The sequence below is a fragment of the Streptomyces sp. NPDC006296 genome, from assembly GCF_040613235.1.
GTDB lineage: Bacteria > Actinomycetota > Actinomycetes > Streptomycetales > Streptomycetaceae > Streptomyces.
In genome coordinates, this window is the sequence record NZ_JBEXRT010000021.1 from 57,672 (window position 1) to 114,360 (window position 56,689).

Genomic DNA, 56,689 nt, shown 5'->3' on the forward strand with positions numbered 1-56,689 from the left:
CCCGCGGTGCCGATGACACGGGCGCCGCGGGCGACGGCGAGCTGGACGGCGATGGTGCCCAGCGCGCCGGACGCACCGTGGATCAGCAGCGTGTCGCCCGAGGTGACGTCGAGCAGGTCCAGCACGCGTTCGGCGCCGTCGCTCGCCACGGGCAGGGCGGCGGCGTGTGTCCAGGCCAGGCCGGCCGGCTTGGGCGCGAGGACGGTCGCGGGCGCCAGGGCGTACTGCGCGTAGGAGCCGGTGTCGGACCAGCCCAGGACCTCGTCTCCCACCGCCAGGTGGTCGACGCCCTCGCCCAGCGCGTCGACCACACCGGCGATCTCGCCGCCGGGCACGGCCGGCAGCGTGGTGGGGAAGACGGCCTCCATGGCACCGGAGCGGATCTTCCCGTCCACCGGGTTGACGCCGACCGCCCGCACCCGCACGCGGACCTGGCCGGGACCGGGCCGGGGAATGCCGATCTCCGCCTCGTGCAGGACCTCGGTGCCGCCGAACGTGTCGAAAACGATGGCCTTCATGACGGTGTCTCCTTGAGTGGGACGCGGCGCCGCCCACTTTGTGTGGCCAGCCACATAAAAGTAGCACCGAATGTGTGGCTAGCCAAGTAATTCTTTCGCGGGACCCCGGGAGACACGCCCCGGGGCGCCGGGGGACCGGTACGGAGGTGCGGCCGCCCGCGCTCATCCGCCGGCCGCGGCCGCACTCAGGAAGTGGTGAGGTAGGCGCTGACCACGACGTTGCCCTCATAGCGCTGCCGCTTCCGGTCGAAGCCTCCGCCGCAGGTGATGAGACGGATCTCGGGCCGGCCGGTGTCGGCGTACACCTTGTGGTCGGGGAAATCGGCCGCACTGTAGACGTCGATGCTGTCGATGGTGAAGTGCGCCGTCGAGCCGTCGGCCCGCAGCACCCTCACGCTCATGCCGAGCTTCAGGGCGCCGAGATCGTAGAAGACGGCCGGACCGGTGGGGATGTCGACGTGCCCGGCCATGACGGCCGTCCCCCGCGTTCCCGGCGCAGGGCCCCGCGCCCACCAGCCGGCGAGGTCCGGGTCGCCCTCCGGAGGGGACGCCAGACGGCCGCTGTCCTCGATGGCCAGGTCCATGACCGGGGCGTCGACGTCGATCGCCGGGATCCGAACCCGCAGCGGAGGGGACGCCGGCATCGGAGCCGCGGCCACGTGCTCCGCGCCGGCGCCGTACTCGGACGAGAGAGCCGTGCCGGCGTGTTCGGGCTGGGGCGGGCCACCGGGCCCGCCGAGGGACTGGAGGGCGACGAGGACGAGGGCCGCGGCCAGCAGACCCAGCTCCCAGGGAATGCTCCGCCGCTCCTTGTCCTGCGGCTCGCGCGGACCCGCCGCCCAGTCCGGCGCCACGGGCCGGCCGCTGTCCCAGCGATGCACCTCTCGATCCTCCGTTCCTCGCCGTGCCCGCCGGACCGCCGTGTGCCGCCGCGCCCGGCGAACCGGACGGGGGCGGCACACGGGAACGAGACAGGTGTCAGGACCGGCGGCTCTGACGGCGGCGCACCACGAACCCGGCGGCGGCGGCGAGCGCCAGACCGCCCGCGGCGGCGAGACCCGGCGTGCTCGTCCCGGCGTCGCTCGTCGAGCCGGTGCCGGTGTGCATGGCGCCCGAGGGCTTCCTCGACGCGGGCGCGGTCGGCTTCATGGCGGAGTCCCCACAGATCCGCTGCGCCTCGGAGGCGGCGGAATCGGCCTTCTGCCGGAGCTGGTCGACGTTGTCCTGTTCGGCCTTGCCCGGGTGCCCGCCGGCGTCGATCTGCTTCTGGTAGTCGGCGCGGGCGGACTCGTAGGCGGACTCCGCCTCCGTCGCCGCCGCCGTGACGGGGTCGCACCGGGTGTCGGACGCCGAGGCCGACGGACCGGCCAGTACGAGAGCGGCGCCGGCAAGGGCGGTGGCGGTGGCTATCTTCAGCGAACGCATCAGGGCTTCCTCCTCGGAGAGCGGCTGCGGCACAGGACGTGCCGCCGAGAACCGCCGACACCGAGGACGCAACCCGTCGGGCGCACGCGCCGCCGCACCGCATATGCCGGGAACCGCCTCCCTCCACCCCGTCGGCACCACGACGTCGCAGCTCACAGGCCCGCACCTGGTGCAGAGGAGTGAATCGCCCCGGTGCCGCCGTCCGTGTCGGCGGGAAACCCCGGGCGACGTGCCTCCGCCCGGAGAGCGGGCGGCTCCCGCGCGTTTTCGTGCGCCGGACGCCGGGCCGTGGCGAAATCCTTCATCCGCGTTCCTCCACACGTGGGCGCCGCAACCGCCTCTCCTGCGTCCGCCCGCGACCCGCCGCGCCGGATCGCACTGCGATGACCAGCGCACATGCAGGATTTCGCCATTGACGGGCCGAAAACCACTGGTTAGCTTCATGGCATGACCCAGGAAGCACTCGCGGACACCGTCGACGAGCTGGACCGCCGCGTCATCGCGGCTCTCCAGCTCAACGGCCGTGCGCCGTGGAGTGCGGTCGCCCGGTGGGTCGGCGCCAGCGAGACCACCGCGCAGCGCCGGTACACGGCGATGCGCGAGCGGGGACTGCTGCGGGTCACCGGCACCCTGGAGCTGGACCGCACGCGGGAGGGCTCCTCCATGCTGGTCCGGGTGCAGGCCAGGCCCGGGCGCGGGCTGGAGGCCGCGGCCCGTTTCGCCGAGAGCCCCGACGTCCGCTTCGTGGCGGTGGTCACCGGTGCCGCCGACCTGATCGTCGACTTCGTCGCCCGTGACAACGAGGAGATGATGCGGATGCTGTTCACCGACCTTCCCGCGGCTGACCTCATCACGAGCACCGAGGCGGTCCCCGTCATCCGGTCGTTCACCACGGCGGGGATGTGGGACACCGGGCTGCTGCCCCCCGCGGCGGTCGCCGACCTGAGGCCGGACCCGGTCTCACCCTTCTGCGACCCCGGCAGGGACCGCGCGCCACAAGCGCTCACCCCGCTGGAGCACGAGATCGCCGGCGCCCTGCGCGAGGACGGCCGGATCCAGGTCAGTGCGCTGGCCCGGCGCCTGAAGCACGCGCAGTCCAGCGTCGCGCGCGCCATGGACCGGCTCATCTCCCGCGGCATCCTCCAGTTCCGCACGCTCGTCGAACCGTCACTCCTCGGTTTCGACGCGGAGTTCATGGTGTGGCTCTCCATCGAGCCCGACCGCCTCGACGCCGCGGGCAGACAGCTCGCCAAGCACCCGGGAACGAAGTTCGTCAGCGCGTCGACCGGACGCTTCAACCTCGTCGGGCACGTGGTGCTGCCCCGCCGTGCGGACCTCTTCCCCTACACCAGGGAAGTCATCGGCGCCCTGCCCGGGCTCCTCGCCTCGGACGTGACGCTGCACCTCGTCACCATGAAGTACTCCTGGCACCGGATGGTCCGCCCCGCCTGAACCCCGGGCCCGGGGCGCTCGCACACCGTCGCCCGCCGCACCCCCTGAACAGCCGGTTCCCCCAGCCCCTCATCCCTCCGTGGAGTCGTCATGCCCTCAGAAGACCTCGACCTGCCCGCAGAGAGCTGGCAGTGGCCCGAGACCACATGGCGCGGGCACGTCGACGCCGTGCGCGCCGGACGCCGCCTGACCCCGGACCGCTGGCCCGGCGGCGCCCGTGTCGCCGTGGCCCTGTCCTTCGACTCCGACCACGAGACGATCCCGCTGCGCGACGGCGAGACGAGCCCGGGGCGGCTGGCCCAGGGTGAGTACGGTGCCCGGGCCGGCGCTCCGCGCATCCTGGACCTGCTGTCCCGCCACGGCGTGCCGGCCACGTTCTTCATGCCGGCCGTCTCCGCCCTCCTGCACCCCGAGGAGGCCCGCTCCTACACCCGGGACGGGCACGAACTCGCCGTCCACGGCTGGATCCACGAACGCAACATGCTCCTGGGACATGACGACGAGCGCGCATTGACCGCACGCGCCCTGGACACGCTCACCACACTCACCGGACAGCGCCCCGTCGGCATCAGGACCCCCTCGTGGGACTTCTCCGAGTCCACCCTCGACATCATGCTCGACCTCGGATTCGCCTACGACTCCTCGCTGATGGCCGACGACGAGCCCTACGAGATCAACGCCCACGGCCGGCCCACCGGCCTCGTCGAGATCCCCGTCGACTGGATCCGGGACGACGCGCCGTACTTCACGATGGACCGCTACGGATCGGTCCGCCCGCACAGCCGCCCCCGCGACGTGGGCGAGATCTGGCGGGACGAGTTCGACGCGGCCTACCGCGACGGCGGCGTCTTCCAGCTCACGCTGCACCCGCACGTCATCGGCCACCGCTCACGCCTGGTCGTACTGCGCGAACTGCTCGACCACATCGGCGCGCACCGCGACGTCTGGTTCGCCACCCACGCGCAACTGGCCGACGCCGCACGCACCTCCCTGCACGACACCTCCCCCTCCCGTACCGCCCCTGACGCCCCGGAGCACACCTGATGAACACCGGATCTGTCATGCCCGCCGGCCCGAGCAGAGACGAGGGCGGCGCAACCGCCCCGGCGAAACTCAACCGCGCCCAGCGCAAGGCCATCGTCGCCGGCACCATCGGCAACACCGTCGAATGGGTGGACTGGGCGCTCTACTCGATCTTCGCGAAGATCATCGCGGATGAGTTCTTCCCGAAGGGCAACGGCGCGGTGGCGCTGCTGTCGACCCTCGCGGTGTTCGCCGTCGGCTTCGTCATGCGCCCCATCGGTGCCGCCGTCCTCGGCGCCTACGCCGACCGGCGCGGCCGCAAGAAGGGCATGACGCTCACCGTCGCCCTGATGGCGGGGGCGGGCTTCATCATCGCCATCACCCCCTCCTACGAGCACATCGGCGTGTTCTCGCCGCTCCTCCTGCTGGTCGCCCGGCTGGTCCAGGGATTCTCCGCCGGCGGCGAGTTCGGCTCCTCCTCCGCCTTCCTCGTCGAGTCCGCCGCCCGGGGACGCCGCGCCTTCGCCGGATCCTGGCAGCAGGTGTCGGTCGCCGGCGGCGTCCTGATCGCCTCGCTGCTGGGCACCCTGGCCACGTCGGTCCTGAGCGACGGCGCCCTGCACTCCTGGGGATGGCGCGTCGCCTTCATCTTCGGGGGACTGCTGGGTCTGGTCGGCCTGTGGCTGCGCGTCTCCGTCGAGGACACCGGTTCCTTCGCCGAGGCCCAGAGCAGCGGACGCACCCGCACCAACCCCGTCAAGGCCATGTTCGTCGAGCACCCGGCCGCCACACTGCGGGTCACCGGCATCACGATCGCAGGCACCCTCACCTACTACATCTGGGTCAACTACCTCCCCACGTACGCGAATCTGACCACCGGCATCCCGCTCAAGACCGCACTGCTCTCGCAGACCCTGTGCCTGATCGTCTTCGTGGTCGCGCTGCCCTTCGCGGGACTGCTCTCGGACCGCCTCGGGCGCAAGCCGACGATGGCAGGGTTCGCCGCCGGCTTCGTGGTGCTGGCCTGGCCGCTGCTGCACCTCCTCGGCAACAGCTTCCTCAGCCTGTTCCTCGTCCAGCTCGTGGGCATGCTGCTGATCCTCGGCTACTCCGCCAACTGCGCCGTCGTCATGGCCGAGCAGTTCCCGCCCGAGGTGCGCGCCACCGGCATCGCCCTGCCCTACGCGCTCGCGGTCGCCGTCTTCGGCGGCACCGCCCCCTACGTCACCACCTGGATGCACGAGAACGGCCACAGCGACCTGCTCTGGGTGTACGTGTCGGCCGCCTCCCTCATCTCCCTGGTCGTCTACCTCACGATGCCCGAGACCAAGGACAAGGAGTTCAACTGATGCCGCACGTGCTCATCACCGGCGCGGCCGGCGGCATCGGCAGCGCCATCGCCGAGGCGTTCGCCGCCCGGGGGGCGACCCTGACCCTCGCCGACCGCGACCTCACCGCGCTCGAAACGACGGCCGCCCGCTGCGACGTGCCCACCGCCCTCCGGACCGCCGACCTGGCGGACCCCGACGCTCCGGCCGCCCTGGTCGACCGCGCCCGGGCGGCGCACGGCCCCGTGGACATCCTGGTCAACGCGGCGGGACTGTACCCGTCCCTGGACATGGCCGACGTCGACGCGGCCTCCTGGGACCGGCTGTTCGCGGTGAACCTGCGCGCCCCCGTCCTGACGACCGCCGCGTTCGCCCGCCACGCCATCTCCGAACACCGCCCGGGCGCCGTCGTCAACATCTCCTCCGGCTCGGCCCAACGCTCACGACCCGGCGGAGGCCCCTACGCCAGCTCCAAGGCGGCCCTGGAGATGGCCACCCGGGCGGCCGCCCTGGAACTGGGCGGCCACGGCATCCGCGTCAACGCGGTCAGCCCCGGCTTCGTCCTCGTCGACAGCGACTGCAACCCGGTCTCCGCGGAGTACGCCCGGGCCATCGGCGTCAACCCGCTGGGCCGCCCCGGCGCACCGCAGGACATCGCCCGCGCCGTGTGCTGGATCGCCGGCCCCGAAGCGTCCTGGATCACCGGGGAGGTCCTCCGCGTCGACGGCGGGTCGAGCACCGGAGCCCACCACCTGCCCCGCATCTGGCAGACCGACGACACCCGCGCCACCGCGGCCCCCGCGGCCGGCACCACGACGGAGGAACACGCCCGATGAACGACCACAGCCCCGAACGCGCCGCCTACACCGTCGTCGGCGCGGGTGCGATCGGCGGTACCCTCGCCCACGCCCTGGCCCGCAAGGGCCACCCGGTCACCGTCATCGACACCGACCGCGCCCACGTCGACGCCATCCGGGAACACGGACTCGTCGTCGCCCGCGGCGAGGAGCGCACGAGCGTCCGCGTGCGGGCCGCCACACCGGACGAGTACGGCGCGGGCCCACTCGACCGGGTCCTGCTCGCGGTGAAGGCCCAGGCCACCCGCAGCGCCGTCGAGTGGATCGCCCCCCGACTGGCCCCGGACGGCTACGTCGTCTCCGTGCAGAACGGCTTCAACGAGGACCTGATCGCCTCGCTCATCGGCCCCGACCGCACCGTCGCCGCCTTCGTCAACATCTTCGCCGACGTCGTCGAACCGGGCGTGGTCCAGGACGGCGGCGCGGGCGCCCTCGTCATCGGCGAGTGCGGCGCCCCCGTCAGCGAACGCGTCCGCGCCCTCGTCGCCGACCTGCAGAGCTGGGGCCCCGCCCGGGCCGACGACAACGTCGAGGGCCACCTGTGGGCCAAGGCCGGCTTCGGCGCCATGCTCGCCGCCACCGCCCTCACCGACGCACCCATGGCCGACCTCATCGACCGCCACCGTCCGTCCATGGCCGGGCTCGCCGAGGAGATCTACGCCGTGGCCGAGCGGCGCGGCGTCACACTCGAGGCGTTCGACGCCTTCGACCCGGAGCCCTTCCGGCACGGAGCGGACACCGCGGCACGCGACGCCGCCTTCGACCGCCTCACCGCCTGGCTGCGCACCCAGACCAAGGACCGCAGCGGCATCTGGCGCGACCTGGCCGTACGCCACCGGCCCGTCGAGGTCACCACCCACTACGCCGACGTCATCACCCAGGCCGCCCGCGAAGGACTGCCCACGACACGCCTCCAGGCCGTCCTGGACGGACTGCGCGAACTGGAGGGCGCCCCGCACACCATGTCCGAGGCCCGGCTCGACGCGCTCGACCGCCTCGTCCGGCAGCCGGAAAACCCTGCGCTGCCTGCGCGCAGCCAGGCCGCAGCCGTACAGCGCTGGCTCGACGACCACCGCGAGGAGATGGTCGCCGACCTCGCCGCCTACACCACCCAGGGCAGCTCCAGCGACGACCTGGACGCCCTGAGCGACTGCCTCGCCTGGCTGCGCGACTGGCTCGACCGGCGGCTGGGCACCCCGGAGGACGAAGAGATCCTCCCGCGCGCCGACGTCGGGGACATCCTCGTCCGCCGGTACCCCGTCCGCGGCGCGACCACGGCCGACAGCCGCGCGGTCACGCTCGTGGGCCACTACGACACCGTGTGGCCGACCGGCACGCTGGACAGCTGGCCCTTCCGCCGGGAGGACGACCGCATCACCGGCCCCGGCGTCTTCGACATGAAGGCCGGCCTCGTCCAGGCGGTATGGGCCCTGCGCGCGCTCGACGAGCTCGGCCTGCCCCGGCCCGCCTGCACGCTGGTCCTCAACGGCGACGAGGAGACCGGGAGCCACGCCTCCCACGAGGCCGTCGTCGAGGCGGCAGCCGGCTCCCGGCTTGCCATGGTCTTCGAAGCGGCGGCCGACGGGGCCATCAAGACCGCCCGGAAGGGCGTCGGCCTGTTCACCCTCACCGTCACCGGCACCGAGGCCCACGCCGGACTCGACCCCACCGCCGGCGCCAGCGCGGTCGACGAACTCGCCCAGCAGATCCTGCACCTGAACCGGCTGCGCGACCACGAGGCGGGCACCTCCGTCAACGTCGGGGTCATCGAGGGCGGGACCCGCAGCAACGTCACCGCCGGCCGGGCCCGCGCCCACCTCGACATACGTGTGGCGTCCGACGCCGAACGGCAGCGCATCACGCGCGCCCTCGACGGTCTGCGCCCCGCCGACACCGGCACCCGGCTGGAGATCACGGGAGACTGGAACCGCCCCGTCTTCGAACGCAGCGCCCAGGTCGCGGAGTTCGCGGACCTCGCCACCGCGTGTGCGGAACTGCTCGGGTTCGGCCTCTCCGAGGCGTCGGTCGGAGGAGCGAGCGACGGCAACTTCCTCGCCGCGGCCGGCATCCCGGTCCTGGACGGCATCGGCGCGGTCGGCAGCGGCGCGCACGCCCGATCGGAGAACGCCTCCGTCTCCGGCATGGTCGAGCGGGCGGCACTGGCGGCCACCGTCCTCGTCGCGCTGGCCGGACGCTGAACACCCGGGCCGCCGCGCGTCCCCTCGCCCTCGGTGCGGCGGCGGCGGCGGTGGAACGAACACCCGCCCCGCCCCGGGTACGCAGCCGCGGCGGAGGCGCCGGGGCCCGGAGAGCCGTGCGCCGACCCGGTCGTGCGGCCCCGGGCGCCGCGGGGCTCGGGCGAGGCGCGGTCCGCCCGCACGGCCCCGCCGACAGCGGCTGACCGTGCACGGGTGCCCCGTCCCGCCCCGGAGCGGGACACCCGCGCGTACTCGAGGGCATGATCTGACCTGTCACCACAGCGGGACCCCGCCCGGCAGAGGAGGCGGCGCGCGCGTGGAGGGCACGAGGAGGAGCCATGAGCAGGAGGCGCGGGCCACGGGGCCGGAGGCCCGACAGGGGCGCACGGCGGCTCCGGCTGCTGCCCGGACCGGGGGAGGACGAGCCGTTCGTCGACGTCCGTGAGGACGGTCGCGGGACGCTGGACGTGCGGGTGGACCGCGAGGGACGGCAGGAACACTTCCGCTTCGAGGTGACCGCACAGCACGTCGCCGCAGCCGAACGCAGCGCCCTCCGGAGCTGGGCCGTCTTCGCCGTGCTCTACGGCGAACTCGCCGCCTTCCACCCCGACGCCGTCCCCGCTCGTCCACCGGAGGCATGCCGACGGGTGATCGACACGATCCTCGGCGACACCGATGCCGAGGTCGAGCGGTACCTGACCCTGATGAACCGGCGTTTCAGGGGCGGCCTCCGGGACTCGCTCGCTCTGCTGTGCACGAGCGATCTGTCGCGGTCCGAGGACCGCGAGGCCTTCCGGAAGCGGCTCTGGTTCGGCGCCGAACCACTGATCATCGGCGACGAGGAACGCTCCCGGCGTGCCCAGGAGGCAGCACACGGGGCGACGGCCCGGGCGACCGCGGTGCGGCAGGCCTTCGAGCCGTACAACGACGCCCTCCTGAGGGCCGAGGACGACACCGCCGTCCGGCGTGTCATCGATCTCCTCGGCTCCGACCCGGTGGTCAGCGACTTCCTGGTCGGCGCGCCCGCCCACCGCGACCGGCATCTGACGTTCGCCTCCGGCGGCGAGATCATGCTCCGGGACGGGGAGGTGCGCGCGATCCTCTTCCACATCCGGCCCACGGAGACCGCACCGCACGGCTTCACGGGGCTCGGCACCCTGATCCCCGGGCTGAGCCCGGACGCGTCGAGAAGCCAGGTCATCGCCTCACTCGGTGACCCGATCACCGGACGCACGGGCCGGCACACGACCCACTCCGTCGGGGGCGGCTTCGTGAAGGTGTTCTACGACGCGTGGGCCGGGAAGAACGCGCCGAACCACCTGAAGCTCGTCCAGCTGACGGCGGACGACACGTACGCCACGATCGACCCCGCCGACGAGCGCTGTCCCGGGTGCGCGGACCTGCTGGTCAGGACGGCACCGGAGCCCGCCGGCGCGGAGGCGCACGCCGACGTGGACGTGGACGCCACGATCGCCGCGCTGCGCGGCGCGGTCGCCGCGGGCGGCCTCCGCCAGGCGTACCACCGGGTGGCGCTGGGCGACCTGCGCAGCCTGCACGACTCCGGGCTGATGGAACACGTCGAGGCACAGCTCGGATGCACGCTCTGCCACCGGTACCTCTGCTTCGCGCTGCACCGCGACGCGGATCCGACCTTCGCGTACCTCTCGCTCAACGACACCTACCGCCGGACCCCGGAGCCGGTCCCGCCGGTGGAGCAGTGGGGTGACACCGCCCGGATCGCACGGGAAGCACAGCGTCCGGAGCAGATCGCGACCGACGGCAACTCCTGGATCCTGTTCGCCCGGGGGGAGCAGCTCTTCATGAACGCACGCTGCTGGTACAGCGCGGTGGAGGGGTCCCGGCTGATCCGCCTGGAGGCAGCCGAGGTGCGGCAGTACGAACGTGACGGTGAGGCCTACCTGTCCCGTTTGCAGGAGACCATCAACCGGACCTGGACGAGCGACGACGATCCCTGGCGCGCCCGCGACCTGACACGCAGCGGGATGTCGAACGAGGAGGCCATCGAGGCGAGTCCGGATCCGGCACAGAGGGAGTAGGTACGAGCGGTCGCGCCACGGCGAGTCCGCTGCCACAGGTCCGCGGGGTCCTGCCGAGCAGCCTCCACCCTCGCCTCGTTCCCGTTGAGCGTGACTCGCGGCGGCAACTCCCGGGCCGATCGGGCAGTTCCTCCTGGACGGGACCGGGGAACCGGCGGCGGGCGGCAGGGCCTCGTGTCAGACCCAGCCGATAGCGTTTCCGAGTGGGGCGCGCTTCCGGACCGGACCGTCCGCCCCGCCTCCGCACATGCCCACCGAGAGAGAAGTCCCATGAAAAACCTGCCGGACACGGACGACACCCTGCTGATCCGTACCGACTACTCCGACCAGGCCGCTTGGCAAGCCCTCCACACGGCCGTCAACACGCCGTCCGAGGACGGCTTCCTCGCGAACGTCCACCTGGTGGACGACATCGCCTACAGCGGCCTGACGACCGAACAGGCCGTCGAGGTGGCCCGTGACCGGGGCTACCTGTTGATCGTGGCCGACACGACCGCCCTCACCGCACCGGAGATGCCGCTGCTGGCCGTCCTGCCGTTCGACGACGACGAGGATGATGACGACGAGTACGACGACGAGTACGACGAGGACGGCGAGGAGGACGACGACGAGACGAGGCAGGATCACGGCGCACTGCGCGTCATAGCCGCAGAGCTCTGGTCCATCGAGAACAACATCTCGCTCGGCAACATGGATTGGGAGGACTTCGCCAACGCCGCCGACGACGAGGGCGTCTTCCGGGGCTTCTGATCCGGCTGGCAGCCGCTTCCGGCACACCGGCATCGAGGCGTGCGCAGGACGGCTGTCCGGCGTGCCCCGGAGACGTCGGCGTGGGGCCCGGCCCCGGCCGGCCCACCGGGCGCGACCACCGGTGAGCGGAGCGGCTCTCCGCTCGCCGGTGTCCGTGGTCCCGGCGGGGGAGGCCCTGGCCGACGCTACCGGGGGCCGTTCTGCGGTGAGCCGCGCCCTGCCTCGGTCCTGCGTCCCGGCGCTGGGGTCACGCCGTCCCTACCGCCCGACACGGCCGGCCGGCGGTCCGGGACGCCGCCCCTACCGCCCGGCCCGGGACGGGCCGGGCAGGGACGGTTGCCCGGACGCGGATCGGGCCGGCCGGGGCCGTGCAAGGCGTTGCCCGGGGCCGTACAAGGCGCCGGCCGGTTGGGTCGAGGCCGTGCAGCGCCGCCCCGGCGGCTTCCGCGGCCGGGCAGCGGGGTCCGTCACAGCTGGTGGCGGACCCCGGCCTCCTGCTGGGCCTCGGTCAGCTGCGCGCGCAGATCACCCTCGATCGACTCGCGGGCCTTCCCGCGGCGGAAGAGCGGCAGTACGGTGCGCTGCTTGCCGTCCTCGACGAGCAGGGCGAGACCGCCGTAGAGCGCGAAGGCTCCGATGCCGAGACCGGTCCAGCCCGCCGCGACCTGGAGCGTGTTCCCGAGACCTGCCTCGTAGAGGCCCGTGAGGGCGAAGCGCACCGCGGTGAGACTGAGCAGGACGGCGAACAGGGGCTTGGACTGGGCGGCCGCCCCGGCGAGCGCGAGCACGAACGGTACGAGCGCCAGGAGGAAGACGGCCTGGATGACCACCGGCTCGCCGGGCGGGGAGTTCAAGGACGTGACGCTGGTTCCCGCCCAGGCGGCGCCGAGCAGCAGCAGCGCTGTGCCGGAGCCGGCGTCGCGGGCCAGGAACGCGAAGGTTCCGCCGACGAACTGGAGCGGCACGACGAAGATGAGGACGAGCAGCAGAAGGACGCTGCTCTGACCGGTCGGCACCCAGCCGAGCTGCAGGGAGGACAGGAGCGCACTGCCCATCCCCAGGGCGAAGAAGCCCAGCGGCAGCGGACTGGCGATCGGACGCAGCACGATGCGCGTCACCTGGTCGGTCTTGAGCGGTTCTGAGGGGCCGTCCTGGCCGGAATCCTGGGGCATCGGGCAAGCGTACGAGGTCGGGGCCGGGCTGCCGGACGCGGGACCGGCGGCCGCGTCACCGCGGGCCCACCGCCGTCGAACCGGCGGCGTCGGCCGCGTTCGGGCGGGAGCGGGCGCCACGAGCGGTCGACGCGGCGTCCGCCCCGGTGCGTCCGGGGCCTGCACGGTTCCGCTGCCGCGCGAGGCGGCGGACCCGCCGACGAGCAACCGGGCCTGACCGGGTACGTCCCACTTGCCCCGTCGCCGCCCTTTCTCCGCTCGATCCTGCGTTTTCCCTTGACGGAACGCAGCCGTCCGGCCAAGGGTGGCCCTCAACCCGTTGACAACGTTGTCCAACGCGGGCGTACGACGCGTACACCCGCCCCAGGACCGCCGCGAGAGTCCGTCAGAGGAGAACCACCGTGGGCCCGACCTCCCTGCCCCTCGGCCGCCGCCGTCTGCTCCAGATCCTCGGCGCATCCGGAGCCGCGGCATCCCTGCCGCTGGGCGCCGGTGCGCCGTCGGCAGCAGCGTCCCCTCACGGACCAGCGGGCGGGAGCGCCCCGGAGGACGAGGTCGCCGCCACGTACTACCGCGTCCTGCTGCGGCACACCCGCTGGTCCGAGACCCAGTGGGACGCGTCCCGGGGCATCTACACCGACAAGTCCTTCGGCTTCGCGGTGGTGCTCGGCCACGCCGTGCTGCTGACCCGGGGCAGCTACGACGCCGAGCTCGCCGGCGTGGACCGGGACACCCTCCGGCGGCGGACCCTGGCGACGCTGCGGCACTTCGCCGCCTCCAACCGGCTGACCGGCGGCACGCAGTGGGGCCGCACCCTGTTCTTCGACACCACGTTCCAGTCGTACTTCGTGCTGGCCGCCCGGCTGCTGTGGGACGAGCTGGACGCCCAGACCCGCTCCCTGGTCGACACGATCGTCCGGGAGCAGGCCGCGTACACGCACGCCCTGGGCACCGGGGACGACCCCGCCTCCGGATCCTGGACGCCGAACGGTCTGGCGGGCGGACACGTCGGCGACACCAAGCTGGAGGAGATGGGCATCTACGCCCAGGCGCTGGCCCCCGCGCTGGCCTGGGCCCCGGACGACCGGCGGCGCGCCGAGTGGGCCGTCGACTACGGCGCCTGGTCGCGCAACGAGGCCGGGCTGCCGGAGGCCGACCTGGCCAACCCGGCCCGCGTGGACGGCGTTCCGGTGGCGCGGAACACCGCCCGGAACGTCTACGACACGTTCATCGTGGAGAACCACGGCTCCTTCGGCCCGCACTACCAGGCGGAGCTGTGGCGGACCTCGGGGCGCAACGCGGCGCACTTCCTGGCCGCGGGGGAGCCGCTGCCGGAGGTGCTGACCCGGCAGCCGAACGCCGGACCGCTGTGGCGGACCCTGCTGGGCGTGATGTCGGACGCGGGCGAGCCGCTGATGCCGATGGTCAACGACCGGGAGCACCTCTACGGCCGGGACGTCATCCCGCTGGCGTTCCTGTCCCGGGTGATGGGCGACCGGGCGGCGGCCCGCGCCGAACAGGACCTGGCGGCACGGCTGGAGGCCTATCAGGCGTACCCGCCCGAGTACCGGCTCGCGAAGTTCTCGGGTGAGCCCAAGTACGAACCGGAGGCCCGCGCCGAGCTGGCCATCAGCTATCTGCTGCACGTGTGGCCCGAGGCGGGCCGGCCGGTCGAGCCGCTGTCGGCCCGGGAACTGTTCGCGTACGCCTCCGGGGTGACCGACTCCGGGGAGGGGCCCGGCCTGGTCGCGCACCAGTCGCCCGCCGCCTGGGCGGGCGCGGTGTCCAAGCCGAAGTTCGTGAAGTTCGCCTGGCAGCCCGGTCACGACGACTGGCTGTTCCGGATCAGCGGCAGTACGCCGATGTTCCTGCCCTCCACCGCCGTCGAGGTCACCGGCCGCTCGGTCCGCACGCACACCCGTCCGCGCGACGGGTTCGACGGGAGCGCGACGCTCCTGCGGCTGAAGAACGGTTTCGCCGGCTTCACCACGCTGCCCACCGGCGCGGTCGTCCACGCGGCCACCGGCCCGGACACCGTGGGCGGCCGACTGGAGGTCCACAACCTGACCATGCCGGGCGTGGCGGGCCTGGACGGCAGCCGCACGTACCGCTTCGCGGAGGGCTCGGCGAAGGTCGCGTCCCGGGACTCCTCCGGAGGTTCGACCGGCCGGGTCGACGAGCTCTCCTTCGACCGTGCGACGGTGCGGCACCTGCGCGTCCTGGGCGTGACGCCCGATCCGGCCTACGGGTACTCGCTGTTCGCCGTGGAGGCCCGGGACGGAGCGGGCGGTCCCGACCTCGCGCGCGGCGGACGGGCGACCGCCTCCTCGTACACACCCGGCAGGGGGCCGGAGCTGGCCGTCGACGGGGACGACACGACCCGCTGGGCGGTCTCCACCGCCGACCGGCCGCGCCCCGACAGCTGGCTGGCGGTGGACCTCGGGGAGCCGCGCGCCCTGGACCGGGTCACCCTGCGCTGGGAGAGCGCGGCGGGCCGCAGCTACCTGGTGCAGGGCTCGGACGACGGCGAGCGGTGGACGGACCTGGCCGACGGCCCCGCCCCGGCGCTGCGCAGCACCGGCGGCTGGCTGGACGTCGACGGCCGGGCCGGCCTGGTGGTGCGCGGACGCGGTCCGCTCGCGGTGTACGGGGACACGATCGTGCCGGCGGAGGACGGCGAGGGCCCGCTGCTGGTGGAGGGCCACTGCGGAGTGTCCGCCGCCGAGCTGGACGCACTCGCCCGCAGGCCGGCGCCCGCAGCCGGGGACGACCGGGTGCGGGCCGCGGTGACGGACGGACACCTCAGCCTGTTCAACCTGTCGGACCGGGCGGTGCGCACCCCGGTCTCCCTGGTGCAGGAGAGCCGTCACCGGGAGGTCTACGAGGGCGAGCAGCTCGTGACCGGGAACGGACTGCGCTACGAGGCGCGGCTGGAGGCGGCGTCGGCGCTGCTGCTGCCGCCCCGGTTCACGCTGGTCCCGCTGTCGGGCCGGTCGCTGCCCGACGGGCTGCGGGCGGAGGTCGTGGACGCCGCCACGATCCGGCTGTCCGGGCCTGCCTGCCGGGTGCGGGTCGAGGCGCAGGGTCGCAGCACGGTGGTGACGGTGCGGCCGGGCCGGGTCACGGAGACCACGGTGCGCGGGGCCGTGCCGTATCCGACCATGGACCGGGCCCTGGGCCGGCCCGTCTTCCCGAACGCACCGCTGCCCGCAGGGATGTCGGAACCCGCCACGGCGGTGGACGGTGACCCGGGCACGGTGTGGCGGCCGGGGCGCGACGGCCGGATGGTCGTGGACCTCGGGGCGCGGCAAGCGGTGCAGCGGGTGGAGGCCGAGTGGTCGGCCGGGCAGGTCCCGGCGATGTCCGTGGAGTTCAGCGACGACGGCATCCGCTACCGCAGCGCGGGCGCGCTGGCCGGCCGCGGCCGGGAGAGGACCCTGCGGGCCTCGGGCTCCCCCCGCTATGTGGCGCTGCGCGTGTCCGGCGCCCCCGAGGGGAACACCGGTCTCGTGCGGCTCTCGGTCCACTGACCGCATCGGTGCCGGAGCCGAAGCCGGAGCCGAAGCCGGAGCCGAAGCCGGAGCCGAAGTCGGCTCCGGCACCGACGCGGACGGTGTGCGAGGTCCCGGTGGCGCGCACGCCCAGAAGGACCGACGTCGCTGCCGGGGGCGCCGGTCGTACCCGCCCGGCGTCCGGGCCCCGGTCCGCACCCGTCGCCGACGCGGGCCGCCCGCGCCCGGGATCGGCACACCCCCGAGCCGCGGAACGGGGCCGGGGCGGCGAGGCGTTCGGCCCGGTCCGGCAAGGCGGACGCCCCGGCCCTCCGGATGACGGCCGGGGACCGGAGTGTTCCCGTCAGGCCGGGTGCCCGGAGGGCCTCGTGATCACGTACGGGATCCGGAGTCGCCCAGGTGGCGTTCCGCCGGCCCGTGGTACCCGGCCAGGAGGGGGCGGGGGAGGGGGCCTTTGATGCGGGCCCCTCCTTCGGTCTCCTCCCAGGCGTGGGCGAGGATGCCCACGCTGCGGGAGAGGACGAACAGGCCTCGGCCGAGCTCCGCGGGGAATCCCAGTTCGGCGTAGATGATCGCGGTGGCGCCGTCGATGTTCATCGGGACCGGTCGCGTGCGGTTCTCGGCGAGGGCGGCTTCGAGGGCGAGACCGGCGCGCAGCGCGTCCCCCGGTACCTCCCCGGCGTCCACGGCCTCACGGACGAGGCCGAGCAGCGGGTCACGGCGCGGGTCGCGGGGGTGGAAGCGGTGGCCGAAGCCGGGAAGGTAGGAGCGTCGGCGGCGGTACTCGGCGACGATCGAGCGGGCGTCCTCGCCGTCGGCCACCCGGCGCAGCACCTCCATGCACTGCTGTCCCGCGCCGCCGTGGACGTCCCCGAGCAGGTTGGCCCCCGTGGCGACGGCGCTGTTGAGACCGACACCGCAGGTGGCGGCCATGCGGGCGGCGGCGATCGACGGGGCCTGGGGTCCGTGGTCGACGGCGGCGACCAGCGCCGCCTCCAGCAGCCGGCCCTGTGCCGCGGTGGGCAGCTCGCCGCGGAGCATCAGCCAGATCTGCTCGGCGAAGGTGACCCGCCCGACGAGTTCCTCGACGGGGTAGCCCCGCAACCGGATCTTCCCCGGACGGATCTCGCTCACCGCCGTGGACCACCAGTCGGTCACCGTACGTTCCGCGATGACCGCTTCCCCGGGTGCCGTCGGATCCGGTGTCTCCTGGCCGCTCATACCGCTCCTCGGGCGTGCAGTTCGCTGATCTCGGCCGGTGTGTAGCCGAGTTCGGCCAGCACGTCGTCGGTGTGCTCGCCCAGCAGGGGAGGCGGTGCGGGTGCGCCGGCCGGTTCGTCGTCGACGCGTACCGGGCTGCCGAGGACGTGCAGCGGCCGGTCCCGGTCGTCGGGGAACGGCAGAGCGTGCACGAAGTCCCGGGCCCGTATCTGCTCCAGTCCCAGTGCGTCCGGGACGGAGAGCACCCGGGCGGCCGGGACTCCCGCGGCGGACAGGATCTCCTCCCACTCCTGCGCGGTCCGTGCCGCGAGGGCCTGCTCCAGCTCCGTGCGCAACGGCTCGCGGTGGGTCTTGCGGTCGGCGGGATGGGCGAAGCGCGGGTCGGTCGTGAGGTCCTCCCGGCCCACGAGCCGGCACAGCGTCGTGTACTGCTGCTGCCGGTTGGCGGCGATGTTCAGGTGCCCGTCGGCGGTGGCGAAGGTTCCCGAGGGGGCGGCGGTGAAGTTCTCGTTGCCCATGGGCTGCGGTTCGCGCCCGCTGATCAGGTAGTTCGAGGTGACCCAGCCCATCGCGGTGAGCGCGGACTCCAGCATGGAGACGTCGATGAACGCCCCCTCACCGGTGCGCCCCCGGCGGACCAGAGCCGCCGCCACGGCGTAGGCGGCGGCCATACCGCCGAGTGTGTCCGCCACCGGGAAGCCGGCCCGCAGGGGTGCGGTGTCCGGGGTTCCGGTCACGCTCATCATCCCGCTGAGCCCTTGGACGATCTGGTCGTAGGCGGGGCGTTCGCGCAGCGGCCCGGTCTGGCCGAAGCCGGATATGGCGCAGTAGACCAGGCGCGGGTTCTCGGCACGCAGCGTGCCGGCGCCGACGCCGAGCCGGTCCATCACGCCCGGACGGAAGTTCTCCAGCAGTACGTCGGCCTCGCGCACGGCCCGCAGCAGGGCCTCGCGGCCCTCCGGCGACTTGAGGTTGAGGGTCAGCGAGCGCTTCCCGGCGTTCTGCGCCAGGAACGAGGCGCCCAGGAGATCCTCGGAGAGGCTGCGGTCGGCCCCCAGCCGGCGGGCCAGATCGCCGCTGCCCGGCATCTCCACCTTGATGACGTCGGCGCCCTGCAGAGCGAGCTGGTAGCCGGCGAGGGGCCCGGCGAGGACGTTGGTCAGGTCCAGGACCCGCACGCCGTCCAGGAGAGGGGGCGTCATCAGGCGTTGCCTCCGATGCAGTCGAGAGCGGTCAGGGCGCGGGCGGTCGCCCGGAGGGCCGGGGCGAGTGCGGCGACGGCCTCGTCGGTGAAGCGGGTGGTGGGCCCGCCCAGCGCCACCGCCGCCGTGAGCCGGCCCTCGGCACCCCCGAGGACCGGGGCGGCGACGCCGGACACACCGGGCTCGCGCTCGCCGTGACTGACGGCCATGCCGTCGGCCTCGGCCCGCCTCGACCGCTCCCACAGGAGCTCGGCGTGGCCGGGGTCGCGTGCGCCGAAGGCCACGGCGTTGATGTCCGCCCGGTCGGAGCGGGAGAGCAGGACGTGGCTCGCGGCGCCCGACCAGAGCGGGAGTTCGGCGCCCACGTGGACCATGTGGCGCAGTGCGCGGGTTCCCTCGTGGCGGGCGATGCAGATCCGGGAGTCGTGCTGCCGTACGTAGACGGACACGGTCTCCCCGCCGCTGGCCTCGCTCAGCTCGGCGAGCCGGCGCAGCGCCTCCTCGGGCAGCCGCCAGGCGCGTCCCGCGAGCTCCGCCCAACGCAGCAGGCCCGGGCCCAGCACCAGTCGCCCGTCGCCGCGCGTCCAGAGCAGGCCGCGGAGCTCCAGGGTGTGCACCAGACGGACGACGGTGCTCTTGGGCAGGCCGGTGGCGTCGACGAGCTCGCGCACCGTCCGGCTCAGGTGTCCGGGGTCGAACAGGGCGAGGAGGTCGACCGCGCGCTGCACGCTGCGGACACCGCCGGTGTCGGATTCGCTCATGCCGTCCTCTCGTACGCCGCCACGCGTGGCGGGCGGCTTCATCAGAACACGTAACCGTCTGGCGGCACAAGCGAACCACCTGGTGGTACGACTCTCGGCCCGGCCGCGCGTGCGGGGCGGCGCACCCCGTGGTCCGCCGGGTGCGCCGCGGTGGGGTCCGGTCAGGCCAGCCGGGCGAGGATGTGGTCGGCCGCCTCCACCGCCATGCGGCGCAGGGCCTCGTCGGTCTGGGCCCCGGTGTGCGGCGTGATGACGACGGAGGCTTCGGCCCGCAGCGGATGCTCCTCGGGCAGCGGTTCGACGGTGGTGACGTCGAGGCCCGCCCCCGCGAGATGGCCCTGCCGCACCGCTTCGAGCAGGGCGTCCTCGTCGAGGACACCGCCGCGCGAGGTGTTCACCACCACCGAGCCCCGGGGGAGGGCGAGCAGCTCGGGCAGGCCGATCAGACCACGGGTGGCGTCGACCAGCGGGACGTGCAGGCTCAGGTTGTCCGCGCGGGACAGCAGTTCCGCGAGGCCGACCGGCTCCGCGCCCGCCGCGGCGATGTCGGCGGCGGGCACCTGCGGATCGTGGGCGAGGACACGCATGGCGAAGCCGTGCGCGCCGATGGCGGCGACCTCCCGGGCGATCCGGCCGAAGCCGACGAGCCCGAGCGTCGAGCCCGACAGCTCCCGGCCGCGGATCGCGCGACGCGCGTCGCCCTCGTTGCGGACCGCGATGCCGATGCCCCTGCGCGCCGCCAGCAGCAGCGCGATCGCGTGCTCGGCGACCGAACGGCTGTTGGCCGTGGGGGTGGTGGTGACGGCGATGCCCCGTTCGCGCGCGGTCGCCACGTCCACGGTGTCGAGACCCACGCCGTGCCGCGCGACGATCCGCAACAGCGGGGCCCGCCGCATCATGGCGCCGTCCACCCGCTCGGTGCGCAGCAGGACGGCGACCACGCGGTCGGCGACCTCGTCGAAGGAGAGCGCGCCCGGGCCGTACCCGCACGCCACCTCGGTGTGCGGGCGCAGCCGCTCCAGGGCGTCCTGGTGGACCGGCCTGGGGATCCAGACGAGAGGGAGCTCAGTCACGGGGCACCAGCCTCTGGTTGGCGGCCCGGCGTTCGGCCTCGCCCGCTATCAGCCGGTCGGTGCGCTCCACGACCTCGCCGACCTCGCCCGCGGGCACGACGGCGACCCCGTCGTCGTCGCCCAGCACCCAGTCGCCGGGCATGACCGGCACCCCGCCCACGGCGATCGGACCGCCGATGCGGAAGGGGCCGGTCTTCCACGGCCCGGCCGGGGTGACGGCGCGCGCGAACACCGGGACACCCAGCCGGGCGAGTTCGGTGACGTCGCGGGCGGCGCCGTCCAGGACGATGCCGCCGATCCTCAGCGCCTTCGCCTTCTGGACGACCAGCTCGCCGATGAGCGCGCGGGTCTCGTCGCCACCGCCGTTGACCACGAGGACCTCGCCCCGCCGTATCGTCTCGAAGGCGGCGTGCAGCCCCTGGTTGTCACCGGGGCGTGTCCATACGGTGAACGCGGGTCCGGACAGGGTCACGCCGGGCCACAGCGGCCGGATGCCGTCCGCGACACCGAAGCGGTCCATCGCGTCGGACACGGTGGCCACGGGCAGGGCTCCCGGAAGCGGACAGTCGTGCACGGTTCTCCTTGGTGTCGTCACTACGGGGCGTCAGTACAGGGCAGGGGGCAGACCGGTGCGCGCGATGTCCTCGGCGCACCGCTGCACGGCGTGGACGAAGCCGGGGATCTTGTCCTCGGTGAAGCGGACCGTGGGGCCGCCGACCGCGAGCACGACCCGCCGGGCGAGCGGGCCGCCGGCCGGCGACGGCACGGGCGCCGCGAGACCGCTGTTACCCGCCTCGCGCATACCGTGGGTCACGCACCAGCCGCGCATCGCCGCGGCCTCCGCCTCGGCCCCCATGGCGGCGGGGTCGACACCGGACTCCTCGGCGATACGGTCGATGAGCGGCCGGCGCTCCCCGGCCGGTTCGAGACCGAGCAGCACGTACGCCGCGGAGCCGACGCTCATGGTCAGCGAGTCGCCCGGCTCCACCACGTGGCGCAGGGTGCTGGGACTGGGGGCCTGCCCGATGACCACCCGGCGCACCCCTTCCCGCACGTAGAGGCTCACGGTCTCCCCGGTCTCCTCGGCGAGCGCCCGCATCCGGGCCAGAGAGGCGGCGGGGATCGTCCAGGCCGCCTCCGCGAACGCGGCGAACGTGATCAGGCTGGTGCCGACCCGGATCCGTCCGTCGGCTCCGGACTCCACCAGTCCCTCCCCGGCCAGCGTCTCCACCAGCCGTAGCACGGTGGTCCGGGGCAGACCGGTCTCACGCACGAGCTCGTTGAGCGTCAGGGACATTCGCTCGGGACCGAAGGCGCGCAGCACCTGCCACGCCCGGCTCACCGCACGGATCCCTCCGCCTCCGTCACTGGTGACTGACATCGCTTCCCCTCGTGGTTCCGTCGCATCCATTGCTTCACCACCGGACTGATGTCTACCATCTGGCGGTCACGGATATCCACTAGATGGACAACTCGGGAATGTTGGCTCCGCGAACCGGCGCAGACCGAGGTCACAAAGGAGTGATCGTGCAGAGAAAACGCTTCATGCTCAGGGCCGGTGGCATCCTGGCCACCCTGGCGCTCGCGGGAGCCGCAGCCGTGGACGCCAGCGACTCCACCGCCGGCGCCACGCCCAGGGCGAAACTCACGGTGACGGCACCCGCCGCACCCGGCGGAGGCTGGGACCTGGCCTCACGCGAGTTCCAGCAGTCCCTGCGGTCCGACTCGATCGTCAACAACGTCCAGGTCGTCAACGTGCCCGGCGCCGGCGGCACCATCGGACTGGGCCAGTTCGTCGAACTCGGCGCCGACCCCACCCGCCTGATGATGACCGGCACCGTGATGGAGGGCGCCATCACGGTCAACAAGTCCCGGGTGAGCCTGGAGGACACCACCCCGATCGCCAAACTCGCCGAGGACTACCAGGTCTTCATCGTCCCCGCGAACTCCCCCTACCGGAACCTCCAGGACTTCCTCGCGGCGTGGCGGAAGAACCCGCACAGCCACGCGGTCGGCGGCGGAGGACTCGGCGGCACCGACCACCTGCTCACCGGACTCGCCGCCCGGGAGACGGGCATCGACCCCGAAGAGGTCAACTACATCTCCTTCGCGGGCGGCGGGGAGGTCCTCACCGCACTCCTCTCGAACACCGTCGAGATCGGCGTCAGCAGCTACAACGACTTCCGCGACCAGATCGAGGCGGGCAACCTCCGGGCCCTGGCGGTCTCGGCCGACGAACCGGTACCCGGCATCGACACCCCCACCTTCATCGAGCAGGGCGTCGACATCTCCCTGCCGAACTGGCGGGGCCTCGTCGCCCCGTCCGGCATCAGCGACGAGGAACGGCGCGAGCTGACGGACATCGTCACCGCGGCCACCCGCACGGACGCCTGGAAGGACGCACTCGACCGCAACCGCTGGGTCGACAGCGTCGTCACCGGCGACGAGTTCACCGCCTTCATCCGCGAGGACCAGGCCAGAGTCGACGACATCATCAAGGAGCTGGGCCTGTGACCACCCCGACCACCCCGGAACGGGGCCCGGCGGCCTACCTGCGCCGGCGCACCGGTCTCGTCATCCCCCTGCTCCTCCTGGCCACCGGTACTGTGCTGGCGATCGGCACCTTCACCATGGACGTCCCGGCCAACGTCGCCTCACCCGGCCCCCAGCTCTTCCCCCTGGTGATCGCCGCCGCCTGCCTCGTGTTCGCGGTCCTGCTCGGCATCGAGACGCTGCGCACACCCGAGCCCGCAGAGGTCGCGGACCCGGCGACCCCCGCCTCCGCCGACACTCCCGCAGAGGAGGACACAGAGGGGACCGCGAGCGCCGCGAGCGCGTCCGGCACGGACACCCCCGCGACCAGGATCCGCAGCAACCGTCCGGCGGTGGCCGGCGTCGTCGGCACGGTCGTGGCCTTCATCGCCCTGCTCGAACCGCTCGGCTGGCTGATCTGCGGGGCGCTGCTGTTCTGGGGAGTGGCACGCTCCCTCGGCAGCCGACGCCCGGTCTTCGACCTCTTCCTCTCCCTCGCCCTGTCCTCCCTCGTCCAACTGGCCTTCTCCGCGGGACTGGGCCTCGGCCTCCCCCCGGGCGTCCTGGCAGGAGTGCTCTGATGGAATCCCTGACCAACCTCGGCGACGGATTTCTCACGATCCTGACGCCGATGAACATGCTGTGGGTGCTCGTCGGCGCCCTGCTCGGCACCGCCGTCGGCGTACTGCCCGGCCTCGGCTCGGCCATGGCCGTGGCCCTCCTGCTGCCGGTGACCTTCTCCCTCGACCCCGTCGGCGCGTTCATCATGTTCGCGGGCGTCCTCTTCGGCGGCCTGTTCGGCGACTCGACCGCCGGCATCCTCATGAACACACCCGGCAACAGCACCGCCATCGCCGGCTCCATCGAGGGCCACCGCATGGCGAAGTCCGGCAGAGCCGCCCAGGCACTGGCGACCGCCGCCATCGGCGCGTTCGTCGGCGGCATCCTGTCCTCCGTCCTCGTGGTGTTCTTCGCCCCCTATCTGGCCGAACTGGCCACCCTCTTCGGCCCCGCCGAATACCTGGCCCTCTCCGTGTTCGCGTTCGTCGCGATCTCGGCCGTGGTCAGCGACTCCATCCTGCGCGGCCTCGCCGCCCTCGTCATCGGCCTCGCCATCGGGCTCGTCGGCGTCGACGGCATGTCCGGCGCACCCCGCTTCACCGGCGGAATGCCCGAACTGTTCGACGGCATCAACATCGTGGTCATCACCGTCGGCCTGCTCGCACTCGGCGAGGTCATCGCGGTCGCCGCCCGGCAGGGCACCTCGGAGGACCTGCGCGTGATGCCCTCCACCGGCCGCCTCTGGCTGTCCCGCGCCGACATCGGCCGGGCGATGCCCGCCTGGCTCCGCGGCACCGCGATCGGAGTCCCCTTCGGCATCATCCCGGTCGGCGGATCCGAGGTTCCCACCTTCCTCGCCTACGGAACCGAACGCCGCCTGGACGCACGCCGCCGCACACCGATGTTCGGCAAGGGCGCGATCCAGGGCGTCGCGGGACCGGAGGCGGCCGGCAACGCCACCGCGGGCACCGCCATGGGAGCCCTGCTCGCCCTCGGCCTCCCCACCTCCGCCACGGCGGCCGTCCTCCTCGCCGCCTTCCGCCAGTACGGCCTCCAACCCGGCCCGCTGCTCTTCGAACGAGCCAGCGACCTGGTGTGGGCACTCCTCGCGAGCTTCTTCGTGGCGATGGTCGTCCTGCTCGTCCTGAACCTCCCCTTCGCACCCCTGTGGGCCAAGCTCCTCAAGGTCCCGCGCCACTACCTCTACAGCGGCATCACCGTGTTCGCCATGCTGGGCGTCTACGCCACCAGCAGCAAACTCCTCGACCTCGTCCTCGTCCTCGCCATAGGCCTCATAGGGTTCGCGATGCGCCGCTACGGGCTCCCCGTCGCGCCCGTCCTCATCGCGGTCATCCTCGGCCCCCTCGCCGAGACCGAGTTCCGCCGGGCCATGGCCGTCAGCGAGGGCGACCCGACCGTGCTCGTCTCGAGCCCCATCACCCTCACCCTGTACACCCTGCTCCTCCTGGCCGTCACCGGCCTGCTGCTCCAGCGCAGAAGGCACCGGAACCGCACCGCCGCGGCCAGCTGACCACCCGTCGCCCTCGGCCCCGCGCGCCGGTCTGCCGAGCCATGTGCCGGAGGTTTCCTGAGCCCGTCCGCCCGGCTACCCGGCCTCCCCGGAGGCCGGGTAGCCGCGCAACGGACTCGCAGAAGGCCCCGGCGACGGATCCGCCGCCGGAAGGGCCAGCCCGGCAGGAGTGTTCTGAGGCCTGACCCCCCGTGCGCGGTGCAGGAGTCAGTTGCCGCCCGGTGTGCACCCCGGCCGAGGGGCTCTCCCGTCCTCGTCCTCCTCCAGCGGATCAGTGGCGCCCGTTTTCGCACGGGCACGCCTGAAAAAGACCTCGTCCCCCCGCTCACCCGGGCTGTGTCCCTTCCGCCTCGGAAGTCCACGGGTACGAGGAGTCCCCCGAAGAGGTGACGCCCGGGCGACCAGTGTTTCCCATCCGCCTGGCGAGTACCGGCCAGGTGCCGGAGGCTGTGAGTACCCGGATTCCCGCCCACCCGACTCGCTGCACCCGTCCCTCTGCCCGCGCATGGCCTCCGACTCATGGGGCACCCGGCGATGGAACTGTTCCCTCACAGACCGGAGGCTGTGTGTGATCGCCCTGACCCTCGGACGCTGCGGGCGGAGCTGCCCCTCTCCGCGGATGAGCACACCCGGGCGCATGAGGACCACGCAGCGGCCGGACCACGCCTCCTGGGGGACATCCCCCCGGGCGTGGTGAACAGCCACTGCCGAGGGGCAACAACATTTCCGTCCTATCGACGGTCGAGCAACGGACAAGCAAGGAGCGGCCAGGCTCATGACGAAAAGCGTTGTGTCGACGAAGGCCCCGCTCGAGCATGCGGGGAGCACATCGGTCGACGGTATCGCGCCTGATACGGCCCGTGCGGAGAGTGCCGCCCGGTTCTCCGAAGTGGTGGAGCTGATCGAGACGGGCGGAATCGAGTTCCCGCTGCCGGGCGGTGGACGGACGGCGGCCCGGCTGGCGGCGCTGCAGTCTGTCGCGGAGGACGACCTGTGTCTTGCGCGGCTTGTCGAGGGGCACGTGGACGCGCTGGCTGTCCTCGCCGAGCTCGACGGGCCGCAGCCCCGGCCGGGACAGCGCTGGGCCGTATGGGCGGCCGAGCCGCCCGGAACCACCCTGGAGGCCACGCCGTCCGGTGAGGGATGGACCCTGAGCGGCGTGAAGCCGTACTGCTCCGGTGCCCGCAGCTGCACGGATGCCCTCGTCACCGCCCGTACACCGGAAGGGCGACGGCTCTTCGCCGTCTCGCTCGACGCCCTCACGAGCGAGCCCGTTCCCGGCACGTGGCAGGCCATCGGCATGGCCGGCAGCGACAGCCCCGACGTGCGTTTCGAGCGAGCCCGCGGCGCCGCCGTCGGGGGGGTCGACTCGTACGTACGCAGGCCCGGATTCCAGCACGGCGGGATCGGCGTCGCCGCCTGCTGGTACGGCGGGGCTCTGGCCGTCGCACGCACACTGCGCAGCGCTGCGGTCCAGCGCCCGGACCCGCACACCGACGCCCACCTCGGCGCCGTCGACATGCAGTTGCACGCCGCGGAGGCCGTGCTGAGGCACGCGGCAGCCGAGATCGACGCGGACCCGAAGGACCAGCAGGGCGGTGCCCGCGCGCGCAGCCTGCGGGTACGTGCCTTCGCCGAGTCCGTGTGCGCCGAAGTTCTGGCGCGTGTCGGTCGTGCCACCGGGGCGGGCCCTCTCTGCCACGATCTTCGCCATGCCCGCGATGTCGCCGATCTGACCGTCTATGTCCGCCAGCACCACGCAGAACGCAACCTCGCGGAACTCGGCCGGCTCCTGGCCCGACCGCAGGACTCCCGGTGACACAGCTCCCTGACCGCGCCGCACCGGCCGACCCGATCCAGGCGCCGGGTACCGACGAGGCACTGTGGCGTGGCTGGAACGGATGGGACGCGTTGACCCCGGCGCAGCTGCCGCAGACCGGCAAGGTCGTGGTGGTGGCTGCCCACCCCGATGACGAGGTGCTCGGCTTCGGCGGCGCCATGGCGATCCTCGCGGAGCGCGGTGTCATGGTGACCGTGGTCTCTGTCACGGACGGGGAGCGGTCCCACCCGGAAAGCCGCGTCGTCACGCCGGGCGATCTGGCTTCGCTGAGGGCCGAGGAACTGCGGTCAGCCCTCGACGTACTCGGGGTCGGTCACGAGCGTCTCATGCGTCTGCATGTCCCTGACACCGCCGTCAATCTGCACGAGGACCGGATCGTCACCGCGCTCGCGCCCGTCCTCCGCGATGCGGAACTGGTGGTGGCGCCGTGGACGGGCGACAAGCACAGCGATCACGAGGCGACGGGCCGGGCTGCGCGGAAAGCCGCCCGCATCGTCGGTGTGCCGTGTCGGCACTATCCGATCTGGATGTGGCACTGGGCCACACCATCCGATCCGCGCGTCCCCTGGCGTGCGGTTCGGAAGGTCGAACTGCCCCCGCGCGTCATGGCCCGCAAGCGGACGGCCCTCGAGCAGTTCGCTACCCAGATCCACCCGCTCGGCGAAGGCCCGCAGGAGGCCGCGATCCTCCCGCCCGCCGTACTCGCCCATTATCTGCGCCCGAGAGAGGTCCTGTTTCAGTGAGCACCCCGCCGTCCTATTTCGAGGACATGTACCGCACCGTGTCCGACCCCTGGCACCTGACCGAGCGCTGGTACGAGCGGCGCAAATACGATCTCACCCTCGCAGCCCTGCCCCGCCCCCGTTACCGACGGGCTTTCGAACCCGCCTGCTCGGTCGGTGAACTGACCTCCAGGCTGGCCGAACGGTGCGACTCCGTGGTGGCCTGCGACCGGGTCCGGTCGGCCACCGATACCGCCGCCCACCGCAACCGTGCGCAGCCGCACGTCGAGATCCGCCACCTGACGTTGCCGGGGCAGTGGCCGGAGGGCACCTTCGATCTCATCGTGCTCTCGGAACTGCTGTACTACTTCGACCATGCCGAGCTGACCGATCTCCTGAACAGGGCGGTGTCCGCCCTGGAAGAGGACGGCACCCTCATCGCAGTGCACTGGAACCATCAGGTGGCCGAACACCTCCGCACCGGCCGCGAGATCGCAGAAATCCTGTCATCCGTTCCTGAACTGGTTCTGGCGTGCGAGCACCACGAAGCGGACTTCACGCTTCAGACGTTCGGCCGTCGCGGGACGGACGGTACGGCACCTCGGTCCCCGGCCGCGGCGGAGGGCCTGGCGTGATACCGCGCTCCCTGGCCGTCCTCGTCCCTGCCCACGACGAAGAGCATCTGCTTCCCGCTGCGCTGAGGGCCATCAGCAGCGCCGCGGGTCACCCGGCACTACGGCAGGTCAGGGTCGTCACCGTCGTCGTCGCGGACGACTGTGCGGACGACACCGCAGCGGTAGCCGTGCGCGAAGGCGCCCAGGTCGTACGAACCGGTGACAGCAACGTCGGGCGGGCCCGGTCAGCCGCGGCTCACCGGGCCCTGGACATACTGGGCGGCCCGCAGGATGTCTGGCTCGCCTCCACCGACGCCGACAGCGCCGTACCACCGAACTGGCTCGCCTTCCAGTGCGCCCGCGCCCGCGAAGGATGGGACGCGGTCGTCGGAACCGTCACCGTCACGCGCTCGCCCTGCATGACGCCCGGCCTCGAAGCCCTCCACCGACTGCGCTACGCGGCCTCCCGGCCGGCCCACGGGCACTGGCACCACCCCCACGTGCACGGGGCGAATCTCGGGGTCGGCGCGCAAGCGTACCTCGCTGCAGGCGGCTTCCCTCCTGTACCGCTCAGCGAGGACCACGGCCTCGTATCGGCCCTGGCCGAGCGAGGAAGCCGTATTCTGCGCACTGCCGACTGCCCCGTGTTCACCTCGGGCCGTCTCCGCCCTCGCGCTCGAGGCGGTTTCGGGGATCACCTCGCCGGCCTCGCCGAGGAATGAGCACCCTCGCTCCCTGGTCCGGTGCCACGGCGGACCAGACCTGTGCCGGAACCGGCGCCGCCCAACGCCTCACCACGTCCGTGGGACCGCAGCACGCTACGACAGGACACAGGCTGTCGGCATCGGTCTCCAGCACCGTGCTGCAGATCCCGAAGGCCTGTCAGAAGGAAGAGCCGCAGGGAGACCGGCCGAGCGACAGCCGGGTCGTCGAGCGGACCCCGCCACGGCGTCATGCGCAGCCACCGGACGGTGTCGGCAAGATCCTCGGGAGAGGCCGTTCAGATGGTGTCCGAGCGCGACGGTGAGTGACTGAGCGCGTAAGGGATCAGGGCCCCGGCCCTGGGGGCGCCAGGAGGTGGAAGACTGGCGGGCATGGATATCCGCCGTAGGAACAACGTCACCGTTACCGGTTGTCCGGATGGGCCGGTGCTCCTGCTGGCACACGGGTTCGGCTGCGATCAGAACATGTGGCGCCTGGTCACCCCGGCGCTCGCGGTGAGTCACCGGGTGGTGCTCTTCGACTATGTGGGCTCGGGCAGAGCGGACCCGTCGGCCTGGGACGAGCAGCGTTACAGCTCGCTGGAAGGCTATGTCCGGGATGTGATGGAGGTGGTCGAGGAGCTGGACCTGCGGGAAGTGGTGTTCGTCGGGCACTCGGTCAGCGCGATGGTGGGAGCTCTCGCCGCTGCGGCGGCGCCGGAGCGTATCCGCCGGCTGGTGATGATCGCTCCTTCGCCTCGTTACACCGACGACGGGGGCTACCGCGGCGGGTTCAGTGCCGACGACATCGACGAGCTTCTGGAGTCGCTGGAATCGAACTACCTTGGCTGGTCGGCGGCGATGGCTCCATTCATCATGGGCAACGACGACCGCCCCGAACTCGGCCGGGAGCTGACCGCCTCCTTCTGCACGACCGACCCTGAGATGGCGCGGGTCTTCGCCCGCACGACGTTCCTGTCCGACAGCCGGGAGGACCTCAAGGCTGTCCAGGTGCCGACTCTCGTCCTGGAGTGCCGGCAGGACGTCATTGCTCCCCGCGGAGTCGGCGCCTACGTCCGCGATGCGATCCCCGCGAGTCGGCTGGTCACCTTGGAGGCGACAGGACACTGTCCGCAGCTGAGTGCACCGCGGTCCACGGCCGCAGCGATCGTCGACTTCGTCGGAGCCGCCTGATGGCGTGCGCCACGCGCCTCGGCGCCGACGAGGCTCCCGAACCGGACGAGGAAGCGGAGGCCCATGCCACGGACGCGGTCTTCACCTCACTGTTGGAGGACAGCGCCGAGGAGCTGTACGAGCAGGCTGCGTGCGGGTACCTGTCGACGCTGATGGACGGCACCATCGCGAAGATCAACACCACATTGCTGGAGTGGCTCGGCCTGGAGCGGTCCCGGGTGGTGGGGCGGATGCGGTTCACCGACCTGCTGAGCGTGGGCGGCAAGCTCTACCACGAGACCCACTTCGCCCCACTGCTTCAGATGAAGGGCGAGGTCAGCGGTGTCGCCCTGGACATCAACGGGGCTGCCGGGCGGATACCGGTGCTGGTCACCTCGAAGGTGAAGACCAGCGAGGACGGCGAACCACTGCTGATCCGCACCACCGTCTTCGACGCGCGCGACCGTCGTGCGTACGAGGCCGAGCTGCTGCGTGGCCGCCGAGCGGCCGAGGAGGCGCGTCGGCAGGCGGAGGCCGACCGCGTCCGGCTTCAGGAGGCACTCGCTGTCCTGCAGCAGAGTCTGCTGCCCGCCGAGTTGCCCGCAGTTCCCGGTGTAGAAGCCGCCTCCCATTACCACACGGCCTCCCCGGACCTGCTGGGCGGCGACTTCTACGACCTCTTCCGCCTGGACGCCCACCGGTGGGCGTTCTTCCTCGGCGACGTCTGCGGGAAGGGCCCCCGGGCCGCAGCGGTCACCTCGCTGGCCCGTTACACTCTGCGCGCCGCCGCTCTCCACGACCCCGACCCCGTCACCGCACTCACCACCCTGAACACGGTGCTGCACGATCGGTACTCGAGCGGCGAAGGCCGCTACTGCACGGCCATATTCGGCGTCATTCAGCCCGACGACCGCCACGTCGAGGTGCGGCTGGCCTCCGGAGGACATCCTTCCGCTCTGGTCCAGCGCGCCGATGGCAGCGCCGAGTATCTCCACACCCCCGGCGGTATGCTCATCGGCGTCCTTCCCCAGGCCCGGTTCGCCGCCGCCCGCGCCCGTCTGTACCCCGGCGACACCCTTCTTTTGTACACCGACGGTCTGACCGAGGCCCGGCCCGGACCGGACCGCTCGCTGTACGGCGACGAAGCCCTGCGCGCCTTCGCCACTGACCTGCCCGCACAGGGTCCGCAGGCATTGATCACGGCGCTCACCGGTCTGCTTGCCTCTTTCGGTGACGGACTCGACGACGACACCGCGCTGCTGGCCCTCGGCGTTCCCACCCTGTCTGCAACCCCGGAAGTGACAACCTGACATGAGCCCGCTGACGATCACCACCCGCCTCGTCGCCACCGGTCCCGTACTGGAGATCATCGGCGCTCTGGAGTACGAGACCGCGCCCGAACTCCGCAAGGCCGTGGACGGCCTCACTTTTGCAGGAGGGCAATGGCTGGTTCTTGACCTGGCCGGTCTGGACTTCTGTGACTCCAGCGGAATCAGCGCCCTGATCTCAGCCCGAAGCCTGGCCATCGAGCAAGGCGGCGGAATAGCCCTGGCCGCTGTTCCCGCCCGCATAGCCCGCACATTGGGCATCATCGGTCTGGACCAGGTCTTCACCATCTTCCCGGACGTCGCGACCGCCACCGATCGGGATCTGATGACCGGGCGAGTACCGGCTCCCCACTGGTGACAGCCCTTCCGCTTCGCGATGCCCCGTCGCGAGGCTCAGCCCCTTGTCCTCGCAGAGGAACTCGGCGGCCGGTAGGAGCCGTCCATAACCGGCGGGCGAGGAGGTCTCTGGAGACCCGGAACGGCTTCAATGACCCGGAACGGGCCCGGACGGAATGCCGCCCGGGCCCGGGCACGAGGGTCAGGCATCCTCGAGGGTGCCGTGCTGGTGCTTGCGCATCCACTCGTCCCCCCGGGTGACCGGCCTCAGACGGTTACCTTCGCAGGCTCGTTGCCGTCCTTGTCCCCGTCAGCCCCGTCGGCATTTCGTCCCTTCACGTATGCGAGGAAGCTGTTCAGCTCGCGCTTGACCACAGGGGCGAGCAGGTAGAGGCCGATGATGTTGATGACGGCGAGGGTGAAGAGGACCGCGTCGGCCAGGTCGATGAGGGTCTGCAGAGTGAGCAGGGATCCTGCGACGGCAAACAGGGTGTAGAGGCTCTTGTAGACGGTCTCGCTGGTGCGGCTGCGGCCGAAGAGATACGTCCAGGACTTGAGGCCGTAATAGCCCCAGGTCAGAACGGTCGAGATCGCGAAGAGCAGCACCGCTACCGTCAGGACGTAGGGGAACCAGGGGAGTACGGTCTCGAACGCGTCCGAGGTGATCGTCACGCCGCCGATGGACTCGCCGTTGCGGGCTTCGCCCCAGCTGGCCGGATTGGCGATGACGATGGTCAGCGCCGTCATGGTGCAGATGATGACGGTGTCGATGAACGGCTCCAGCAGTGCGACCAGGCCCTCGCTGGCCGGGTGCTCGGTCTTGACCGCGGAGTGGGCGATCGGGGCGGAGCCGATACCGGCCTCGTTGGAGAACGCGGCACGCTGGAAGCCGATGATCAGTGCGCCGAGGATGCCGCCCGCGACACCCTCGGGGTTGAAAGCGCCCTCGATGATCGTGCTGACCGCTGCGGGCACGGCGGTGATGTTGACCAGGATGACGACGAGGCAGGCGGCGATGTAGATGCCGGCCATCGCGGGGATGAGGCGGCTGGTGACCTGGGCGATGGAGCGGATGCCGCCGAGGAGCACAATGCCGACGAGCGCGGCGACGAGAATGCCGAAGACGAGGGCGCCGCCGGAGGAGCCCATCGCGCCGTTCTCTCCGCCGGTGACGGAGACGAGTTGGGCATAGGACTGGTTGACCTGGAAGAGGTTGCCGCCGAAGAGTCCGAAGAAAAGGATCATGATCGAGGCGAGAACGGCGAGGACCTTGCCGAAGGTCCTGCCGCTGTCGCCGAAGCGCTCGGCCAGTCCCTTGGGCAGGTAGTGCATGGGCCCGCCGGAGACGGTGCCGTCGGTGTGGACCTCGCGGTACTTCACACCGAGGGTGACTTCGACGAATTTGGTGGCCATGCCGAGCAGGCCGCAGAGGATCATCCAGAACGTGGCTCCGGCGCCACCGATCGAGACCGCGACGGCCACACCCGCGATGTTCCCCAGGCCTACCGTGCCGGAGACAGCGGCGGTCAGCGCCTGGAAGTGGTTGACCTCGCCTGTCGCATTCTTGTCGTCGTACTTCCCGCGCACCACGTTCACGGCGAGCCGGAACTTGCGGACCTGGACGAAGCCGAACCAACCGGTGAAGACCAGTCCCGCCACCACCAGCCATGTGACGATGAGCGGCACGTCCGCTCCGCCGATGCTGACCGAGTAGAAGACGATCTCACCCAGCCACTTGGCTATGGGCTCGAAGAAGCCGCTGACGGAGTCATCGATGTTCTGCGTGATGGAGTCAAGTGACACTGGTTACCTTGAGGACGCGGGAGTGGGGGACTGGGAACGCCTTCACTGCCCGGGAGGAGCCGACGGTGCTGTGCGGACGGCTGTATGGCATCTGCGGCGCAGAAGAGAGCCAGGGACCTCGAGAACTGCGGCAGGGCTTCCCGTACTCCGTTTGAACAGGCTGAGAGAACAACGGAGTTGGATAGTTCTACCATGCCCTTTACTAAAATTTTAGTGATGTAAATCACAGTCGAAGCGATCAGGCGTGCGGGCGTCGAGAGTGTGACGTGATCGTTATCCGAACTGTCCGTCACGCCTGCCGGGCATCTTCGGGGCGATGGTCCGTGACGTGTGGCGGCAGCTCGTGCCGGGCCTGCGGCAACTGCGCGATCCGTGCACGGGTGACGAGACGGCGCCCGAGGGGATCGTCGTGGGGTCGTGGTCACAGGTGGCCCGGTCCCGGAGTCACCACCTGCACCTCCAGCTGGAAGGCTTGATGGCGGGCGTTCCGGGAGTCGGGGGCGACCGGGGCGAACTGTGCGGGTGGGGAGTCGCTCCCGCTCGGCTTCTTCAGGGGCCGAAAGCCCTGAGGGTCGCGTCGACGAGCGAGTCGGCGTACGCGGCGGTCAGCGGACCGCTCCGATGCAGCCACCGCTGGAAGAGGGGGGCGTAGAGCATTTCGAGGACCAGGTCGAGGTCGGCCTCGGTGTCGAGCTGACCGGCTTCCTGGGCGCGGCGCAACCGGGCCTTCTTCGCTGCTTCCAGTGGCCGGGCCAGCTTCTCGCGGTACTCGGCAGCCAGCGCGGCATCGTTGGTGATCTCGGTGTTGAGCGCCCGGATCAGCCTGTCGAAGGACGGGTCGGTGAACTCCTCCGCCGTGGCGCGCATGACGAGCTTGAGGTCCGTCCGGAGGTTGCCCGTGTCCGGCAGCGCGACCGATTGCCCGCCCGCGTCCTCGCTCAGAGCCAGAAGGGCGGCGAAGACGACCGCGCTCTTCGACGGCCACCGCCGATAGATCGTCTGCTTGCCGACCCCGGCACGGGTGGCGATGGCTTCGACGGTGACCTTCTCGTATGCCTGCTCCACCACCAGGGCGCGGGCAGCCGCGAAGATCGCCTGCCGCGACCGCTCCTTGCGCCGGGAGTGGTCCGGCCCCTTCTCGATGGGCATGTGTTCAGCCTACCCGGAAGTGAAACGAGACGATCCGTTTTGATTGGCCTCCAGTGATGCCCTACATTCGAATCGAATCGAGACGAACCGTTTCCTTTACTGAGAGTGAGGTGCCGTGGGGAATCCAAGAGTCTGGCTCATCACCGGTGCGTCACGCGGCCTGGGCAGAGCTTTCGCCGAGGCCGCCCTGGCGGGCGGCGACCGAGTGGTGGCTGCCGCCCGCGACGTCCGGCCCCTTGCGGAACTGAACGAGAAGTACCCCGCCCACCTGGTCCCGCTTCCGCTGGACGTCGCCGACCGGCAGGGCGTGTTCGACGGGATGGAGCGGGCGGCATCTGCGTTCGGCGGGCTGGACCTTGTCGTCAACAACGCAGGCGGGATGCTCTACGGCATGGTGGAGGAAGCCACGGAGGAACAGATCCGGGCGCACATGGATGTGAACTTCTTCGGCGCTGTGTGGGTGGCTCAGGCGGCCCTTCCTTACCTGCGCGCCCAAGGCGGGGGACGGCTCTTCCAGGTCACCTCGATGGGCAGCGGCGGCGGCATGGCCACAGTCGGGGTCTACGGCGCGGGCAAGGCCGCGCTGGACGCGGTCAGTGAGGCGCTGGCGATGGAGGTCGAAGGATTCGACGTCAAGGTCACCATCGTGCAGATGGGCGGCTACAACACCGGCCTGTTCACCGCCGGCACCACGACCACCGAACCCCTGCCGAAGTATCAGCCCCTGCGCACCGCGATGGAGGCGATGTGGGGCGACGCTGTCGGCCCGGAGCCGGAAACCGCCGCCCCGGTCATCATGGAACTGGCCGCACTGCCGGACCCGCCCCGACGGCTGATAGTCGGCACCCAGTCCTTTGATCACGTCTTGGAGATGGGCCGTGCCCGAGCGGATCTGTACCGTTCCTGGGAGCACCTCAGCCGGATCGCCCCTGGCTGACCCGGTCCCGCGCCACTTCCTTCCCGTCCTCGCCCGTTGCGGTAGCGGGCAGGGCGGGGAAGGAGGTGAATCCCCTGTCCGGCGCGCAGCCGACGACCCACAGCAGATCCGCGAGACGGTCGGTACCGGGGACCCAGGCCCACAGCCGTGACCGCGAGGAGGAACGGCTCCAGGTACACCGGGGCGGCGACCACCGAATGGCGCACCGGTCCTGCGCCGGCTGGCTTTCCCGGGATCCTGTTTCTACGTCATCTCACTCTGACCCGAGATGCATGTTCCCGTCGCGCACGGGCCGTGTCGGCGCCCTGCGGTCCAGTACACCTCGTTGGTGCTCAGCGGACACCGTGTCTGCGATAGCGGATGTGGGTGGTCAGCGGTGAGTGAAGCACTTCGACGGGCTCGAAGCCGAAGGTCTCGACGCCTCCGAATATGCGCTCGCCGCTGCCGAGCAGGACGGGTGCGACATCTAGAGTCAGCTCATCGATCGCGCCGGCATTGAGGGCCTGTCGGACCGTCGATGCGCCGCCGGCGATATCCACGCCTCTGCCGCCGGCGGCCTCGAGAGCCTGCGCGTACGCGGCGTCGAAGCCTTCGGTGACGAAATGGAAGGTGGTCCCCCCTTCCCTTGTGATCGATTCGTGGGCGTAGCGAGTGAGCACGAAGACGGGGGCGTGGTAAGGAGGCTCGGGGCCCCACCATCCCTCCCACGTCTCGTTCCACTCACCTCGCATGGGCCCGAACATGTTTCGGCCCATGATGTAGGCGCCGCGCGGGCGCATCAGCCAGTTGTTGGCCGTCCTGTCAGCTTCGGTCGCTCGTGGGTCGCCCATATGCCAGCCATGCAGCTCTTGCCCACGCTTACCCAGAGGATTGTCCCGGCTCCGCTCGGGCCCAGCGACGAAGCCGTCGAGTGATATGGGACTGCTGCACGGTTGGGTGACACCTGACCTGGCTTGCTGAGAGGCAGCCTGGAAGGATGTTGCAGTGCCCAAGCCGTATCCCAAGGAGTTCCGCGAGGACGTCGTGCGGGTCGCGCGCAACCGCGAGCCCGGCGTCACCCTGGAACAGATCGCCGCCGACTTCGGCGTCCACCCGATCACGCTGTCGAAGTGGCTGCGCCGCGCCGACACCGATGAGGGCGCCAGGCCCGCAACGGCGTCGGGTGAGTCCGCCGAGCTGCGCGAGGCCCGCAAGCGCATCCGCCTCCTGGAGCAGGAGAACGAGGTGCTGCGCAGGGCCGCGGCGTATCTGTCGCAGGCGAAACTGCCGTCAAAATGATGTACCCGCTCGTCCGCGAGCTGGCCGCCGCCGCTGCCCCACGCAGGGTGCCGGTGGCGGTGACGTGCCGGGTGCTCAAGCCGGCCCGCCAGCCCTACTACCGGTGGCTGGCCTCACCGGTCACCGACACCGAACTCGCCGAGGCATACTGGGCGAACGCCCTGTTCGACGCACATCGCGACGATCCCGAATTCGGGCACCGCTTCCTCCTCGACGAGGCCCGCGCCGCCGGTGAGCCGATGGCCGAGCGGACCGCCTGGCGGATCTGCAGGGACAACGGCTGGTGGAGCGCGTTCGGCAAGCGCAAGGGCCGTGGGAAGACCGCCAAGGCCGGGCCCCCTGTCCACGACGACCGGGTCCGGCGCGACTTCACCGCCGACGGGCCGAACCGGCTGTGGCTGACGGACATCACCGAACACGCCACCGGCGAGGGCAAGCTGTACCTGTGCGCGGTCAAGGACGTCTACTCGGGCCGCATCGTGGGCTACTCCATCGACGCCCGGATGAAGTCCAGCCTCGCCGTCAGAGCCCTTGAATCCGCCGTCGCCCGCCGCGGCCAGGTCGCAGGATGCATCGTGCATTCCGACCGCGGGTCGCAATTCCGCTCACGGAAATTCGTCGCAGTTCTCGCACGTCACAGCATGATCGGATCGATGGGGAGAGTCGGTGCCGCCGGCGACAACGCGGCCATGGAGAGCTTCTTCGCGCTGCTGCAGAAAAACGTCCTCGACCGCCGCACCTGGGCCACCCGCCAGGAACTACGGATCGCGATCGTCACCTGGATCGAGCGCACCTACCACCGCCGCCGGCGCCAGAAACGCCTGGCCCGATTGACCCCCATCGAGTACGAGACCATCATGACCCCAGCCGCAGCCCTGGCTGCATAAACCCCGCTGTCACCCAACCGTGCAGCAGTCCCGGCCGCGTCCGCGAGGCGAATCGTGTCGCGGACGCGGCCTCGTCGACTGTCGGGCGATATCCGCGGGCCGCTCACCACGACGATCGGTTCAGCGGTGGGCGACGACTTCCACAGTGATCTTGAGATGCCGCCCCGTCATGCCCTTGGCCTTGGTGATGCCGAAGGCGTACCTGTCGATCGTAGTAGTACCGCTCGCTGTCATCCGCTTGCCCTCGTGGGCGACCGTGCCGAGTGTGACAGCGAGCGGCTGGGTCACCTCGCATACCGTCAACTCGCCGTGCAGAGTGGCCTCAGCGCCGGAATGTTCCAGATACCGGCTCCGGAAGCCGATCTCGGGAAACCGGGCCACGTCCAGGTAGTCAGCGGACCTGACGTGGTCGTCACGCTGCTGATTGCCCGACGTGAAGCTTCCTGCGTCCATCACGACGTGCACCAACGACTCTTCAGCTCGATCTGCCACAGTGATCCGGCCATGGCCGACGGTGAAGGTACCTCGGACGGGGAGTAACCCGAACATGGCGCGTGTGTCGAAGAGGACCGTTGATGCCACTGGATCGATCTCGTATGTACCTGCGGCTGGTAAAAGCAGGTTCTCCGGTGCTGTCATGAGCGCGTAGCCTCCGTGTGCTGAAGATCAACCCGTGAGGGGTCAGCCTCTCGCAGCAGCAGCGGGTGTGCCAGCCCCTGACTGATCGTTTCGGATCGCGACGGCCTGTGCGGGCCCACCCTGAGGCACCGGCGGATCTCGCGCTCGTCTGCCGCCTACGATCCGTTCGGTCCCCGGACATCTGCACCCGGACCCGTACGACACTCCTCCGGATACGTGAACCAGCGGGCGCTTCAGCCATCTCCCCGTACATGTCCCCATGGATGAGGCCGGCCCTGTCGGGGTGGCCGTGTCCGTCGGCTGGTGTGCTCTGCCCGACGGGCTGATCTCTGCGCCGTGAACTTGCTGTCCACTGTCCAGGCACGGGGCTGCAGTGTGCCTGGCGGCCACGGGCGGTAGCTGCGGACTCACGGCGCCTTCGGGCTGCGCGTTTCCTCACGCGCTTCACGGACACAGTGTGCGCGGCAGCATGATGGTCTACTGCAACGGGTGACCACGTGTCTGACCGGTCGGTACGAGGACTGCCGGCGGCGAGCGGATGAGGCTGTGATGAGTGAACTGGCGAAGCCCGAGATCGACCTGCCGGTGGGTGAGGCTCCCACCGAGTTGACCACCCGTGACCTCGTGGCCGGGGACGGGCTCGAGGCGAGGCCGGGCAGGGTCGTCCATGTGCACTACGTCGGGGTCACCTTCGAGTCCGGAAAGGAGTTCGACGCCTCCTGGGACCGGGGCCGGACGTTCAAGTTCGCCGTGGGCGGCGGCAAGGTCATCAAAGGGTGGGACCGCGGTATCAGAGGGATGAGAGTCGGCGGCCGGCGCGAGATCATCGTTCCCCCGCGCCTCGGCTACGGCGACCTGTCACCCTCACCCTCGATCCCGGCGGGCTCGACACTCCTCTTCGTGGTCGACCTGCTCTCCGTCGCCGTATGAAGGCTCCCGCTGTGCGGCGGCCTCCGCGCCCACCACCGGAGGCGGGGGAACCGGCCTCCCCCCGTCGAGGGTGAGAGCAGAGGGGGAGGCCGGGTGTCATTCGGCCATGCGGTAGTTCCTGTGACCGGATCGGTCGAGAGGGGCGCAGCGGCCCCGTGAAGCCGGTATCGGCGGGAGGCGAGTGGAACATCTGGACCGGGGTACGAGTCGGGCCGGCAGATGAGGAGTGCTACTGCGGACGACGGCCAGAGCGTGGCAGCGGACCCGGCAGCAGTCTCATCGAGAAACTGTCTGGCATCTGCATGCGAGAGTCTTCCGCCAGCGACCGGTCCGAGCGGCCTGTCCGGCGCGAAGGCACTCGCGGCTGTACCGTGATCATCGCTCACCCAGTCCTCGGTGAGCGTCAGGAAGGAAGTCTCCGTGGTCCATGTAGAACGACAGATCACCGTCCAGCACCCGTTGGCGGAGGTGGTGCGCTACCTGGCCGATTTCTCTCATGCGGTCGACTGGGACCCGGGGACGCAGGAATGCGAACGCATCGGCGAAGGCCCTCTGGCCGAAGGCGCTCAGTGGCACAACGTCTCCGAGTTCCGTGGCCGGCGCACAGAGCTCCAGTACCGGTTGGTCACGCTGACTGACGACCATGTGGTCTTCGAGGGCAAGAACAAGACCGCCACCTCACGCGACGACCTGAGCATGCGGGCCGACGGAGAACACACGGTCGTCACCTACCGCGCGACGATCCGGTTCCACGGCCTGGCGCGCCTGGCCGATCCCTTCCTGCGCCGCGAATTCGAGCGCCTGGGCGACGAGATCACCGTCAGCATGCCTGCCGCCATCGGCGGGCAGGCAGCATGACCCCGTAGGAAACGAAGCTGCCGATAGCCGCAGGGGGCGAGATCGCGTCCTGAGACCTGTCGCGTATCTCCGGGCAGCCGGGCATGAGGCCCGCCACGCGTGGGGATCGGCGGCGTGAGGCGTTCGGGGGTGTCGTTCGCTCCGCCATCCACGGGGTGGTCGTGATCGGTGATGCAGACGCCTCGGAGCCCCCCGGTGCGCCGACAGCGCACAGTACGTGCCCCTCCGAGGAGTGCGCCGGAAGGTCTGTGGCCACGGTCCGGCGCCGCTCGTGCGTCCGGCCGATGGCGCCGGAAACCTGAGGGGGTTGCGGCGCCATCGGTGTGCCGGTCCGGTACCTGGAGACGGATCCGGGCGCTATGTCCGGAATGGCTCGGGAGCTGGTCCGTGATCGCTGGGAACCGGCTGCTGGTGGGGAAAGGCTGTCAGGCCGCTCTCTGTTCCGCTGTCCGTTTCGGGTCGTGGTGGATGGAGTGTGCGCCGCCGGTCAGCGGCAGGCCCGTTCCGCCGCGTTTCGCCGCGATGATCTCCGCGGCGATGGACAGGGCTGTTTCTTCGGGTGTGTGGGCTCCGAGGTCCAGCCCGATGGGGGATCGCAGCCGTGCCAGCTCGTGATCGTTCAGTCCTGCCTCACGCAGCCGCCGCAGCCGGTCTTCGTGGGTCCGGCGCGAGCCCATCGCACCGATGAACGCGACCGGTCTCCGGAGCGCTTCGGTGAGCAGGGGTACGTCGAACCGGGCTTCGTGGGTGAGGACGCACAGCACGGTGCGTTCGTCGGTCCGGGTGGTCCGCAGGTAGCGGTGTGGCCAGTCGACGACGACTTCGTCGGCCTCGGGGAAGCGGGCCCGGGTGGTGAAGGCGGGTCTGGCGTCGCACACGGTGACGTGGTGGCCCAGGAACTTGCCGACCTGCACCAGGGCCGTGGCGAAGTCGACGGCACCGAACACGATCATGCGGGGTGGTTCCACGCTGCACTCGACGAGCAGGGTGAGCCCGCCAGGGCAGTGCGAGCCGTCCTCGGAGAGGGCGACGGTGCCGGTCCGGCCGGTGTCCAGCAGGGCCCGTGCCTCGGCCGCCGCCGTGCGGTCCAGCTCCGTGCGGCCGCCGAGCCCACCCTCGTGGCTGCCGTCGGGGCGGACCAGCAGGGCCCGGCCGAGCAGCTCCGCCGGGCCGCATACGATCCGGGCGAGCGCCGCCTGCCCGCCTGAGACTGCGGCGGAGGTCGCGGCCCGCAGCACTTCACGTTGCGGTGATCCCTCATGGACCGGTGTGACCATGATGTCGAGGACCCCGCCGCAGGTCAGGCCGACGGCGAAGGCGTCCTCGTCGCTGTAGCCGAAGCGTTCGCGTACGGTTCGGCCGTCCTGGAGGGCCTGGGCGCACAGTTCGTACACGGCGCTCTCCACGCAGCCGCCGGAGACCGAGCCGATGGCTGTGCCCTGGGTGTCGACGGCGAGGGCCGCTCCGGGGCCGCGTGGGGCGCTGCCGTCCACGGCGACGACGGTGGCGACCGCGAACTCCCGGCCCTCGTCCATCCAGGTGTTCAGCGTGTCGGCGATGTCAAGCATCCGCCGCTCCGCTGTCCGTGGGCGGAAGTGCGGGTGCCGCGAGGACACGGTCGGGGCGGATGGGCAGATTCCGGTGGCGTACGCCGGTGGCGTGCCAGACCGCGTTGGCGACGGCCGCGGCCGCGCCCACGATGCCGACCTCGCCGACTCCCTTGATCCCGATGGGGTCGTCGGGGTCGTGGTCGTCCACCCAGTCGGCCTCGATGGCGGGCACGTCGGCGTGTGTGGCCACGTGGTAGCCGGCGAGGTCGGGGGAGTAGTGGCGGCCGGTGTTGCGGTCGCGGACCGCCTCCTCGTGCAGGGCCATGGAGATACCCCAGGTCATTCCGCCGACCAGTTGGTTGCGGGCGGTGAGCGGGTTCACGATCCGGCCGGCCGCGAAGATGCCCAGCATGCGGCGGACCCGGACCTCGCCGGAGGCGGTGTCCACGGCGACCTCCGCGAACTGGGCGCCGAAGGAGTGCCGTTCCTTCTGCGCGAGGGCGCCGAGGGCCTCGGTGGTGTCGGAGCGCACGGTGATCCCCTCCGGCGGGATGTCCGGGGCCGTCGCGAGCCGTTCCCGCAGTTCGGTGGCGGCCGCGGTGACCGCCCAGGCCCAGGAGCGGGTGCCCATGGAACCGCCGGCGATCATCGCGGGGCCGAAGTCGCTGTCGCCGATCCGGACGTGGACCCGTTCCGGGGTGGTCTCCAGGGCGTCGGCGGCGATCAGGGTGAGCGCGGTGCGGGCGCCGGTACCGATGTCCGCGGCGGCGATCCGTACGATGTAGGAGCCGCTCGCCTCCGCCGTGACCAGGGCCGTGGACGGCATGGCTCCGGCGCCGAAAGAGGCTGCCGCCATTCCTGTGCCGAGCAGCCAGCGGCCGTCGCGGCGGATGCCCGGACGGGGGTCGCGGTCCGCCCAGCCGAACCTGCGGGCGCCCTCGCGGAGGCAGGCGGCCAGGTTGTTGCTGCTGAACGGGAGGCCGGATACGGGTCCGGTCTCGGGCTCGTTGCGCAGGCGGAGTTCGACCGGGTCGACACCGGCGCGTTCGGCCAGTTCGTCGAGGGCCGACTCGATCGCGAACGACCCCGGTGCCTCGCCCGGCGCCCGCATCCAGGTGGGGGAGGGCACGTCGAGGCGTACGACGTGGTTGGCCGTGCGGTGGGCGTCGGCGTCGTACAGGATCCGGGCGACGCCCGCGCTCGGCTCGACGAACTCGTAGACGGTCGAGGTCTGGTTGAGCGAGCGGTGTTCCAGGGCGCGGAGCCGGCCGTCGGGGTCCGCGCCGAGCCTGACCCGCTGGGCGGTGGGGCTGCGGTATCCGGCCAGCGAGAACGTCTGGCGTCGCGTCAGGACGACGCGTACCGGCCGCTGGAGTGCGGTGGCGGCCATGACCGCGGACACCTGGTGAGCGCGCAGGCCCTTGCTGCCGAACCCGCCGCCGATGTGCTCGGAGCGCACCCGTACCGAGGACACGTCGAGGGAGAACAGCGTGGCCAGCTCCGACTGGACCCAGCCGGCGCCCTGGTTGGAGTCGACGACCTCCAGCCGTCCGTCCTCCCACCGGGCGGTGGCCGCGTGCGGCTCCATCATGCTGTGCTGTTCCTCGGGGGTGGTGTACTCCTCGTCCAGCACGACGGCGGAGGCGGCCAGCCGGCCCTCCAGATCGCCCTTCTCGGTCTCCGCGGGCATGTGACCGGCGGCCGGGTAGGCATCGGGGTCGTCCGCGGTCAGCACGGTGGTGTGCGGCTCCCGGTCGTACGTCACCACCAGCGTCTCGGCTGCCTCCCTCGCCTCCTCGGGGGTCTCGGCCACGACCAGGGCGACCGGCCAGCCGGCGAACGGCACCCTGTCGTGCTGGAAGACGACGGCGGCCGGGTCCGGTGGGGTGCCGAGCATGCCGACGTAATCGGTGTGCAGGCGCGGGGCGTTGCCGTGGTGGAGCACGGTGAGGACGCCCGGCATGGCGAGCACCGGGGCGGTGTCGATGTCACGAATGCGCCCGCGGGCGACGGTGGAGAGGACCAGCCAGCCGTGGGCCAGGCCGGCGAAGGGGATCTCGCCGGCGTAACGCGCGGTGCCGGTGACCTTCTCGCGGCCCTCGACCCGGGTGCGGGCGGTGCCGACGGCCGTGCGCAGCGCCGGGGGGCCCGGCGTGGTGGTGGTCATCGGGCGTCACCTTCCGCCAGTTCGGTCAGGACGGAGACCACGAGGTTGCGCATGAGGGTCACCTTGTATCCGTTGTCGGGCAGTGGTGCGGCGGCGGCGAGTTCGGCGTCCGCGGCGGCCGCGAAGGTCGCGCCGGTGGCCGGTGCGCCGGTCAGGACGGTCTCGGCGGCACGGGCACGCCAGGGCCGGGAGGCGACGGCTCCCAGGGCGAGCCGCGCCTCGCGGACCCGCCCGTCCTGCACGTCCAGTGCGGCGGCGACGGACCCGATGGCGAAGGCGTAGGAGGCGCGCTCGCGCACCTTGCGGTAGCGGGAGTGGGCGGCGACCGGCGCCGGGGGCAGGGTGATGTGGGTGATCAGTGCGCCGGGCGGCAGGTTCGTCTCGCGGTGCGGGGTGTCGCCGACAGGGAGGTAGAGGTCGGTGAGCGGCACCTCGCCCGGCCCGTCGAGGGTCTCGTAACGGACCTGGGCGTCGAACGCCGTCAGGGCCACGCCCATGTCGGAGGGGTGCACGGCGACGCAGTGGTCGGAGGCACCGAGGACCGCGTGGTTGTGGTGCTCACCGGCGACGGCCGGGCAGCCGCTGCCGGGGACGCGCTTGTTGCACGGTCCGCTGACGTCGGTGAAGTAGCCGCAGCGGGTGCGCTGGAGCAGATTGCCGCCGACCGTGGCCATGTTGCGCAGCTGCCCGGAGGCTCCGGCCAGCACGGCCTGGCTCAAGGCCGGGTAACGACGGCGGACGTCGGGGTGGGCCGCCAGATCGCTGTTGGTGACGGTCGCCCCGATACGCAGGCCGCCGTCCCCCGTGGACTCGACCCGGTCCAGCGGCAGTTCGCGCACGTCGACGAGGAGGGCGGGGCGTTCGACGCCGCTCTTCATCAGGTCGACCAGGTTGGTGCCACCGCCGAGGAACCGCGCGTCCGGTCCGGTCGCGAGCAGGTCGAGGGCACCGGTGACGTCCTGGGCGCGCCGGTAGTCGAACTCCTTCACGCGGCGGCCTCCTCGGCTGTTGCCGTACGGGCCTCTTCGTGGGCCCGGGCGCCCTGGGCGACGGCCTGGACGATGGAGACGTACGCACCGCAGCGGCACAGGTTGCCGCTCATCCGTTCGCGGATCTCTTCGGGTGTGAGGGGTGGTGGCACCGACTCGGGGCGCACGTCCGCGGTGGCGGCGCTCGGCCAGCCGGCCGCGTGCTCCTCGATGACGGCGATGGCCGAGCAGACCTGGCCGGGCGTGCAGTAGCCGCACTGGTAGCCGTCGAGGTCGAGGAACGCCTGCTGGACGGGGTGCAGGTCCTCGCCGTCGGCGATGCCTTCGATGGTGGTGATCTCGCGTCCCTCGGCCGCCACCGCGAGATGGAGGCAGGAGACGGCGCGGCGCCGGTCGACCAGGACCGTGCAGGCCCCGCACTGCCCCTGGTCGCAGCCCTTCTTGGTGCCGGTGAGGCCGAGGCGCTCGCGCAGGGCGTCGAGGAGTGTGGTGCGGTGGTCGACGGACAGGTGGTGCTTCTCGCCGTTGATGTCCAGAGCGACCGTACGGGTGGTCGACGAGGGTGCTGGAACCATGATCAGCTTTCTTCGGTGTCCGGTGACGGGGAGATCGGCGCGACGGCAGCCGTCCGGGTGCACAGCCCGATGCGTACCGGCACCGGGCCGCGCTAAGGTAGCCCTAACCGGACTGCTGTCCGCTTGGACGACCAACGTAACGGACAGTTGTCCGCTTAACAAGGACGGAACTCCGCCACACACACGTCAGGAGGACGCGTGTCCCAGCAGAAGAAGGAAACGCCCGCGCGTTCGGACGCCGTGCGCAACCGCGAGCGCATCCTGCACGTCGCCATGACCGAGCTGACGGTGCGCCCGGACGCCCCCCTGAGCGCGATCGCGAAGAAGGCAGGCGTCGGACAGGGCACGTTCTACCGCAACTTCCCCCACCGCGAAGCACTCGTCCTGGAGATCTACCGCTACGAGATGCAACAGGTCGCCACCGCCGCGGCCGAGCTCCTGTGCAGCCGCGCACCCGACGCGGCCCTGCGCGAGTGGATGGACCGACTCGCCCGGTTCGCCATGACCAAAGCCGGACTCGCCGACGCGATCCGGCTGGTCACAAGCACACCGGGCGGCCCGGCCAAACCCGGACCCGCCCCGGTGATGGAAGCCGCCGGAACGCTGCTCCGCGCCAACGAGGAGGCCGGCACCATCCGGCCGGGCGTGACCCCGGACGACTTCTTCCTGGCCATCGCCGGCCTCTGGCAGCTGGATCCGCAGGAAGACTGGCAGCCCAGGGCCGCCCGCCTGCTGGACCTCGTGATGAACGGACTGCGCGCGGGGGCGCCCGGCCACTGAGAGCTGCGGGCCGGTGGTCCCACCCGCGACGAGCCACCGGATCCGACGGCTGCGGACCCTCGCTGCTGACCTCGGGATCGAGACCCGCGGTCACACCCGGTCGACGGTGGCCGGAATTCGCTCAACGGTGGACCTAACAAGCCGGTCCGGCCGTGGTGATCGGCCACCCGCTCCACCGAGACGGATGCCGACCGCTGCCGCCGGCCCTTCTCGTGGCGCCTCGCAAGCAGAACACACGTTTCGCCTGTTCAGGCAGACACCCAGGTCACCGGTACGCCGACCGCGTTCGGCCACCGCGCCACCCACGGCACCGCGCGGGGACCACCTTCACCGGCGAGCCCCGACGTCGCCCACGTCCGCCCGCCTCTCCTTCGCCCACCCACGCCCCCTCACCGACACCCGGCGGCGCTGCCCCGTCCTCCCTGCCGCCCGGGGCCGGCGAGATCCTCCGGACCAACGGCACGCGAGCGGGAACTCAGGCCCGCTCAGGACGCCTGCAGCGGTGGTACTCGCGTACGACGGTGAATCCGGCCGATCGGTAGAGCTCCACCGCGGCCTCGTTACTCGCCGGTGTCAGGACGGCCACCGCACTCGCGCCCCGGTCGGCGAGAGCCGCGCACACGCCCCGCACGGCCTCGCGGCCGTAGCCGTGGCCGCGACGTTCCGGGTGGGTGCCGACCGGTTCGAGCAGGCCGCATCGGCCCACACCCCCGAACCAGCCGGTCGCGGCGGCCGCGGGGTCCCCGCCCGGGGTGCGCACAAGGGCCTCCACGAGCAGGTGGCCCGCCGGGGACGCCCGCATCGTCTCCCAGTGCTTCAGGGCGAACTTCGAACCGGGGAAGGCCGACCTGTGGATCAGCACCCGGTCGGACGCGTCGGAGTCGCGGACCGGCTCCGCGCGGCTCGTCACCGGCTCCGGGGTCCAGGACAGGGCCAGCCAGGGCTCCTCACGATCGGGCCGCCATCCCGGGACGGGCAGACCGTCGGTCCAGTCGTTGCCCGGTACGAGCAGGTCTCCGGCGTCCGCCGCGAGCGCCCCGAGATCGGCGTCAGGTGCGGCGGTCACCCGCAGCACCCGCCCGTCGAGAAAACCCACCGCGACGGGCGCGGCGGCGTCGTGCCGCAGATCGATCCGGGGATCGGCCCGTCCGTCGCCGCGCGCGTTGACCCAGAGATGGACCGTCGCGTCCGCGTGGCGCAGCCGCCAGCCGAGGTCCCCCGGATGCAGGCTCCCGGCCGGGGCGTCGGCCGGCGTCCACACGCTCAGCACGCGCAGCGCCCGGGAGGCCTCGATGGAGGACAGCGTGCGCCGCAGGACAGGAGGCATGAGCGCGAGGATAACGCCCCGGTCGAACCCGCAAGCGGCCGGATGTCCGCATCCTGTGATGGGGGCGGGCGCCCTTCCTCCACCTCCCCGACCACCTCTGCCGCAGCGCGAACCACAGCCCACCCGCACGTCCACTTCGCCCGGGCCCGCGCCCGGCGACTCCACGCAGGCCCGACGTGCTGCCGCCCGGTGTCGCGAACGCTGATCGAGTACGAGCAGCACTCGACACCGGACATCACCGACAGCTCGCCCCCTTGGAACCCCTGACGCAATGATCTCCGAGGTCGTTGCATCACCCCCGGCCCGGTGCTCCGGGGGTGTGGGCGGCGCGGCCGAAGCCGTGGGACGCCGATGACGAGTCGTGGGCGGTAGCCGACCCGTAACCGCCGAAGGCGGAGCACCGGGCTCGGCACCCGGGGCGCAAGCGGTGCCCGGACCGGATGGTGTTCCAGGGGATCCGGTTCGTGCCGCACACCGGGATCATCCGAGACCACCCTCCGCAGGAACTCTGCTTCGGCGCCGGCATGACTTGCCGACGCGCTCGGCCGGACGGACCGAGGCGGTGCCGGGGCCGCAGCCGCACGAGGTTCTCCTCTTCAAGCTCCGCGGCGCGAACGCCCCGGCCTGACCCCGCGCGCTCACGTGGTGTTCTCGGTAGGCCGGTGCTGAGCTGGTTACGCGCCTTCAGCAGGGGGCCAGACCCGTCGTACGGCCTCTGCGGTGCTGGTGGGTCCGGTGTTGAAGCAGAGCACGGAGGCGGGGGAGTGGAGCCGAGCGATGTTGATGAGCTTCTCGAAGAGCGGTGTCATGGACGGGTCCAGGCGGACCCCTCCGCCGACGTTGATGACGTCGTAGTGCTTCTGGCTGATGGTTTCGCGGAAGCGGTTCTCCGCGCCGGGGGCACGGTCGAGGAGGCAGTTCTCGAAATCCAGCCCGAGTCCGGCAAGTTCCGCGGCCGTCTTCTCCAGACCTGCGCGGACCTGCGCGCTGTCGACGGTGGGAAACGCTTCGCTCGGGTTGTCCGGGTCGCCCACTACGCGCGGGTCGAGGCCGACGTTGAGAACGGCAGGCATGAGGAGCCTCTCTGTCTGTGGTGCTGCGATGGTCTGGGGCTTGGTCATCGGTTGCCGGGGGACTGGGGCCAGGTCCTGTTCCGTTCGTTGAGGGCCGGGGGCCGGTGGAGCAGGGTATGCGGGGTGTCGCTGGACGGGCTTGCCGGCAGAGGCGAAGGGGCCGGCCCGGCTCGGCTCGACCGCGTCGAGGGGTCGCGCCGGCGACCGGTGTCCAAGAGCGCTCCGACGCCGTGATCGCACCAGCCACAACAAGATCATCTCACCGTGACCGGAGAGACAGCTCAGGCGCGAAGGCTCAACCGCAGTCCGAGCAGATGGCGTAGACGGGCAGAGGCGCCACAGAGGTTGCCGAGCTGCCTCACCTCGTCCGCTTCAAGTTCCAGCCGGTCTGCGAGCGCCAGCACGGCGGCGCAGGGCCGTTCGCCCTCTTCGAGCGTCGCGGCAACGGCACCAAGGACGGCTCGAAGACCGGCGGGGTCAGTGCTGGGATGTCTCGCCGGCAGACAAAGGGAGCCTGGTGTCGTTCCAGACGCTGTCTCGGGCCGTGCCCGGCTCCTGCAGGGCGACGGGCCGGGCGAGCGTGTGTTCCGAGTCCTTGAGACGCCGCTCCCCATGGGAGGGTGCTGCCTGGTGAAGGCCGTCGGGTCACCGCACGGCGATGTTCGGCGCGTGGGGAAGCCGCCCCACGCCTCGCCGGCAGGGCAGCCCTCCCTTGCGGCGCGGATCAGCGCAGCGGTCCCGATTCCGCCGCGGACGATGTCTCCGGTGCCGTGCTCTCGGTGACGCTGAGGTCCTGGGTCCCTACGACAGAGAGCAGTTCCAGTTGTTCGGCTCCCCGGCTTCCGGGCGGCGCGGTGAACCACAGCAGACGCTGGCGTCCGTCCTCGCTGAGCAGGTTGTAGCAGTCGAGTTCGATGACGCCGAGCGTGGGATGGAGGATCTTCTTGTGGTCCATGCGGCGCACCGCGACGTCGTGGGTGTCCCAAAGGGCTGCGAACTCCTGGCTGCGGCGGCGTAGCGCGGCAACCATCCTCGTGACCTCGGTGTTCCGCCCGCGCCGGGCGGCCGCTGCCTGGAGGTCGGCCACGAACACCCGGGAGTGGTACGGGTGGTCCTCGACCGGGTACCTCTGCCGGGTATGCGGGTCGGTGAATCAGCAGTACACGAAGCTCGCCGCCGGGCCGCGGTGTGCCGGTGACGTGCCGAGCAGGTTCCGGGCCAGGTCGTTTTCCACCAGGGTCTCGTGCAGGTCGGTGATGACGCGCGCGGGGGTGTTGGACAGCCGGTCCAGCAGTCCGAGAAGCGCGGGCTGCACGTGTGCCGACGATCCGTGTGCCGACGGGGGCACCGGTCGCTCCGCCAGGTGGAACAGGTGGTCCCGCTCGTCGCCGTTGAGGCGCAGGGCTCGGGCGAGGGCGGCCAGGGCCTGGGCCGAGGGCTGCACGCCGTTTTTCGCGCTGCCCCGTTCCAGCTCGGTGTAGTAGTCGGCCGACAGCCCTGCCAGCTGGGCGACCTCCTCACGGCGCAGTCCGGGGACGCGCCGGCGCGGGCCTTGAGGGAGACCGACCTCGGCGGGCAGGACGCGGTCGCGGCGTGTCCGGAGGAAGGCGCCGAGTTCTGGAAGGTTCACCCCTTCATGATCTCGCGCGCGCCAGGACGTAGCCAGGGGGTGGCATCCCCTGGGTAGACGCAGCCCTGGCTAGGGGCGGCGGACCGGCCGATCGTCAAGGACGCAGCAGGGCGACGGCGAGACCGCGGCCCGACCCGCATTCACCACAGGAGTCAAGAATGCCCCTCCCGACCTCCCTCGACGGGATCACCGCCCCGGCCCAGTCCTCCGCCTCACCCCGAGTCGCGATCGTCACCGGCGGCTCACGCGGCATCGGCCGCCAGACCGTCAGCCGGCTGGCCGCCGACGGGTACGCCGTCGTGGTCGGCTACGCCGGCAACCGGGACGAGGCCCAAGCCGCAGTGAAGGAGGCCGTCAACAGCGGTGCCCGGGCGATCGCGGTACGCGCTGACGTCGCCGACGAACACGCCGTCGCAGCCCTGTTCGACGAGGCCGAAGCAGAGTTCGGCGGTATCGACGTCGTCGTGCACGCGGCCGGGCAGGCACACATGGCGCCGATCGCCGAGCTGGACCTGGCCGTCCTGGACGACCTGTACCGCACCAACATCCGCGGCACCTTCGTCGTCGTCCAGCAGGCCGCCCGTCGGGTGCGCCCCGGTGGTGCGATCGTGACGTTCTCCACGTCCGTGGTGGGGCTGGCCTTCCCGAACTACGGCGCGTACTCCGCCAGCAAAGGTGCGGTCGAGGCGCTGACACTGATCCTGGCCCGGGAACTGCGGGGCCGGGACGTCACCGCCAACGCCGTCGCGCCCGGCCCTACGGCCACCGACCTCTTCCTGGACGGCAAGGACGAGGAGACCGTCGCCCGCCTGGCCGCCCAGCCCCCGCTCGAGCGACTCGGTACGCCGTCCGACATCGCCGAGGCCGTCGCGTTCCTGGCCTCCCCGGCCGGCCACTGGATCAACGGACAGGTCGTCCGCGTCAACGGCGGAATCATCTGACCCCCCAGTCGGCCCCTCGATCAACGAAAGAACCTGTCGTGAGGAACGACGACGCCGGAAAGGCCATCCCCGTCACCGAGGCCTCCAGCGGCATCGGAGCGCTGTCCGTGCGTGCTCCGTCCCTTTCCGGTCACACCGTGCACGCGCGGATCGCCAGCCCACGCCCCGTAACGCGACCGCGGCGGCCGCCCCGACGCACTGCGGCACCGACCACCACGTCGACGTGCACGCCGTCGAGCGGGACGTCACCTTTGAGGACCCCGCCGACGCCGCAGCCCTGACGGGCAATCCAGGTGAACGCCCGGCAGCGCTCCTGCCTTCGGACGCCGAAGTGACCGAGGCCTCCCCAGGCGTCGCGCGCAAGGTCGCGATGACGCATGGCCCTCGGTCCCGGCGCACCTGCATGAACCCCCAGCCGAGACGGCGGCGAAGCCGTCTCCGCGGTTGCCGACCGCCTCCGCGCCGACTTCTTCCGCCGCTTCGGACCGGACGGCCTGCTCACCGCAGGCAGCTCCCTGCAACGCCCCACTGAGAGAAGGAACAACCTCATGCCGTTCGCGAACTTCAAGGTCCCCGAGAACACCCTCACCCCCAAGCAGAAGGAGCAGATCGTCACCCGCACCACCGAGCTGTACGTCGAGATCTACGGCGAGCGCGCCCGTAACAACACCATGATCCTGGTCGAAGAGGTCGCCGACGGCGGCTGGGGCATCTCCGGCAACGTGCTGACCCTCGCCGTGCTCGATGAGGCGACACCGATCGACACCAGCGACGCCTGACCGCATCCAACAGCCGTCAGTCGGCCACGACAGCACCGTGAAGCCGAGGGCCGCCGATCACACCCGGCGGCCCTCGGCCGGGCGCCACCCGTGCTGCGCGACCTGCTTCCGCGACCGGTGCCCGCGCCATGGCACCAGGGGGTGCTCCGGGCGAGCATTCGCTGTGCCGGATCTCGTTCTGCCGCTGCCGCTGCCGCTGCCGCTGCCGCTGCCGCTGCCGCTGCCGCTGCGACGGCGTCAGGAAGCAGTCTCCTCGACATCCCCTGAAGCGGATGCTGCATCCGACTCCTGACGGTCCCCCTCGATGGCCCCCAGCCAGTCCTGCCGGGGCGACGTATCGGGACCCCGGTCCTCTGCGAGGGCGAGTCTGCCCGGCCGGCCCGGGTCCTGACCCTGAGGGCTGAGATCACAACCGACACGCTGCATGGCTTCGACGAGGTCTCCGGTGGGACAGGCTCTGCCACGATTCCGGCCACGAGCAGTGGGGCACGGACCCGAACCCGGAACGGTCCGGTCCGCCCCCGGGCCGACGCCGGCTCGGCCACCCCGCCGCGCCCGAACGGCCCGTTCACCACGGAAGCTCGACGCGGTCGCCCGGTCACCTCGCGCAGCTCGATCCTGCCGGCCGTCGCCGGGGCTGAAGCAGGCACCTCGGCGGTCAGGGCACGGGTGCCCGTCTGCCGAGCGCCGTCACTTCCCGACCTGAGCCGGTTGCGGCGAGGAGGCGGGGCTGGACACCGTGGCCGGCCGGCGCAAAACGGCGCCGATATGCCAGGTGGCGGAGTACAGCAGCAGTGCGACCGTGAACGAAGCGCCCGCTCTCTTGGCGGCTCCGGTCAACACGCCTTCGGCGAGGGTCCCCCACGGAGCCTGGACCCGCTCGGAGGGATAGGTGGTCTCGCTCGCGCCGTCGCCCAGGTCGACGGTAGTCGGTCGGCTGTAGTCCACTTCGATCGCATAGCGGTAGGCGTTGAAGTCGTCACGGCTGTGGACGGCGCCGCCCAGCACGGGCGCCACAACCAGCAGAGTCACCACGCTCCACCGCATGACGGGACCCGGTCGGGCGACGGTCTCGGTGCCGGCGTCGGTGCGCAGACGGCCCCGACGCCGCCAAAGGTGCCGGCCGACGGCCGCCAGGCCGACGGCGGTGCTCGCGTACTGCAGCAGCCGGGCGGCCGTCAGGCCTCCCGGGGCCGGGGCGCGCAGCGACTGCACGTGGGTGACCAGGAAGCCGTCGCCGTGGGTGAAGGAGTCCCACGCGAGGTGGGAGGCGATACCGATCAGGGCGGAGAGCAGTAGCCACATGGTGTGGCGGACCGCGGCCGGCAGGCCGGTCGTCCGCTCGGGTTCCGGAAGGCGGAGGCCGGACGGGAGCAGTGCCGTGAGGGGTGCGCGCAGCATCCGGGAAGCGGCGACCAGACCGATGGCGAGGGGCAGACCGACCACCGGACCCACACCGAGCGAGTGGGTCTCCGTGGCGTTGAGGAGTGGCCCGTACCAGCCCTGGGGGCTGGTCTCGGACACACCGAGGGTGCCCGTGAAGTACGGGACGTCGGGGGCCACGGCGCCCGCGACCAGAGCCGCCGGAACGAAGGGCCGACGCATCAGCGGCAGCACCGCTGCGGGGTGGGACAAGGTGAACGGCACCTGATGATCTTCTCTGCTCGGAAGGGACCGGGCGGGGGCACCGCGCATCACGCTGCGGGCGCCCTTTCGACGGGGCACCCGAGATCGCACGGCCGGCCCGGACGACAGTCCCGGATGAAACCTCGGACAGAGTATTCAACTCAACGGACTATCGCAACGGGCGCGGCATGCTGTCGGCGCGGAAGCTGTCAGGCGAGACATATGGTCGGCACGGCAGAGCCGGCCGCCCGTCGGCGGCCGGCCGGCCGGAAACGGGAAGACCGGGTCAGCGTCGGCGCCGCACTGCCTGGCAGAACGCGGTGAGTGCGGCCACAACCGACAGAAGGAGAAGGGCGCCGAGGGCGGGCCGGGGATCGCCCCAGACGGTCGCGTAAGAGTGGGCGACCAGGGGCGGAGAGGCCGTGGCCATCGCGCCCACCTCGCGCAGACCCGAGGAACGCGCGCGCAGGGCGAGGACGGCCCCCGTCGAGGCGAGGACCAGCATCGGCCAGGCGCCGTAGTCGGTGGTCACACCGAAGACCCCTGTATAGGCCCCTGCATTCACGACCACGACGGGAAACCAGGCTGCGGCAGCCATAGCTCCGGCCGCAGCCGACAGCTGCCTGTCACCGCGTCGATCCGGAGGGCAGGCGAGGACGACGGCGACGGTCAGCAACACCGCGACCGGAGCGATGTCCCCCTCGCCGTACACGCGAGCGCCGGCGGCCCACTGCACGGCCGTTCCCAGCAGCCCGCACACGGCCATCCCCGTACCCGGCCCCCACCGGCCGGTCAAGGCGATGACCGCACCGACGCACACCAGCAGTGAGAGCAACATGTACATGCCCCACGCGCCATCCACGGTGGACAGCTGTACCCATACCGGGGACGGCGAGAGAACGAGCCCGGCGTACCAGCGCGTCAGATGCAGCCCGCTGTCCACCGCGCCGGCCGCCAGTGCGAACGGGGCAGCCAGGGCGAAGAAACGCCCTGCGGGCGATGCCGAGTCAAGCCCCAGCCGAACCCGCAGGGCGTGCGCGGCCAGGTCGGCATCCGCACGCAGTCGGGCCGCACGCGGCATGTCCGCCGTCATCTCCTGGTGCACGTCGATGATTTCCTGCCCGTGAGCAGCCCGGTAGGCAGCCGGATACAGACGGATCAGGGGTTCGCTCACGCCGGTGCCGCCGCGCCGTCGGCCAGACGCCGCCTGACCTCCCGGGCGGTCGCGGCCAACCGCTCCGCCTCGGCCTCCAGTCGCTCCCGCCCTGCGGGAGCGAGAGAGAAGACACGACGGGCCCGGCCGGCCACCACCTCCTCACGCTCCACCCGGATCAAACCCTCCGCCAGCAGCCTGTCCAGCGCCCCGTAGAGTGCCCCGGTGCGCGGCGTCACGCGGCCGTCGGTGATGGCCTTGACCTCCTGGGCGACGGCATACCCGTGCCGAGGGGCATTGGCCAGCGCCGTCAGCAGCAGCAGGGCCAGCTCCTGCATTCCTCGTTCGCTCATGCCGACAGAGTATTCCGCCCAACGGACCTACGTGGACCGGAGTCGCAGGGTCTCGTGCTCGCGGGTGCGTGGGCCGGGCACCGTCGCCGACCAGGCCGTCCGGTTCAGGCCGAGGCGACTGTGCATGTGGGGCTCGAACCGGCCGGCCGGTGGTGGGGCGCGGTGAGCGAGGCCGCGGTGATCAGCCGCTTGAACCGCAGACGGGCGGTCTGCTCGATCGAGGTCACACCCCCGACCGAGGCGCTCAGGGCTTCAACATCAACGCATGGCTCCATCGGTCCGACTCTCCGCGAGACCCCGACCGGTGAGCGTGGTCCGGTGCGTTCAGCCGCGAGGCGGAGGAGATTGCGGACGCGGGTGAGGTGGCCGGTCGCGCAGTGGTCAGGATGCGTGCCTTCGCACGCCGCCGTGGCCGTGCCACCCAAGCTGATCAGTCGAGAGCGTGGGCGCGGCAGGTCCGCAGAATCTCGTCGGACAGTTCGGGCCGGACGTGGCGGACCGCTCGGGCGAGCACCATCGCCCCGATCAGCCTGCTGAGCAGCAGCACCGCCCGGTCCCGGGCCTGCTGCGGGCTGATCTCCTCATCCTGCTCACGGGCGAGTTCTGCGGCGAAGCCCGCGAGGTACCCTTCCACGCCGGCTGCGTACGAGCGCTGAATCGTGTCGTTGTGCCGCCCTGCGTCGGTGACCAGGGAGGCGGAGGGGCAGCCGCCGTCCGGAGCGTCGCGGTGGGCGATCGAGAGATAGTCGTCCACCACTCGCCTCAGCGGTGGGCCGGCGGGATCGCCCCCTTCCTCGACGGCCTGCTCCAGGGCGCCCAAAGACGCCGCGAACGAGGCGTTGCACACCTCGGCGGCCAGGTCGTCCTTGGATGCGAAGTGGTTGTAGAAGCCGCCGTGGGTCAGGCCCGCTTCCTTCATCAGGTCCGCGATCCCGACGGAGCCGATGCCCTGTGCGCGGAACATGCGCCCGGCCGCCTCGACGATGTTCTGCCGATTCCTGGCCTTGTCTTCCTTGGTGATCCGCGGCATGTCCGCCCTCCCGCCTCGACTGTGTTTGACCTTTTCAATGTTACCTCTCATCATTGTTTTAATGTTGGTCATCATCAATAGGGAGTGGGGGAGTCATGCGCAGCGTGGTGCACACCCGGCAGGGAGAACCCGCACAGGTACTCACGCTGAGGGAGGAGCCCGAGCGACCGCGTCCCGGTGCCGGGCAGGTTCTGGTCCGCATGCGGGTCCGGCCCGTCCATCCGGGCGACCTGGCCGGTGTGGAGGGGCTGCCGGAACTTTGGGAACAGCAGTCGGATGCCCGGACTCCCGGAGTGGAGGGGATGGGGGTCATCGAGAGCGTCGGGCCGGACGTGCACACGCTCGGTC

Annotated in this window: 51 protein-coding genes and 2 pseudogenes (2 of these 53 only partly in view); 27 read left to right on the top strand and 26 right to left on the bottom strand. The window is 71.5% G+C overall.

Annotated features, from left to right (window positions below; translation table 11 throughout):
* The 3 genes from ABZ172_RS16995 to ABZ172_RS17005 form a co-directional block, all read right to left on the bottom strand.
* Positions 1 to 518: the 5' portion of an NADP-dependent oxidoreductase gene (locus ABZ172_RS16995; RefSeq protein ID WP_356884514.1), read on the bottom strand. Its footprint begins 397 nt before the window's first position; only the first 518 of its 915 coding nucleotides appear in the window; it begins with the start codon at positions 516 to 518; the stop codon falls past the left edge of the window.
* Positions 519 to 703: 185 nt separating this feature from the next.
* The gene (locus tag ABZ172_RS17000) at positions 704 to 1,399 is read right to left on the bottom strand and encodes a class F sortase (RefSeq protein WP_356884515.1); all 696 of its coding nucleotides are present in this window, start codon (positions 1,397 to 1,399) and stop codon (positions 704 to 706) included.
* A 97-nt stretch (positions 1,400 to 1,496) separates the two neighbouring features.
* Positions 1,497 to 1,943, bottom strand: a complete 447-nt coding sequence (locus ABZ172_RS17005) for an LPXTG cell wall anchor domain-containing protein (RefSeq protein ID WP_356884516.1) — start codon at positions 1,941 to 1,943, stop codon at positions 1,497 to 1,499.
* Between the two features lie 447 nt (positions 1,944 to 2,390).
* Here ABZ172_RS17005 and ABZ172_RS17010 point away from each other — a divergent pair, with 447 nt between their 5' ends.
* The 7 genes from ABZ172_RS17010 (at position 2,391) to ABZ172_RS17040 (ending at position 11,608) form a co-directional block, all read left to right on the top strand.
* Positions 2,391 to 3,395, top strand: a complete 1,005-nt coding sequence (locus ABZ172_RS17010; protein ID WP_356884517.1) for an Lrp/AsnC family transcriptional regulator — start codon at positions 2,391 to 2,393, stop codon at positions 3,393 to 3,395.
* A gap of 90 nt (positions 3,396 to 3,485) precedes the next feature.
* Complete coding sequence (locus ABZ172_RS17015; RefSeq protein ID WP_356884518.1) at positions 3,486 to 4,439, top strand: polysaccharide deacetylase; 954 nt, start codon at positions 3,486 to 3,488, stop codon at positions 4,437 to 4,439.
* Positions 4,439 to 5,767 (top strand): MFS transporter, encoded by a 1,329-nt coding sequence (locus tag ABZ172_RS17020; protein WP_356884519.1) that lies wholly within the window; start codon positions 4,439 to 4,441, stop codon positions 5,765 to 5,767. The genes ABZ172_RS17015 and ABZ172_RS17020 overlap by 1 nt, the downstream gene beginning before the upstream one ends.
* Positions 5,767 to 6,582, top strand: coding sequence for an SDR family oxidoreductase (locus tag ABZ172_RS17025; RefSeq protein ID WP_356884520.1), 816 nt, complete (start codon positions 5,767 to 5,769; stop codon positions 6,580 to 6,582). Before ABZ172_RS17020 ends, ABZ172_RS17025 begins: the two co-directional genes overlap by 1 nt.
* Positions 6,579 to 8,801, top strand: a complete 2,223-nt coding sequence (locus tag ABZ172_RS17030) for a 2-dehydropantoate 2-reductase (protein WP_356884521.1) — start codon at positions 6,579 to 6,581, stop codon at positions 8,799 to 8,801. Before ABZ172_RS17025 ends, ABZ172_RS17030 begins: the two co-directional genes overlap by 4 nt.
* A gap of 338 nt (positions 8,802 to 9,139) precedes the next feature.
* The gene (locus tag ABZ172_RS17035; protein WP_356884522.1) at positions 9,140 to 10,858 is read left to right on the top strand and encodes a hypothetical protein; all 1,719 of its coding nucleotides are present in this window, start codon (positions 9,140 to 9,142) and stop codon (positions 10,856 to 10,858) included.
* A gap of 270 nt (positions 10,859 to 11,128) precedes the next feature.
* A complete protein-coding gene (locus tag ABZ172_RS17040; protein WP_356884523.1) occupies positions 11,129 to 11,608 on the top strand; it encodes a hypothetical protein in 480 nt (159 codons plus the stop codon).
* A 467-nt stretch (positions 11,609 to 12,075) separates the two neighbouring features.
* On the opposite strand, the gene ABZ172_RS17045 is transcribed toward ABZ172_RS17040, so the two are convergent.
* The gene (locus ABZ172_RS17045) at positions 12,076 to 12,780 is read right to left on the bottom strand and encodes a hypothetical protein (protein ID WP_356884524.1); all 705 of its coding nucleotides are present in this window, start codon (positions 12,778 to 12,780) and stop codon (positions 12,076 to 12,078) included.
* Positions 12,781 to 13,181: 401 nt separating this feature from the next.
* Between ABZ172_RS17045 and ABZ172_RS17050 the strand changes: the two genes are divergently transcribed.
* Entirely contained in the window at positions 13,182 to 16,310 is a 3,129-nt protein-coding gene (locus tag ABZ172_RS17050) for a discoidin domain-containing protein (RefSeq protein ID WP_356884525.1), read from the top strand.
* Between the two features lie 354 nt (positions 16,311 to 16,664).
* Here the strand turns inward: ABZ172_RS17050 and ABZ172_RS17055 are convergent, their stop codons facing one another.
* From ABZ172_RS17055 to ABZ172_RS17080, 6 genes are all read right to left on the bottom strand, one after another.
* Entirely contained in the window at positions 16,665 to 17,513 is an 849-nt protein-coding gene (locus ABZ172_RS17055; protein ID WP_356884526.1) for a citryl-CoA lyase, read from the bottom strand.
* Complete coding sequence (locus tag ABZ172_RS17060; RefSeq protein WP_356884527.1) at positions 17,510 to 18,715, bottom strand: CoA transferase; 1,206 nt, start codon at positions 18,713 to 18,715, stop codon at positions 17,510 to 17,512. Before ABZ172_RS17060 ends, ABZ172_RS17055 begins: the two co-directional genes overlap by 4 nt.
* Complete coding sequence (locus tag ABZ172_RS17065; RefSeq protein ID WP_356884528.1) at positions 18,715 to 19,476, bottom strand: IclR family transcriptional regulator; 762 nt, start codon at positions 19,474 to 19,476, stop codon at positions 18,715 to 18,717. Before ABZ172_RS17065 ends, ABZ172_RS17060 begins: the two co-directional genes overlap by 1 nt.
* 161 nt (positions 19,477 to 19,637) lie before the next feature.
* Positions 19,638 to 20,549 carry an NAD(P)-dependent oxidoreductase gene (locus ABZ172_RS17070; RefSeq protein WP_356884529.1) on the bottom strand — a complete coding sequence of 304 codons (912 nt, stop codon included), beginning with the start codon at positions 20,547 to 20,549 and terminating at the stop codon, positions 19,638 to 19,640.
* Positions 20,542 to 21,090 (bottom strand): methyltransferase, encoded by a 549-nt coding sequence (locus ABZ172_RS17075; protein ID WP_356884530.1) that lies wholly within the window; start codon positions 21,088 to 21,090, stop codon positions 20,542 to 20,544. The genes ABZ172_RS17070 and ABZ172_RS17075 overlap by 8 nt, the downstream gene beginning before the upstream one ends.
* 63 nt (positions 21,091 to 21,153) lie before the next feature.
* Positions 21,154 to 21,930 (bottom strand): IclR family transcriptional regulator, encoded by a 777-nt coding sequence (locus ABZ172_RS17080; protein WP_356884531.1) that lies wholly within the window; start codon positions 21,928 to 21,930, stop codon positions 21,154 to 21,156.
* A 146-nt stretch (positions 21,931 to 22,076) separates the two neighbouring features.
* On the opposite strand from ABZ172_RS17080, the gene ABZ172_RS17085 reads away from it, so the two are divergent.
* The 10 genes from ABZ172_RS17085 (at position 22,077) to ABZ172_RS17130 (ending at position 31,909) form a co-directional block, all read left to right on the top strand.
* On the top strand, positions 22,077 to 23,063 hold the full coding sequence (locus ABZ172_RS17085; RefSeq protein WP_356884532.1) for a tripartite tricarboxylate transporter substrate-binding protein: 987 nt from the start codon (positions 22,077 to 22,079) through the stop codon (positions 23,061 to 23,063).
* Positions 23,060 to 23,662, top strand: a complete 603-nt coding sequence (locus tag ABZ172_RS17090; RefSeq protein ID WP_356884533.1) for a tripartite tricarboxylate transporter TctB family protein — start codon at positions 23,060 to 23,062, stop codon at positions 23,660 to 23,662. The genes ABZ172_RS17085 and ABZ172_RS17090 overlap by 4 nt, the downstream gene beginning before the upstream one ends.
* Entirely contained in the window at positions 23,662 to 25,173 is a 1,512-nt protein-coding gene (locus ABZ172_RS17095; protein WP_356884534.1) for a tripartite tricarboxylate transporter permease, read from the top strand. The genes ABZ172_RS17090 and ABZ172_RS17095 overlap by 1 nt, the downstream gene beginning before the upstream one ends.
* A 775-nt stretch (positions 25,174 to 25,948) precedes the next feature.
* Positions 25,949 to 26,992, top strand: a complete 1,044-nt coding sequence (locus ABZ172_RS17100) for an acyl-CoA dehydrogenase (protein WP_356884535.1) — start codon at positions 25,949 to 25,951, stop codon at positions 26,990 to 26,992.
* Positions 26,989 to 27,756: a PIG-L family deacetylase gene (locus ABZ172_RS17105; RefSeq protein WP_356884536.1), complete on the top strand. Its 768-nt coding sequence runs from the start codon at positions 26,989 to 26,991 to the stop codon at positions 27,754 to 27,756. The genes ABZ172_RS17100 and ABZ172_RS17105 overlap by 4 nt, the downstream gene beginning before the upstream one ends.
* A complete protein-coding gene (locus ABZ172_RS17110) occupies positions 27,753 to 28,370 on the top strand; it encodes a class I SAM-dependent methyltransferase (protein ID WP_356884537.1) in 618 nt (205 codons plus the stop codon). The genes ABZ172_RS17105 and ABZ172_RS17110 overlap by 4 nt, the downstream gene beginning before the upstream one ends.
* Complete coding sequence (locus ABZ172_RS17115; RefSeq protein ID WP_356884538.1) at positions 28,367 to 29,071, top strand: glycosyltransferase; 705 nt, start codon at positions 28,367 to 28,369, stop codon at positions 29,069 to 29,071. The genes ABZ172_RS17110 and ABZ172_RS17115 overlap by 4 nt, the downstream gene beginning before the upstream one ends.
* Positions 29,072 to 29,443: 372 nt before the next feature.
* The gene (locus ABZ172_RS17120) at positions 29,444 to 30,244 is read left to right on the top strand and encodes an alpha/beta hydrolase (RefSeq protein WP_356884539.1); all 801 of its coding nucleotides are present in this window, start codon (positions 29,444 to 29,446) and stop codon (positions 30,242 to 30,244) included.
* The gene (locus ABZ172_RS17125; protein ID WP_356884540.1) at positions 30,244 to 31,533 is read left to right on the top strand and encodes a SpoIIE family protein phosphatase; all 1,290 of its coding nucleotides are present in this window, start codon (positions 30,244 to 30,246) and stop codon (positions 31,531 to 31,533) included. The genes ABZ172_RS17120 and ABZ172_RS17125 overlap by 1 nt, the downstream gene beginning before the upstream one ends.
* 1 nt (position 31,534) lies before the next feature.
* Positions 31,535 to 31,909, top strand: coding sequence for an STAS domain-containing protein (locus ABZ172_RS17130; protein WP_356884541.1), 375 nt, complete (start codon positions 31,535 to 31,537; stop codon positions 31,907 to 31,909).
* A gap of 245 nt (positions 31,910 to 32,154) precedes the next feature.
* Here ABZ172_RS17130 and ABZ172_RS17135 read toward each other — a convergent pair whose 3' ends face one another.
* A complete protein-coding gene (locus ABZ172_RS17135) occupies positions 32,155 to 33,690 on the bottom strand; it encodes an alanine/glycine:cation symporter family protein (protein ID WP_356884542.1) in 1,536 nt (511 codons plus the stop codon).
* 549 nt (positions 33,691 to 34,239) lie between these two features.
* A complete protein-coding gene (locus ABZ172_RS17140) occupies positions 34,240 to 34,839 on the bottom strand; it encodes a TetR/AcrR family transcriptional regulator (RefSeq protein WP_356884543.1) in 600 nt (199 codons plus the stop codon).
* Positions 34,840 to 34,954: 115 nt separating this feature from the next.
* Here ABZ172_RS17140 and ABZ172_RS17145 point away from each other — a divergent pair, with 115 nt between their 5' ends.
* Positions 34,955 to 35,776: an SDR family NAD(P)-dependent oxidoreductase gene (locus tag ABZ172_RS17145; protein WP_356884544.1), complete on the top strand. Its 822-nt coding sequence runs from the start codon at positions 34,955 to 34,957 to the stop codon at positions 35,774 to 35,776.
* A gap of 332 nt (positions 35,777 to 36,108) precedes the next feature.
* Here ABZ172_RS17145 and ABZ172_RS17150 read toward each other — a convergent pair whose 3' ends face one another.
* Positions 36,109 to 36,693 carry a dihydrofolate reductase family protein gene (locus tag ABZ172_RS17150; protein WP_356884566.1) on the bottom strand — a complete coding sequence of 195 codons (585 nt, stop codon included), beginning with the start codon at positions 36,691 to 36,693 and terminating at the stop codon, positions 36,109 to 36,111.
* Positions 36,694 to 36,760: 67 nt separating this feature from the next.
* Between ABZ172_RS17150 and ABZ172_RS17155 the strand changes: the two genes are divergently transcribed.
* A protein-coding gene (locus tag ABZ172_RS17155) for an IS3 family transposase (protein ID WP_356884545.1) occupies positions 36,761 to 37,941 on the top strand; the annotation gives its coding sequence in 2 pieces (ribosomal slippage) (positions 36,761 to 37,045 and positions 37,048 to 37,941; 1,179 coding nt in all).
* A 120-nt stretch (positions 37,942 to 38,061) separates the two neighbouring features.
* On the opposite strand, the gene ABZ172_RS17160 is transcribed toward ABZ172_RS17155, so the two are convergent.
* Complete coding sequence (locus ABZ172_RS17160; RefSeq protein WP_356884546.1) at positions 38,062 to 38,580, bottom strand: YceI family protein; 519 nt, start codon at positions 38,578 to 38,580, stop codon at positions 38,062 to 38,064.
* A gap of 549 nt (positions 38,581 to 39,129) precedes the next feature.
* Between ABZ172_RS17160 and ABZ172_RS17165 the strand changes: the two genes are divergently transcribed.
* Positions 39,130 to 39,510, top strand: a complete 381-nt coding sequence (locus ABZ172_RS17165) for an FKBP-type peptidyl-prolyl cis-trans isomerase (protein WP_356884547.1) — start codon at positions 39,130 to 39,132, stop codon at positions 39,508 to 39,510.
* 420 nt (positions 39,511 to 39,930) lie between these two features.
* Positions 39,931 to 40,368 (top strand): SRPBCC family protein, encoded by a 438-nt coding sequence (locus tag ABZ172_RS17170; RefSeq protein ID WP_356884567.1) that lies wholly within the window; start codon positions 39,931 to 39,933, stop codon positions 40,366 to 40,368.
* Between the two features lie 425 nt (positions 40,369 to 40,793).
* On the opposite strand, the gene ABZ172_RS17175 is transcribed toward ABZ172_RS17170, so the two are convergent.
* Genes ABZ172_RS17175 through ABZ172_RS17190 form a run of 4 tightly spaced genes read right to left on the bottom strand, consistent with a single transcriptional unit; the run spans position 40,794 to position 45,649 of the window.
* Positions 40,794 to 41,936, bottom strand: coding sequence for an XdhC/CoxI family protein (locus ABZ172_RS17175; RefSeq protein WP_356884548.1), 1,143 nt, complete (start codon positions 41,934 to 41,936; stop codon positions 40,794 to 40,796).
* The gene (locus tag ABZ172_RS17180; protein ID WP_356884549.1) at positions 41,929 to 44,085 is read right to left on the bottom strand and encodes a xanthine dehydrogenase family protein molybdopterin-binding subunit; all 2,157 of its coding nucleotides are present in this window, start codon (positions 44,083 to 44,085) and stop codon (positions 41,929 to 41,931) included. Before ABZ172_RS17180 ends, ABZ172_RS17175 begins: the two co-directional genes overlap by 8 nt.
* The gene (locus tag ABZ172_RS17185) at positions 44,082 to 45,074 is read right to left on the bottom strand and encodes a xanthine dehydrogenase family protein subunit M (protein ID WP_356884550.1); all 993 of its coding nucleotides are present in this window, start codon (positions 45,072 to 45,074) and stop codon (positions 44,082 to 44,084) included. Before ABZ172_RS17185 ends, ABZ172_RS17180 begins: the two co-directional genes overlap by 4 nt.
* On the bottom strand, positions 45,071 to 45,649 hold the full coding sequence (locus tag ABZ172_RS17190; RefSeq protein ID WP_356884551.1) for a 2Fe-2S iron-sulfur cluster-binding protein: 579 nt from the start codon (positions 45,647 to 45,649) through the stop codon (positions 45,071 to 45,073). Before ABZ172_RS17190 ends, ABZ172_RS17185 begins: the two co-directional genes overlap by 4 nt.
* 198 nt (positions 45,650 to 45,847) lie before the next feature.
* Here ABZ172_RS17190 and ABZ172_RS17195 point away from each other — a divergent pair, with 198 nt between their 5' ends.
* A complete protein-coding gene (locus ABZ172_RS17195; protein ID WP_356884552.1) occupies positions 45,848 to 46,429 on the top strand; it encodes a TetR/AcrR family transcriptional regulator in 582 nt (193 codons plus the stop codon).
* 475 nt (positions 46,430 to 46,904) lie between these two features.
* Here the strand turns inward: ABZ172_RS17195 and ABZ172_RS17200 are convergent, their stop codons facing one another.
* The gene (locus ABZ172_RS17200; RefSeq protein WP_356884553.1) at positions 46,905 to 47,756 is read right to left on the bottom strand and encodes an N-acetyltransferase; all 852 of its coding nucleotides are present in this window, start codon (positions 47,754 to 47,756) and stop codon (positions 46,905 to 46,907) included.
* A gap of 452 nt (positions 47,757 to 48,208) precedes the next feature.
* Here ABZ172_RS17200 and ABZ172_RS17205 point away from each other — a divergent pair.
* Positions 48,209 to 48,301: pseudogene (locus ABZ172_RS17205) on the top strand (IS5/IS1182 family transposase); the annotation flags it as partial.
* Between the two features lie 129 nt (positions 48,302 to 48,430).
* Here the strand turns inward: ABZ172_RS17205 and ABZ172_RS17210 are convergent.
* Together ABZ172_RS17210 and ABZ172_RS17215 are read right to left on the bottom strand one after the other, a co-directional pair.
* Positions 48,431 to 48,829 carry a hypothetical protein gene (locus ABZ172_RS17210; RefSeq protein WP_356884569.1) on the bottom strand — a complete coding sequence of 133 codons (399 nt, stop codon included), beginning with the start codon at positions 48,827 to 48,829 and terminating at the stop codon, positions 48,431 to 48,433.
* Positions 48,830 to 49,553: 724 nt separating this feature from the next.
* Positions 49,554 to 50,459, bottom strand: a pseudogene (locus ABZ172_RS17215) (helix-turn-helix transcriptional regulator).
* A gap of 158 nt (positions 50,460 to 50,617) precedes the next feature.
* Between ABZ172_RS17215 and ABZ172_RS17220 the strand changes: the two are divergent.
* Both ABZ172_RS17220 and ABZ172_RS17225 read left to right on the top strand, forming a co-directional pair.
* Entirely contained in the window at positions 50,618 to 51,400 is a 783-nt protein-coding gene (locus tag ABZ172_RS17220) for an SDR family oxidoreductase (protein ID WP_356884554.1), read from the top strand.
* A 548-nt stretch (positions 51,401 to 51,948) separates the two neighbouring features.
* Positions 51,949 to 52,179, top strand: a complete 231-nt coding sequence (locus ABZ172_RS17225) for a 4-oxalocrotonate tautomerase family protein (protein WP_356884555.1) — start codon at positions 51,949 to 51,951, stop codon at positions 52,177 to 52,179.
* Positions 52,180 to 52,869: 690 nt separating this feature from the next.
* On the opposite strand, the gene ABZ172_RS17230 is transcribed toward ABZ172_RS17225, so the two are convergent.
* The 5 genes from ABZ172_RS17230 to ABZ172_RS17250 form a co-directional block, all read right to left on the bottom strand.
* On the bottom strand, positions 52,870 to 53,826 hold the full coding sequence (locus tag ABZ172_RS17230) for a DUF4184 family protein (RefSeq protein ID WP_356884556.1): 957 nt from the start codon (positions 53,824 to 53,826) through the stop codon (positions 52,870 to 52,872).
* A gap of 265 nt (positions 53,827 to 54,091) precedes the next feature.
* Complete coding sequence (locus ABZ172_RS17235) at positions 54,092 to 54,979, bottom strand: hypothetical protein (protein WP_356884557.1); 888 nt, start codon at positions 54,977 to 54,979, stop codon at positions 54,092 to 54,094.
* Complete coding sequence (locus ABZ172_RS17240; RefSeq protein ID WP_356884558.1) at positions 54,976 to 55,311, bottom strand: PadR family transcriptional regulator; 336 nt, start codon at positions 55,309 to 55,311, stop codon at positions 54,976 to 54,978. Before ABZ172_RS17240 ends, ABZ172_RS17235 begins: the two co-directional genes overlap by 4 nt.
* A 104-nt stretch (positions 55,312 to 55,415) precedes the next feature.
* On the bottom strand, positions 55,416 to 55,586 hold the full coding sequence (locus tag ABZ172_RS17245) for a hypothetical protein (protein ID WP_356884559.1): 171 nt from the start codon (positions 55,584 to 55,586) through the stop codon (positions 55,416 to 55,418).
* Between the two features lie 155 nt (positions 55,587 to 55,741).
* Entirely contained in the window at positions 55,742 to 56,341 is a 600-nt protein-coding gene (locus ABZ172_RS17250) for a TetR family transcriptional regulator (protein WP_356884560.1), read from the bottom strand.
* Between the two features lie 95 nt (positions 56,342 to 56,436).
* Here ABZ172_RS17250 and ABZ172_RS17255 point away from each other — a divergent pair, with 95 nt between their 5' ends.
* Positions 56,437 to 56,689 carry the beginning of a zinc-binding dehydrogenase gene (locus tag ABZ172_RS17255; protein WP_356884561.1) on the top strand. 779 nt of this gene lie beyond the right edge of the window, so only the first 253 of its 1,032 coding nucleotides appear in the window; it begins with the start codon at positions 56,437 to 56,439; its stop codon lies beyond the right edge, outside the window.

Excerpts from the sequence above, each read along its gene's own strand:
- ABZ172_RS17005 (WP_356884516.1), bottom strand. The coding sequence starts at position 1,943 with ATGCGTTCGCTGAAGATAGCCACCGCCACCGCCCTTGCCGGCGCCGCT.
- ABZ172_RS17010 (WP_356884517.1), top strand. The coding sequence starts at position 2,391 with ATGACCCAGGAAGCACTCGCGGACACCGTCGACGAGCTGGACCGCCGC.
- ABZ172_RS17015 (WP_356884518.1), top strand. The coding sequence starts at position 3,486 with ATGCCCTCAGAAGACCTCGACCTGCCCGCAGAGAGCTGGCAGTGGCCC.
- ABZ172_RS17020 (WP_356884519.1), top strand. The coding sequence starts at position 4,439 with ATGAACACCGGATCTGTCATGCCCGCCGGCCCGAGCAGAGACGAGGGC.
- ABZ172_RS17025 (WP_356884520.1), top strand. The coding sequence starts at position 5,767 with ATGCCGCACGTGCTCATCACCGGCGCGGCCGGCGGCATCGGCAGCGCC.
- ABZ172_RS17030 (WP_356884521.1), top strand. The coding sequence starts at position 6,579 with ATGAACGACCACAGCCCCGAACGCGCCGCCTACACCGTCGTCGGCGCG.
- ABZ172_RS17035 (WP_356884522.1), top strand. The coding sequence starts at position 9,140 with ATGAGCAGGAGGCGCGGGCCACGGGGCCGGAGGCCCGACAGGGGCGCA.
- ABZ172_RS17040 (WP_356884523.1), top strand. The coding sequence starts at position 11,129 with ATGAAAAACCTGCCGGACACGGACGACACCCTGCTGATCCGTACCGAC.
- ABZ172_RS17045 (WP_356884524.1), bottom strand. The coding sequence starts at position 12,780 with ATGCCCCAGGATTCCGGCCAGGACGGCCCCTCAGAACCGCTCAAGACC.
- ABZ172_RS17055 (WP_356884526.1), bottom strand. The coding sequence starts at position 17,513 with ATGAGCGGCCAGGAGACACCGGATCCGACGGCACCCGGGGAAGCGGTC.
- ABZ172_RS17060 (WP_356884527.1), bottom strand. The coding sequence starts at position 18,715 with ATGACGCCCCCTCTCCTGGACGGCGTGCGGGTCCTGGACCTGACCAAC.
- ABZ172_RS17065 (WP_356884528.1), bottom strand. The coding sequence starts at position 19,476 with ATGAGCGAATCCGACACCGGCGGTGTCCGCAGCGTGCAGCGCGCGGTC.
- ABZ172_RS17080 (WP_356884531.1), bottom strand. The coding sequence starts at position 21,930 with ATGTCAGTCACCAGTGACGGAGGCGGAGGGATCCGTGCGGTGAGCCGG.
- ABZ172_RS17095 (WP_356884534.1), top strand. The coding sequence starts at position 23,662 with ATGGAATCCCTGACCAACCTCGGCGACGGATTTCTCACGATCCTGACG.
- ABZ172_RS17100 (WP_356884535.1), top strand. The coding sequence starts at position 25,949 with ATGACGAAAAGCGTTGTGTCGACGAAGGCCCCGCTCGAGCATGCGGGG.
- ABZ172_RS17120 (WP_356884539.1), top strand. The coding sequence starts at position 29,444 with ATGGATATCCGCCGTAGGAACAACGTCACCGTTACCGGTTGTCCGGAT.
- ABZ172_RS17125 (WP_356884540.1), top strand. The coding sequence starts at position 30,244 with ATGGCGTGCGCCACGCGCCTCGGCGCCGACGAGGCTCCCGAACCGGAC.
- ABZ172_RS17130 (WP_356884541.1), top strand. The coding sequence starts at position 31,535 with ATGAGCCCGCTGACGATCACCACCCGCCTCGTCGCCACCGGTCCCGTA.
- ABZ172_RS17140 (WP_356884543.1), bottom strand. The coding sequence starts at position 34,839 with ATGCCCATCGAGAAGGGGCCGGACCACTCCCGGCGCAAGGAGCGGTCG.
- ABZ172_RS17160 (WP_356884546.1), bottom strand. The coding sequence starts at position 38,580 with ATGACAGCACCGGAGAACCTGCTTTTACCAGCCGCAGGTACATACGAG.
- ABZ172_RS17165 (WP_356884547.1), top strand. The coding sequence starts at position 39,130 with ATGAGTGAACTGGCGAAGCCCGAGATCGACCTGCCGGTGGGTGAGGCT.
- ABZ172_RS17175 (WP_356884548.1), bottom strand. The coding sequence starts at position 41,936 with ATGCTTGACATCGCCGACACGCTGAACACCTGGATGGACGAGGGCCGG.
- ABZ172_RS17180 (WP_356884549.1), bottom strand. The coding sequence starts at position 44,085 with ATGACCACCACCACGCCGGGCCCCCCGGCGCTGCGCACGGCCGTCGGC.
- ABZ172_RS17190 (WP_356884551.1), bottom strand. The coding sequence starts at position 45,649 with ATGGTTCCAGCACCCTCGTCGACCACCCGTACGGTCGCTCTGGACATC.
- ABZ172_RS17200 (WP_356884553.1), bottom strand. The coding sequence starts at position 47,756 with ATGCCTCCTGTCCTGCGGCGCACGCTGTCCTCCATCGAGGCCTCCCGG.
- ABZ172_RS17210 (WP_356884569.1), bottom strand. The coding sequence starts at position 48,829 with ATGCCTGCCGTTCTCAACGTCGGCCTCGACCCGCGCGTAGTGGGCGAC.
- ABZ172_RS17220 (WP_356884554.1), top strand. The coding sequence starts at position 50,618 with ATGCCCCTCCCGACCTCCCTCGACGGGATCACCGCCCCGGCCCAGTCC.
- ABZ172_RS17225 (WP_356884555.1), top strand. The coding sequence starts at position 51,949 with ATGCCGTTCGCGAACTTCAAGGTCCCCGAGAACACCCTCACCCCCAAG.
- ABZ172_RS17240 (WP_356884558.1), bottom strand. The coding sequence starts at position 55,311 with ATGAGCGAACGAGGAATGCAGGAGCTGGCCCTGCTGCTGCTGACGGCG.
- ABZ172_RS17245 (WP_356884559.1), bottom strand. The coding sequence starts at position 55,586 with ATGGAGCCATGCGTTGATGTTGAAGCCCTGAGCGCCTCGGTCGGGGGT.
- ABZ172_RS17250 (WP_356884560.1), bottom strand. The coding sequence starts at position 56,341 with ATGCCGCGGATCACCAAGGAAGACAAGGCCAGGAATCGGCAGAACATC.